Genomic DNA, 57,671 nt, shown 5'->3' with positions numbered 1-57,671 from the left:
AACACCCCTTCCCATTTATAGTTTAAAGCTATAGATTAATAATAATTATATATTAGATATTATAATTATGCGAATATATAATTTATTCATAACAATATTTTCACTACAATAATATTGGAAACGGAGTTGATACTGATATGTATACAGTGACAGATCAAAAACAATGGAAAGGTCGTATAGATTCAACTACTAATACGAGTAGTTTTCGTTTACATCAAAAAGTAAAAAGAATTCCTATTAATGATGTCAGTGCCTCAGATAATCACCATGCCGGGATTGTTGGCTTTATTTGTGATGAAGGTGTACGTCGTAATCAAGGACGTATAGGCGCAGCAAGTGCACCTAATGCTCTGCGAGAGGCATTATCTAGCCTACCTTGGACATTTGATGATGAACAGCAAATTATTGATGTTGGTAACGTTATTTGTCTAAATCATGCATTAGAAGATGCACAGCGTGAGCTCGGTGAAATTGTCAAAACATTGCTAAATAAAAAATTACAATGTGTCGTGCTTGGCGGAGGACACGAAACACTATACGGACATTACTTAGGCGTTCGCTCAGCGTTACCTAAAGATGCAGAAATTGGGATCGTCAATATCGACGCTCATTTCGATTTACGACCATATGATGAACAACCATCGTCTGGCACTATGTTCCGTCAGATTTTAGAGCAGGATCCACATGCCGATTACTTTGTTCTAGGCATACAACGTTACGGTAATACAAAAGAGCTATTTGATAAAGCAGATGAGTTGAATGTAAATTATGTGTTAGAAGATAACCTGACGTCAGAAAATATGGCGCAAATCTTACATGATCTTCAGCAATTTATGGATAATCATGATTATATCCTTTTAACGTTATGTATGGATGTGCTAAACGCTGCATTTGCACCAGGAGTCAGTGCTCCATCACCGTTTGGACTAGATCCAAAAACTGTTCGCACAATACTTCAAACAGTAACTTCGCATCCAAATACACATTCTTTTGATATTTGTGAGGTAAATCCTTCACTGGATGAGAACGGACACACAGTTAAATTAGGTGCTTATTTTGTTTATGAAGCACTAAATCACTTACTTAGGAGACATGGTTCATGATCGAATTTAATCAAATTACAACAGTATTTCTAGCGGTTGCCCTATTCGCATTGGGCAGCTGGCTTATTAATAAAATCGGTTTTTTAAAAAGGTTTTGTATACCAGCGCCTGTTGTTGGTGGCTTACTATTCGCCGCATTAGCAACAATTCTAAAGACAACAGACGTCATAGAAATTTCGCTTGATACGTCGTTACAAAGTTTATTTATGATTACTTTCTTCACAACAATTGGTTTAGGGGCTAGCTTTAAACTTGTGAAGCTTGGTGGAAAATTATTAGTTATTTATTGGTTAGCTTGTGGTTTCTTAGCTTTAATGCAAAATGTTATTGGTGTGTCACTTGCTTCACTAATGGGGATTCATCCATTAATCGGTATGATGGCTGGCGCTGTTTCTATGGAAGGCGGTCATGGTGCCGCTGCAGCATTCGGACAAACATTAGAAGAGTTAGGTATTTCTTCAGCCATGACAATCGGTGCGGCGGCAGCTACATGTGGTTTAGTTGCTGGTGGCTTAATCGGTGGTCCTATTGTAAAGTACTTAGTTGGTAAATACAATTTAACGCCAGATGAACAAGAAACTGAAGAAGTTGATTTTGAAAATAAAAATGAACAAATTACATCTGATTCATTCTTTACACAAGTATTATTCATCACGTTCTGTATGGCAATAGGTACATATGTTGGAACATTATTCTCAGAAGCTACTGGCTTCGTACTCCCTGGCTATGTTGGTGCAATGTTTGTAGCTGTCTTAGTGCGCAATATTATGGATAAAATTAACCCTGAAGCGATTAACATGAAAAGCATTTCTTTAATCGGCGATGTAACATTAGGGATCTTTCTTTCTATGGCCCTAATGAGTATTAAATTATGGGAAATTGCTGATTTAGCACTTCCATTATTCATTATTGTTTTCGCGCAAGTATTCTTCATTGTCGTATTTAGTATCTTTGTATTATTTAAGATTCTTGGTAAAAACTACGATGCTGCAGTTATGGTTGCAGGTTTCGCCGGACACGGCTTAGGGGCAACGCCAAATGCGATGGCTAATATGTCAGCAGTTGTCCAACGCTTCGGTCCATCGAAAAAAGCATTTCTTGTCGTACCAATTGTAGGAGCGTTTTTAATCGACGTATTCGGTATTCCAATTATTATTACGACTATTAATCTATTTAAATAATCAATAAGGCCGTGCAATTGTCATAGTTAGACAGTTACACGGCCTTATTTTATTGCCTATAGTTTATTGTAATATTTCACTAACAGTTACAAATTCATAGCCTTGCTTTTGCAAGTAAAGAATTACATTTTCCAAACCATTTGCTGTCGTTTGATGAATATCATGCATTAAAACAATGCTGCCATCTTTCACTGATGCTTTCACAGACGCTAATATTTTATCAGCATTGCGATGCTTCCAATCTAATGTATCGATTGACCATAGAATAGAAGGCATTGTAATGACAGAACGAACTTTATCATTCACTGCACCATATGGTGGACGGAAAACCGTTGGATATTGACCGATGGATGCATAAATAGCATTGCTAGTTCGATCAACCTCTTGTTTAACATTTGCTGGCGATAAGCCTGTTAACTTTGGATGGTTCCATGTATGATTACCTATTTCATGACCTGCCTCATAAACTTTCTTTACGATTGCTGAGTTTTTAGAGACGTTTGGCCCAACCATAAAAAATGTTGCTTTTGCATTATATTTATTTAAAGTCGCTAAAATTTGTGGGGTAACTTTTGCATCTGGCCCATCATCAAATGTTAAAGCCACACGTTTCTTTTCCCCTTTCGCTACTGGTACACCTTTGTTATATATTTTATTACCAGGTATTTGGATATTTGCCAGCTCTGAAGCTTTCACATAGCCCTTTTGTTCACCTGCTTCTACATAAGCCCAGCCAACTAGCGTTGTGTACTGTTGAACGACTGTTTTATTAGCAATCGTACCAAGAATCTCGCCATTTGGGCTAGCAGTTAAACGAAGCACAGCGCCATTAGCAGCATTTACTCGTTTTGTTGTCGCAACAGGTTTCTTTAAAGAGTTTGTTGCAACATAGCCTGTTTGATGACCATATTGAACAAATGACCAACCTCCAGGTGCTGATCCATATACAAAGATAATACTGTTTTCATTTAGCAGTCCCGTTTTTTGTGCATTGGGACTAGGATATGTAAATAAAGATGTTCCGCCTTTTTGCGTCACTAAATAAATTTCAGGTGTAGTGCTTACTAATGCTGCCGTTTCAACATATCCCTCTAGCTGTTGCACTTTAATTTGAGTCCATTTCTTACTTACAGGTGTAGCTGTTACATAACTACCTTTCGTTATTTGACCAATTTCGGTACTTTCTAAGGAAGGTTCTTCATAAATTGCTGTGTCTTTAGCTACTGATTGAATAACAGATGTACCCCCAGCATTTGCAGCTTCATTATCTACAAACACAATACTAATTAAAAATGTCAAAATAATTGCAAAGGGTAAAAGTTTTTTCATTGTTCTACACCGCCCTTTTCATCACAGATGTCTTTTCTCATGTGCTTTTTCTATTAAAGTATAGAATTCGACTCTAATTATAGATTAATAGATTGTACCAGGAAATAGTAGGAATTAACTAGTTATTGTGAATAAAAATGGAACACAGTATAACGTAGGATTGATTTCCGTTTCGGGCTGGGCGCTTTCCTAGAGTTGCCCAACCTCCACTCCAATCAAGTAATAAAATACGGCATATTGTTGAATTGTTTGCTTATTTTTTTCTAAAAAACTTTCAATGATCACATAACACCTCCCCTCTTAAATCAAAAACTGATCGATTATCCCTAGCTATCCCATATATTTCGAAAAAAGGCTCCCAAGACGCCTTTTTTCAAGTGTTTATGTGTGCTCCCTATTAAGAAGACGGTTGAAACGATTAAAAAGTTGTTATTTCTTCATATTTTTCCCTACAGCGAATCGTACGCTGTCAGAGCATCTTCAATATGGAATGGTGGTGTCCAGGCCTGCCCATCCGCATTCGTCGTCACGAATATATATCGTTTATCATCTTTTTCGATTATTGACGCTAAGCAAAGACCCGCTTCAGGTGTATAGCCCGTTTTCCCTCCCAATATTGCACCTTCTCCGCCTGGTATTTTGGTCAAAAGTGAGCTTGTTATCGTTAATGCATTAGGCACATGAGTACTATAGCTTTTTGAAGTCAAAATTTGATAAAAGATAGGATTTTCGATAGCATAACGAAACAGCTTGCTAATATCTCGTACACTGGAGACATGAGCAGGATCATGTAATCCGCTGGTATTCACAAAATGAGTATCATTCAACCCTAATTCATGTGCTTTATTATTCATTAATGTCACAAATGATTCTTCACTTCCTGCAATCGCATCCGCAAGTGTTCCTGTAGCATCTGCCCCAGAAGCAAGCAATGTACCATATAATAAATCCTCTATCGTCACAAAATCTCCTGCCTTAAAGCCAGCCATGGAAGCATTTTGAGCAGTAAATTTAGAAATCGTTTGTGGTTCAACGATTGTTTGCTTCTGCAGATCAGTAGTCATTTCAATGGCAACAATCGCTGTCATAATTTTCGTTAATGATGCAGGATAAATAATGGCATCTGCATTTTTTTCGAACAATATATCTCCTTTTGCATTCAGCAACAACGCATTTTTACTATGCAACGAAGGTAGCTCTATTTCGGTTTGTTCCGTTGAGTTATTTGTAAAATAAAAAAAGAATACAACCGCACATGTAAAACAAAATACGACAAATTTCTTCATAAAAAAACGCCCCCCACTCATTATAATAGGAGGCATTTATGAATATTCCTGTAGGAAATTTATGAAGAAATTTTTAAGATTTTTTAATTAATTTCGCCTTGGTGTAATTGCGTCAGGAGACTTTATCTTCATTCTTCTCCACCTTCAAAGGTAGGAGTCTTCTGTACCTGTCGCTACACTTTCGAGAAAAAACATTATAAATGAAGATAAACATCATCAAAATCTGAACATATTCTAGTGATCGTATTATCCGTTAATTTAAAAAATACATCTTGAGACACTTCTAGCTTCAGTGCGTCTTCCTTTTTTAAATCTGCATAAATTCCTCGTAAAATACGACCTGTTAGACCATGGGAAATAGCAATCACATTTGGTACATGTTGAATGTCTATTAACCAAGTACTTAGTCTGCTCACTACCGAGTCATAAGCTTCTCCATTAGGCGCATTAAAATACCAGTTATACACATCTGTATTTTGAAAAAGGTTTGGCCAAGAACTTTCAATTTCTTTCGTTGTTAACCCAGCCCATTGTCCCACAGCAACCTCTGTTAATCGTTCATCTTTTTCAACTTTTTTCACATCATATCCTATTGTTTCACAAATGATTTCAGTACTTTGCATCGCTCTTCCTAATGGACTCGACACAATTTTCCATTCATCAGGATTTCCAATTAAACTTTTCAGCATTTGTGCGTTCTGTTGTACTTGTTGTACACCCATTTCTGTTAATGAAGTATCGAGCTCTCCTTGGTATCGTCCTTGTGTATTAAATTCCGTTTCCCCATGACGGAGTAAGTAAATCGTTTGATTCATTATTGTTTCCCCCTATAAATTCTCCCGATCTGTCTCTTATTTTAAAATACTAATAAGATATAGACAATTCCAAAGAACAAACATAATGGACTGTAGATCCAAGTATCGTATTTAGCAAACTGTGAATGTTTTATTTTTTTGAAAAATCCAACGTAATTAAAATCACCAATCGCCCGAATAGTAAAAACGATAGCACAGATAATACTTCCGATTTTTGAAAGGTTATTTGCTTTGAAGCCCAGTAAATAATCACCTTGCACAACGATAATGATACTAGCAAATAGAATAAGAATGGCTACGAATAATGTGCCCCATTTTCTCGGCGTAAATGCAGGTTTATACTCTCCCTTTCTCACTGGGATTACAGCAGCAGAACCCCATCGCCCTCCAAAAGCCCAATACACATGCAACAAACTGATAAACCACAGAAACCCCACAGCTATTAACGGTAAAATTGATTGCATATAGTTGCCTCCAATGTCGTTACCCCATAACATACGTCACCGTATGTTATACGGTTAAATTTGTCCCTTCAAGTTCTATAACTATATTAGGGACATTTAAAATCGTGTATTCAATTATTCCCGGCATAATTGCGGCCGGATTCGGTCATGAAATTTTGTGCAAAAGCGTAGTGCTAACGTAGCGACAGCAAAAACAGATATTTTGTCAATCGCTGAAAGAAGTTAAAAGTTCAACCATTTTATCAATATCAAAATTAGGATTTTCTTCAAACCTTGTCATCCATCCTACATACGTTAAATAGGCAAGTCTGGCTCTATCAATCGATTCAGCATTGTCTACACCCTTTTTTTGATACAATTTCGCAACGCACGAAATTCTTTGTTCTTCAATATTCACTAAGCGTTCTGCAACAACAGCATCATATTTTGCCCAAGTATAAATGCCAATCTCCATCTTTTTATCTCGATTAAAACTAATTTGTAATAGCTGCTCTAATGAGGCATCCGGTTGCTCCATACTTTGAACAATGAGCTTTGTTGCATGTACTTCCCAATAGTCAAACATAGAATCTAACAGCTCTTGATGGTCACGAAAATAGTGATAAAAGCTCCCTTTACTTATTTTTAACAATCGAGCAAGTGCTTCGACGCGAACTTTATGTATTCCTTCATCAGCTAATTGTTGTAACCCTGCTTTTATCCAATCTTCCCTCGTTAATTGCATGTTATCTCTCCAATAAGATACGGTTGCGTATGTTTTTAGCTAGATTACTACTACTTTCATTTTTTGTCAATTATCATTCTGTTTATGTACTTTAATGTTATTGTTGATCGTAATATTTATGTTCATTACCCTTGGTAAAATACAAGCGCATATTAATATAAAAGCTAAAAGTTTTTTCATCTTTCTCTCCTTTTTTCATTTTATTGATCATATTTTTTTGTAAATAGCTGAGGCTAAATTTTAATTTATTCCTGGCCTCAACGATAACTTATGAATCATGCCTCGGCAAATTGCGTCCGGAATCGGCTTTATGCTTGCAAAGAACTCTTTCCGATTCTCCGTGACATTCGCCGGAGACTTGGGCCAACAGATGTTTTTTGTGCGAAAGCGAAGCGGCAGCAACAACAGGTTTTGTCTGTGCGAAAGCGTAGTGCTAACGAAGCGGCAGCAACAACAGGTTTTGTCTGTGCGAAAGCGTAGTGCTAACGAAGCGTCAGCAACAACACGACGTTGGTCACTCAGTAGATGCCACTTAGCCTGAGTTCCTTTATTTCAGCGAGTGTTTGGACACCCGCTGAAATAAGTTAAAATGTATTAGCAAATAGATTTTCTGCTTTACCTAGTAAAATATCTTGCTCTGTAAATTCCATTAATTCTTCTCTTGTAACGTCTTTCTGTTGAATTAAGCGGTTTGACTGAATAGTCACGAGCTTTTCAAATAAGTTTCGTATGTAACGACCGTTCGAAAAGTTAGGAATGGATTCGACGGGAATTTGATGTAATTGCTCCTTCATATGGTGTGCAAATACGTCCCGATACTGGTAATCATTATTTTTACATAGCATGGCAAAAATATCATAAAGCTCATTTGTGCTAAAGTTATCAAACTGTACAAAGTGATTAAAGCGCGACTTAAATCCTGGATTAGCGAGCAAAAATCCCTCCATGAGCTCTGTATAACCAGCAACGATCACAACTAAATCATCACGTAAATCCTCCATTGCCTTTAATAGGCTATCAATTGCTTCTTTACCAAATGCGTCCTGTTTATCATGAATTAGTGAATAAGCTTCATCTATAAAGAGCACGCCGCCCTTAGCTTTATTCACAACTTCCTGGACCTTCAAAGCTGTCTGACCAACATACCCTGCTACTAAGCCGGCACGATCCGTTTCCACAAAATGACCGCTAGAGAGTACACCAAGATGCTTATATATTTGGCCTATAATGCGCGCCACTGTTGTTTTTCCTGTACCAGGATTTCCGGAGAACACAAGATGATAGGTGATTGGAAAGCTTGTTAAACCATGGTCGACACGCAAGCTTTGAATTTTTATGAAATTGATTAAATTATGTAACTCCTTCTTAGCATTAGGAAGTCCTACTAGCCCATCAAGCTGCTTCTGTAATTTTTCAATCTCTCGTTCTATTTCTGGCGTTATTCGTAAACGTTCATCGTTAATGAATTCACCACTATAAATAATTTTCCCTTCGTTATTAAAATAATCTCCTCGGCCGTGCTTTGCTCCATTTACAAGTTCCCCAATATAAGAAGCCTGTCCATTAGCATAATAAAGAGTACCCTGTCCTGTCATAGCATCCTCTTTAAATTGTCCCTCCGATTCAAGTACACCTTGTCTGGAATAGTTCTTACCTTTCCCATGCTTCATATCCTCAAAGAAATAGCCATCGTACAGAAGGGATGTTACACCCTTTGCAAGCTCCTCAGCACTTGGCGATTCTGGTGCATAATACAGCTTTCCTGCCCCTTGCATATGATTCCATATGAAATCACCTTCATATTGTAAAAAACCACTTGGATAGTATTGCTTTCCCTTGCCTTTCTTCATGCCATGAACAAAATCACCCTCATATTGTGGTTGATTTAAATGCGGGTACAGTTCACGAAGCTCTTTAAATGGGGCAATACCATCTTCCTCATAATATAAAACCCCATAACCTTCCATCAAATCATTACGAAATTGCCCCTCGTAATATATGTGACCGCTCTTATATAAAATACCATTACCTTGTTTTTTATTTTGAATAAATTCGCCCTGGTATATTATTTGGCCTTTTAAATACATGATGCCGTTACCTTGCTTCATATGGTTGATAAATTCTCCCTCGAATAAAAGCTCACCTTCTTGGTCAAATAGCGTACCCTTTCCATCATAAATGTCATGACCAAAGTCATTTTTCTTCACACCGCCACGATACATTAATGTACCATCTGGATACAATATCTCTTTTTCTTCATGATTATGCGTCATTTGGTTGCCATCCTTTATCCATTCAGTATATGCTCAATTATAGCGTGGGAAAGAATACATATATACAAATTTTCAGAATTTAAGGAGTTTAACATGAAAAAACGATACAAAATATTAATCGGCATCCTATTACCTCTTCTCATCTTATATGCTTCAACCATATTTTTAACGCGCGATTCAACATTTGATAAGGAAGTAATTGAACGATTTGATATTGAACAAATTAATGAAATTGAATTGATCCGTTCCTCTGATAACAAAACAATCACTATTACAGATGTAGCTACAATCAATCAAATAATGCAGCAATTTGAAGATCAGTCACTTCGAAAAGTCTATTTTTCCAATTCAGATTATGACGAGGCTTATTGGCTAACATTACGTAATAGTGATAACCTAGAAATAGGCATACGATTAGATAACTCAAAGCATTTATTCGTTTATTTGTATGAGGAAAACTATATGAAAGATTACAAGCTTTTAGATCAATTTAATATGACCCTTTTTGAGGATCTTTTTTAGATATTTTCATTCTTAAACGGTAAAAATCCGCTTCGATTAGATTCTACGCGGATTTTTATCGTTTATTTGTGGATTGCTTTTGTTTATTATATATAGCGGTAGTTTTCCTGCATCGATTGAATCGTTTCAATGATCTCTTCTCTAAGCTCAATTGGCTCTAGCACTTCAATGTTTGCCCCTTGGCTCAGCAGCCACATTTTAATACCATGTCCAAAAACTTCTGCTTCAAATAAATAATGCTCATCTTTTTTAGATACTATGTTTGCTGTTGGTAAGCGATCTAAAACCGCTTGCGGGGATGTTCCTTTAAAGATAAATTTCATACGTAACAGCTCGCCAGCATGCATAAACTGAATACGCTTACGGAACTCTCCTTCTTGAAAACGTTCGGTATAGGGTATTTGAAATTTTTGTTCGAGTTCTTGTAAATGTTGTATACGGTCGACTCTATAGACAATGGGCAAATCCTTTTCGACCTTATTATCGTAAGCAATTAAATAAAAGTAGTATTCTGAGAAAATAACGGCGAGTGGTTTTAAAATCTTTTCTGTCGGAATTGCTTCACCTTCACGTAAATAATCAATTTTAATGATTTTCTTTTTTTGAATTGCCTCTGACAGAGCCCAAATTAAACACAATAGAGACTTTTTATGATGTAAATCTACATACAAATGCTTTTCATTTAAAATAATATTGCGAATAAACTCCTGCTTATCGGCTGCAACAATCGAAATAAGCTTATCTATAATATCGCTCATTTCTGATTTTAGCAGCGCTCTTGATTCGATCAGAATTTTTACAATCGCTAAAACTTGCTCCTTCGATAAATTACTTTCCCCTGTATTTGTCAGCCTGTACACATTTTCGGTCCGAACATATTCTAAATGACTATCCAATTTAGCTTTTTCCAAATACGCTCGAATTTCATTCAAATCCCGTTGTATTGTTTTTTCTCCAACATTATGTGTAAATGCTTCTTGTTTTTTGTTAATTCCTTGACCATCTATTAGTCTGTCAAACATCGAAATGACACGATAGCCTTTGTTTTGTTGTGAATCCACCGTATATCCCACTCTTTCTTCATAGTTACAACTCTATTATACAAAATTAGTTGGACACTATTAGTCCTTTTAACTATAATTTTTCTATAACTTTGGTATAATTGGTGTATTCTAATTAGAAACAATAACCATTATACAGACTAAACATACTATACTTTTGTTATAATTAACTTTATTTTTACCAACTAATTCCGTAGTGGCAAATAAAAAAGAGCTTCAACCTTGTTGATTGAAGCCCTTCACGATTATGTCTATGAAATTAATGTATAGAGCGAGGTGTTGATTTCCGTTCCGACTGGGCGCTTTGTTGCTGTCGCTTCGCTTTCGCACAGTTAAAACATTTGTTGTTGCTGTCGCTTCGCTTTCGCACAATTAAAACATTTGTTGTTGCTGTCGCTTCGCTTTCGCACAGTTAAAACATTTGTTGTTGCTGTCACTTCGCTTTCGCACAGAGCAAAGCTTCCTGGGGGCGTCCGATGAGCCGCTTCACTCGCTAAGCTCGCTCCAGGGTCTCATCTGTGACGCTATCCCCAAGGAGTCGCCCAGCCTCCACTCCAATCAACCATTTCTTTTATCATATATCTTCTGGCATGTTATTCATTCTAATTAATAATATTAAAACGAAACTAAATTTCAACAATGTTTTTCATGCGCGAAAGCGCAGTGCGACTTAGTGGCATCAACAACATATCTTTGCAAAAAGTGAATACATTAGTTAGGTCTCCAACCTCGTTGATTGAAGCCCTTACCCGTTATTCTTTTACTCTTACTGCTGTTCCGTATGCTAATACCTCTGATGTGCCATCCATCACAGATGATGTGGAAAATCTTACGCCAACAATGGCATTTGCCCCTAACCGTCTTGCCTCTTCCTCCATAGCTTGCGTAGCAACTTCTCGGGAGCGAACGAGCATTTCTGCATACTCCTTCATCTCTCCTCCAACAATATTACGAAGTCCCGCCATCATATCGCGTCCAATATTTCTTGATTGTACAGAGTTACCTTTTACTAAGCCAAGTGTTTCTACAATTTCTTTTCCAACCACAATATCTGTTGTTGATAATAACATACAAAAACTCCTCCTATTTTTTATATTTTTGAACGGCTTGAACAGCTTCAGCGATGGAAGTCGTAATTACTCCCGTACGCTTAATTAAACCAATAACAAATAAATTACGATAAACAAACTGATTTTCAATTCCATCGCGTACAAGTGCCTCTATTTTCATCATATTGTCCCGACCTTGTTGACGAACATCTGTAAAGACACCTACGATTGGTCGATCGAGCATCGCAAATGCACCTATTTCTGCTGCTACACCTGAATCAATCTCAACACCATCTAAAACAGCTACTAATACATCGCTATTTTGCAGCATTTCTAAATCTGCTTGTGCAATCGCCAAACTATCCGCATAGGCCGTTTTATCGTTTATCGCATCATTCTCCTGTGGTACATATAATTCGATACCGGGTACTGCCTCTCTAATTGCCGCAGCGAGCTGTTCGTTGACTAAACGATCTCCTAAAGAAAATAATCCATTTGCTAAGTATGCTTTCATGTTAAAACTCCTATTCCAATATTTTTTCAAACACTATTTTATGTTGATCTTTTTTATCCACAAAAGTTGAGACAATATCAAATCCGTGTTTAATATTTGTGATGAGCATTGCTTTTCGCTCATTTCTACCATATGTACGAATTTTTTTAAAGCCAAGTGAATGTAGATGTTCGTGCTGAAGCTTCATTAATTGACTGGCAATTCCTTGACCACGTTTCTTCTCATGCACACCACCTAACCAGCTATAAAAAACACCATCTGGATGTGTGTAGCCTATTTTAAAGCCTATGATTTCCTCATCTTCTATAGCTAATAAACAAATGAGGCATTCTTTATTTTCAAGTTTTTCTAGTGGTAAATTTGCTCCATCAAATACATGTGCATGAATCTTCTGTAATCGCTTCAGCCAATCATATGGAACACCTTCAATTGTAACGATATACACCTTTATCACCCCTATCTCAACTGTCATTAATTATAGCAGAAAAAGGTTTAACTTTAAGGTTGAACAATGCAGTACGGTTTAACCGGAGTTAAAGAAAATTCATAGCAATCTTCATAAAGTGCTATGTTTTATCCTTAGTTCCAGTCGTCGAACACGTTAACTGACTTGCTTTGGGTATTTGGTTTACTTACCAAAAACATATGCCCCGTTCCCGTAAATCAAGGATAATAATCATACATATTTGGTATAGTTTGAGATAATAAGACAGTTATCTCAAACTATGTACCTTTTGATTTGCTGTTTAAATACCTTTTTATAATAAATTTTACGAGGATAACGTTCTTCTTTCAGTACCTCATAAAGAACACATTGACCTTCCTTGTAGAATACGGTAGCATCTTCGCATTCATCATAAAGGTGCCTTGATAATTGTTTTACTGATTCAATAGCTTCTTTTCCACTGATTCTCCATCCGAATCTAATCATATCGCTCTGGTCCATTGCGTCTCGATAAGTGTCAAAAACAATACATGTACCTGGCTCATGTTTATTGGAAAACACTAGTACATGACCAGTATGTACAGGCTGGTTAAAATAACGTTCGTAAATATCCTCGATTGGTGCACGAATACCAATCGCATCCATAATCGTTTTAAAATTCGGGTGAGGTATGTATTCATCTTTCCATTCGTCGGGATAATGAACTAGTTCTGAAATCGATGTCATAATCCAAAATTCATAATGCAAATTCAATCTCTCCTTTTACAATTAATAAAACAAAATGAAACGGTGATTTATTATGAATGATAACGGTATAGCTTTTCCATGTTCTACATGTAATAAAATACCTGATAAACTAGAATTAATCAAAAATAATTTCGAAGTCGTAGGATTTGAGGTGGGCATTGAGTGGTCCGATTTTCAAGCCAGTAATTTACCTTCTCTTGATGAAAAAATATGGGCACGATCAAGTAATCCTCCTCTTAATGGAAGTAGAAGAATCGTAATGGTCTGTTTTCCCTTTCAGATGACAGTAGGTGAAAGCTTTTGGATGTTATTTATGCCTGCCCTCTCATACTTTAACGGATGGGAAGAGCATCCTAGTGAAATCAATTCCTCGGCATTTGTTCATTGCATCTTTGAGCAGATTTTGTCTAGAAATGAAGAATGTGCGTGGATTGAAATCAGAATTCTGAATGTTGTTCTCTTAAAAGAAGCTTGCGATATTTGGTCTGATTCAAACGGTTCAGGTCATTTGGATTCTTTTCAGATGTTTAGGGATATATATGTGTTACATTACAACGAATGGATATTGATAAGTGCAAGTACGGAAAGCGATTTAGGAACATGGGCTCTCATCAAAAAGAAAAATGAACGCCACCATCTTATTGCGTTGGGAGAATGGGGATTTCATTATGACATCATATACGGGGGAAATAAAATCATTTCTGAAGACGAGTTAAATAAGCTATTGAGTAGCTCTGTTCCCTTGTAGTAAAAATAAAGAGCTTGTTCTCTCCTGATAACTACCAGATTTCAAAAGAGAAATAAGCTCTTTACAAAAAGATGAAATGTCCATTCCAATATCACTTTTAAGAATGGACAATTTCTTTTTCAACTCTACTGAATAAAAACTCTAAATTAGATTTCCATTCAATCCAGCATTCTGATTCACGCCATAACTCAACAATTTCCCTAATACCATCAGCATCTGGAACTTCAGCTCTAATATCATTTAAATATCTTAATATAAACTTCAATGATTCCTCATCCACATTTATTGAGTGAATTTTTTCAAATTCGTCTTCTGCATCATATAATTTCCCTGTATCAAGATACATTACATAAAGCTCTGCAAGCGCCATCGCACTTATATCGAAAAGGAAATCAATTTCATCGAAACTTTTCCCCAAAAAACCCTCTCGTTTCATCGCATTGATAACCTCTGATAGCTCTATATGATTTGATTCTGCATTATTTTGGATATAGTTCTCTAAAAAATCAACTACATCCAAGCCTTCATCGCTTTCTAATGGCTTATATCCCCTTGCTCCCATATTAAAACTCCTTCATATTTAAAATATAACAATTCTTCCAAATGTCCTACCCTTTGCTTTCCTATTAACTATGAGAGAATCTAGAATCATAGACATTATGGAGTTGTCTATCCCATTAAGTAATTCATTTCTAATTTAGTGTCGCAGCAGTAAAAACAAAAGCACGTCCATCCGCATTTAAAATCTGTAACCCATCATTCGTTTCAACTAGTGGTGTATCCCAATGAACATGGCCACAGCAAACCAATAGCTCAGCAGCATTCTGTAGTTCATTCCAAATATGTGGATTACCAGGTAGACCTTGTGCGCTAATCTTGGGACTTTCATGCAGTAGCAGGATGTCGGGAACATGCCTTAAAATGTCTCTGAGTTTTGCCAAATAATCAGCTTCTCCCATACGATTCGGTTTATCTCCCCTACCGATGATTCCTCCAAGCCCTGCAACTGCAAGATTTGCATAGATGACCGTACCCTCATCCGAGAAGAAATGTATTCCTGAGGTAGAATCCAATTCAACTTGTTCCTTATTCGTCAATAGGTCGTGATTTCCTGCGATGCCTGTGACAAATCCAAATTGACTCTGAAAAGCTCTCCATACAGGCAGAGGATTACCGCTAGCACCTCTTTTGGTTAGATCAGTGTATAAATCTCCACATAAGCAAACCATCACTTTGGCTGGGTCCAAATTTGGTAAATGGATTTGAAACAAAAGGGAGAGCACTTCCACAAGTTCCTCACCCAGTAGCTTTGGAACTTCTTCTATCGTTTCTTGATGATGACCTGCGATTCCTTGTAAATCAGAAGCAATAATTATCGCATCCAGCTCTTCTGGCAGTTCAAACATCTCTCCCCAATAAACAGGAAGCCATTCATAAGAAATACCCGCTCCCTTTGATGCAGTAGTAATGTATGGTAATTTCTCTAAAGGCTCTTTGGCAATATCAACGATTTTCAATGCTCTTTTTGTCTGTTTCTTCATTTAAGACATTCCCCTTACAGATAGGAATCAAAGTAGTACTTCATCTTTTCATTCGAATAATAAATTCTCTTTTTCTAGTTCATTCAAACTTATCTTTTGGAGCATTAGATTCGATTCTTCCACGTTAAAAATCTCCCACTACGAACCCAAAGCACATCATTTGGATTTCAGTTCGTTTTAGTGGGAGACTATTTTTTATCATCCGATTGTTTCCACAACGTTTCCTTGCTGATCTTTAATAGTTGTTTTTGCAATTTGGATGGAAATCCCCGGTATAGAGGATATTTCAAACTCTTGTTCTTGCGGCATCAAGCTTTGATGGAGTTCCATAACTGCCTTGTCATTTAAAGTAATGGTAACATCCGTTTCCTCCACGTTATACCCACATTTTTCACCCGGCTCAAATACAACACGGAATTCTTGACTAACTAAGGTTAGGCTTTTCTCTTTTAAAATCCGTCCGCGTAATAGCTTGCCGATTATTCCCGCTTGCTTTGCTCCTAGCGTTAACTTATTAGCTTGTTTGCTGAACAATCCCTTTTTGCCCTGTTCCCAAGCTAGTTGGTCTACGAATAAAAAGCCGGTACTAGAGCCATCTTCCTCCATTCCTTTTTCTACAGCTCCTGCAATGGATGGAATCTGTAAAAGAGATGCACGAGATAAATCAGTAACATAGCTCGGGATATATTCAAGACCTGCATTTAGCACACCCATTGTATTCCATGTTTGCATCGCCTCAAGCTCATCACCTGTAATACCGACCATTTGAATAAACTCTACTTGTCCATTCGGTGTATCAATAGCAGGCAACTCGGGATCTATCGTAAAGGCAAGTGCCGTTAAAAGCGTGTCTGCCCCTTGGCAGATTGGACCATTAGCATCCAAGTAATCACCTGATCTGAAAACATTGCCACTGTTAAACACATATCTTCCCATGTTTTGTAGCAAATTCAACGCCCATGCTGGTGGCTCCACCTCATCTTCTTTTCGGTCAAGACGAAATGTTAACTCAAACCCATATCCGCTGTATTCAGCATTTTCTGATTCTTTCTCATATAACTCAGAAAATCCATAAGTGACAAAATGCCAGTGTGGAACTGGTGTCTCACTCTTATAGGCACTGATTCCTTCAAGCGGATCTTCGCCCCCTAATAAATAGGGAATAACGGTTCCATAATGTTTCGGCTCTTGCTCCCCATAAATTATTAATAATACCTCATCAATTGCATCCCAGCCAGATGTATTTAATTCTTCACTCATCCATAACGCCCCTTTATGTATTTTTCAACTTCCTTTTAGTGGATGTTTGGACACCCGCTGAAAAGTAACTTAAACTCTATATCTCCCAACTATTGAGATGGAAGACTTCTAAAACTGACGTTTCACTTTCGTTACTAATATAATCACTTCAGATTCTACTTTAAAGTATATAATATACTCCAAAGAGAATAATACCCAACTTGATTACCTTTAATTTTATAACAGAATAGTTTAATGTTCATTAATCGATGAAGGATGTCGAGTTAATTATCGGGACTTAAGAATTATATCCAATGACAATCTGTATCGACTTCGGCCTAGAGTGACCATCAAGTGAAGCCTCGACGATATCTAAATATGCCGAGGCGTTATCAATAGCGAAGGTAAAAATAATTAAAATGATTCGAGGTTTGTCCTTAACCGTATAACATTGCTGGTGAACGCACACTTTGTAAATAGTCTGCAAGCTTCCCTGCGTATACTTTTTCTAAATAAGGTAATTGTGAAATGCAATGGGGGGTCATTAATGCTGGGTTTTGATAAACATTCAGCCCTCCAACCTTTAAAAGCATCGCCACAAATTGCGAACAAAAATAGGCGCGCTCTCTTCGAACCTCCCTTTGCATCATAACGCCAAAGAGCCCAATAAAATTATATTTATAACGATCGCGGTTCCAATACATATAATGTACGATCTTCATCATCTCTAAGTATTGATAATGGGATATTTTACAACGATAAATGACACAATCAGCTGTTTCAAATAGCCCTCTGACTGCATCTTCTCGTAAAAACCCCCCACTTAAAGGATTGTTTAATTGTCGACGTCCAAAGCTATACATTTCAAAGAGCTCCTCATCAAAAGCAATCGATGCATGATTCATCTCTTTTCCAGTATACATACCTATAGCTTTTGATAATAATGTACCTGTTTTTGTTAATACTATGTAAATGGTGTGTGCCATTTTCTCACCTACTTCAATATTGTTTCCTACTACCAATACGTTTTAAATATTCAATCGGTTTCATTAATTTCCTGTTTTTATAAGTATATATTATGATACTATATTTTTTCTTAGTAAAAACTGAATATTTTCTTAATTTTTCGTAAATGCTTTTAGAGTTTTTTAAACCACCTTTATTTATATGTTTTGAATCGTATTCTTATGTGTGACACTGAGTACTTAGGTATATGTATGTACGAGAGGAAATGTGATTGTAGAAGGGTGTGATGAAAGTTTGAGAGCTAATTGTTTATTAGATAACTAAAGAAAGAGTGAAGCAGATAACTAATAATGGTCTGTACCCCAATTGTTAGTCACAAGTGGGGCACAATTTCCATGCTATCCATTTTTTCAATCTGCGTTTTCATGCTTGATTATACTTTAATTCTTCACCGTTTCCTGACAATTATTTTGATATATACTTATTGCTTCTTTTAAAAATAGTTGCTCCTGTTCTGTAAAAGGATTTGGAAATTTGAATGTTTCTGTAAATGGTAGCTTTTTTTCAACTAAATCTAAATTCCCTTTCAAGGTTTCATTCATAAGCTGTAGAAGTGTTCTAACCGTTTCTTGAGCTTCTTTTGAAGAAGGTATAGCGTCTGTAAACGTTAAATGTTTAATTTCTGATAAAACTTTAGTCCATTTTCTATCTAAATCGAGTTCCTCAGATTTATTTATACTAAATAATTCATCAGTTATATCTTTTGAAAAGTGTTCTTTAAACCATGTTTCGGTGTTTTCAGCAAACATTAATTTTTGTAGCATAGCACAAAATATCTCGATATTGATAACTTCTTCATCTTTCACTGTTTCAATAAGATGGTTTAAATCGGCTAATATATTTATGATTTCAAGTTGTTTAGCTTCAAACAACTGTTTTTGATTGTTTAAAGATTTTAAGATAATTTCACCTTTAATCTTGTTTTTTTGCAGCATATCTTTAATTTCCTTTAGCGACAAGCCTAGAAACTGTAATGACTTAATGTTTTGTAAAGTAGATAGGTCCTCTGTAGAATATAGTCTATGTCCACCCTCTGTGTAATCACTTGGTTTCAGTAAGTCTATACTGTCATAATAGCGTAGGGTTCTAATACTAACACCAGACTTTTGTACAAGCTCACCTATCGTAAATATACCTTTCCCCACAAATTATTCTCTCCTTAATGATTGACTTTAAAGTATCGTATAACGGGATAAGAAAACTTTTTTCCCTTTAAAGTATAAATTGCAGCAACTACTATTAGTATTGTTTCAAGAATAATAAGTGCAAAAGAAATCATTGAAACCGCGCTCCATTTTTTAGAAATAAAAGTTAATAACAAAAAAATCGGGAAGAAAGTAAAGTGAAGGTTCATCCCTTCTTTTGCATGGTCAGCAAAATATTTATTCTTATCCCTCGATACTAAGTATACCAAAATTGGTAAAATAAAGGTTAATAATAGTGAGAACAGATGCATTAAACTTGCCAATCCTCTATTTAATAAACTCTCTTTTTTCATTGTGCCGTTCCTCCAATAGCTTTTTTGATTGTTACCTTTTGATGAGTAACTAAATTCATCATAAAAGGTGACGCTACTAGAGATTCAAGGACAAATTCAATTAAATAATTTATATGTAATAAATAGCTGTTGTTATTTTTAGTTTTCCGTATTGTATGATATAATTCATTTACTGACTAACCTAAGCAAGACAATATTAAGCTGTAGCGATGCCGTACGCTACAGCTTTTTTTGTACTGAATTAAGACTCACTAAAATCATTCTCCTCCTCAAGGATTATTTCTTTCTAAATACTCCTCGGCTAGTTGAGGATTTTTGTATATCGCCATACCAGTTTTCAACTTTTTAAAGCCAACCTTTTCATAAAAAGATTCATTTCCAGTTGTTGCAATTAACTGAATACAAGAAACATCCCCTAATTGCTGAATGATGTCATCTAAAAGAGTTCTGGCAATTCCTCTTCCTTGATAATCTCTATGTACGACAACATCATAAATTACGGCATTGAAAACACCGTCTGAAAGAGCTCTCGCAAATCCGATAATTTGATGATCTTTTACTGCGAAAACTTTGTGTGTACTTGCATTGAAAACTTTTCTTATTATGCTTTCGTCATGTTTCATCCACCCTACCGATTGATAAACTTCTTTTAACATTGTTAGCTCGTTTTCCTCTACGTTATATGTAAGTAATAACATTTTTCATTCCCCCATTTTGTTTGTCATTTCCTTAAATATATATGTGTATTGCTTACTATATTTCACCATCAAATTAAAGCATTTATAAACCAAGTCTCTTGACGAACACTTGTTCTGGTATTAGAATAATAAAAAAAGGAGGCAATTTTATGCAAAAAACGAACACCATTGAATTAGTACATTTCTCTGAAGAGTTTGTGGATAGTTTGAATGACTTTGACCTTCCAGCAGAACAAAGTCAATTTACTACCCTTCCAAAAGAGATTTCTATAGAAATGGTTGGACAATATCCGATTGTTATTTTGAGTGACCATGTTCCTGTAGGATTTTTTGTCCTGCATGCAACTGATAGAGTAAAAGAGTACTCTACTAATCCAAAAGCTATGCTGCTTACTGCATTATCTATTGACCATAAACAACAAGGAAATGGGTATGCCAAAAAAGGGATGCTTGCACTGCCTGAATTTATTAAAAGAAAATTTAAAGATTGTAATGAAGTCGTTTTAGTCGTTAATCATAAAAATATTCCGGCTCAAAACTTGTATTTAAAAGCTGGCTTTGTCGATAACGGGGAAAGAAGAATGGGACGTATTGGCGAGCAAATTGTTATGAACCTATACCTTAAATAGATATTCAAAAATCACTCTTCATGACATGGGTGATTTTTTTGTTCTCTCCTTACAGCATACTGATATACAGTACTGGCTATATTATTCTGAATATTTATAAGGAATTCCTCAAGGCCAGTTTTAATTTTATTACTTTTATGCATAACACACCTACATTTATATGTTAAAGTTTTAAATTGCCATGTATTGAGCTACCTCGGTACTATTTAGCTACATATGGAAACAACAAGCTAAAAATTCAAGTTATACACCTATACCAGTAAGTGAAGATATTTCTATGCTGCGAGTATTTTACTTTCGTATAAGATATTCCTGTATAAAAATAAATCAGCTACCTAATATCGATAAACATTACCAATACTAGATAACTGACTTATCGTAGAAATTCACCCTAAGCTCTTTCGGTATTTTATAAATCCGTAAATGTTGGTGGTTTCTTTTTGAAGCCTTTCGTCGTAATAAAAGCATAGATAAAACCGATTGCAAGCCAGATAAAGCCTACCTTCAATGTCATCGGTGATAAATTAATAAATAAGTAGAGACAAATACCAAATCCTAGCCCTGGAATTAATAAGTATCGAATTATTTTCATTTCTTTTTTACGGAAGACGTAATACACGATCACTGACAAATTGACAAACATAAATCCTGTCAGGCCTCCAAAGTTCATTAATTCTGCTATAAAATTTGCCGATAAAAACAGCGCTCCTATAACACTAATCACACACATCAATAAAATATTGTATACCGGTGTTTGATATTTTGGATGTAAATGTGTGAAAAACTTTTTCGAAAGTACCTCATCACGCCCCATACTAAACATTAAACGAGATGCACTTGCTTGTCCTGTTAAACCAGCTGTCACTGTTGATACAATAATCGCAACCGTATAAAGAGTTGCAAGAACTGCACCTCCTGCTTTTTCCGCTACATCAAATAAAGCCGTATCAGCTGAACTAAAGTTTGTAACATCAGGCCATACGAGCTGAGCTACATATGCTTGCACAATAAAAATAAGTCCTCCGATTAAACAAGCTAAAATAGCTGCCTTCCAAATATCCTCTTTTGGATTGACTGCCTCTTCAGAAAGTGTTGTAATCGAATCGAACCCTAAAAATGAGAAGCAGGCCATTGCTGCACCAGAAATAATTGCAGACATAACGAATTTTTCATCGTTGAAAAACGGGACAACAGTAAAGAGCGACGTATCACCTTCCACACCGACAATTGTCTTTACACAAAAAATCACAAAAATAACAACTACAATTCCCATAAATATAACGAGGATTTGATTTGTTTTTGCTGCGATGCCAATACCTAGAATATTGACTGTAGTTATAATACCTGCAATTAATAACACCCATACCCAATACGGAACAGATGGTATTAATGCATTCGCATATGAAGCACCTACCATGAATACAATGAGTGGCACTAAGACATAATCCATAAACATTGCCCAACCCGCAAAAAAACCTAAATGCGGATTGATTGCACGCTGGGTATATGTGTAAGTTGACCCTCCATTCGGAAAAACAGCAGCCATGCGACCGTAACTATATGCAGAAAACATCATTGCAACCATCGCAATCAAGTAGGCTAATGGCAACATCCCACCTGTAGACTCTGCTGCAAAGCCATAAATATAAGCTGGCGCAATCGGTGTCATAAAAGCAATACCATAAATGACTAAATCTTTTAATGTTAAAACACGCTTTAACTGTGGTGTATGAACATTTGGTGTTTGACTCATAGTCCATTTCCTCTCACAGGTTCATTGGTTCGTGTTTTGATAGTTCTTCCGTTACTAAATCAATTACTTCATCTGTACTCATCACTTGGCAATAAATTTGATTCATAATCATAATTTCTGCATCATGAAGCTGTTGCGTTGCAGCTGCACATGCATCTTCAACTAAAATAACTTCAAATCCTGCGTCAGCTAAACTTCGAACTGTTGAAGCAACACATTGATCTGTTACAACACCTGTACAAACTACTGTTTCAATGCCCATATTACGCAGTAAAAATTCATAATTCGTACCACTTAATACGCTATCTGTCGTTTTATTTACAACAATTTCGTCATCAAGAGGCTTTAATTCATCCACCATCTCCGCTCCTGGGTCACCGATTGGCAATAAAATATTGTTCCATCCTGTCCGGCGTTGTACAGGAGAACGATCTCGTCCATCTTTATGATGGCAAGCAATGCGACCAAATGTTACTTCTAATTTATTAGTACGGAAAAAATCTAAAAGCTTTTTATTGTTCGGGATCGTTAAATTGTCGATACGATCAAAAAAGTATTCCCACTGATCAAACATGCCCTTTTCTCTTGCAACCTGCGCGTCTAATCCGTCTCGGCTAATAAACTGATTTTGCATGTCTACTATTAGTAATGCTGTTTTATCAGGGTTCACGTTTATTTTTTGACCGTCAGTCGGTAAAAATTCATAGTATAATGTTGATGTATTATCCATAAAATCCCCCCAAAATACCTCTAATTCTAAAATGTATTGACAAATAAAATATAGACTCTCTGAGCAAAAGAATCTGTCTAACACAAAAAAGACCTACCCATTTCTAGAAACTTAAAATGAATCGACCATTTAAAATTCCCACTGTTTGTCTAAACAGAGATAGCACAACTTCCTAAACATTTATGTTTAGGAAGACAGTCCTGTAACTATTCGCTACAGCCCCAGTAAATAATGGCGAGAACTCATCACATACTTCGGCGACACTTCCTTGTATCTAATATCTTCATCTTCTCGGACTCCATTAGGAATTATTAACTGCCGCGCCTCTACCTATCTATCAGAAAATTAAGAATTATTTAATTATTTGAAACAATTATATTATTGCGTTTTTTATATGTCAACTTTAAAATTTACTATATTTTATAAGATTTATCGCGCATAACCACAAAAAAAGACAATCAAAACACTTAAAACAATAACTATTTACAATAAATACAAACAATACATCAACAATTGTATAAGTATTTAGTTATTCACCTTTTGATTTTTCATTACCTAAAAACGATTCACAATATAATTCCAACACCAATCAAGCAACAGCCTCGCAATGTACGGAGTGTATGAACAACATAACCCGAAAATGTTACTTTATTCATATCTTTTGTTTCATCACATATATTTCAAATGAATTTTAAGTTATGCGAATAAAAAATCATCTTTCTCTCACACTAATAGTGGAGGTGAGATGATCATGGGTAGTAATAAACATAAAAATAATAAAACACAAGACAACAAAAAACAGCAGAATCAAAATCAAAATGCTAACAGAGAACGTAAAAATGAAAACAGAGAAGAGTTCGCTGAGGAAGTAGATTTCAGTAGTATTCAAAATGAAAATAAACGTTAGTAGTGATATCAAAATTAATTTTGATCTCCCAATATTCACCTATAAAAAGTTGAGTATTGGGGTTTTTCTTAGTCTGTAAACATCACCTTGCTCCATCTCTTTCAAATTCTAAAAATACAAATAACCCGGAAATAATTCCAGGCGGATTACCACTTGCTTTTTTCATTCATGACACACTGTCTCGCTTTCGCATGCGATCTTAAGAATAACCTAAGATAACCGTTCTTTAGCTTTCAGTTGATGGTTATTCAGAGTAAACGATCTATTGTATTCATCGGGTTACCCCTCTTTTCTGCTTGATTAGTAAAAAAACGTCTTCACTTATAATAAGAATTTATCTATTACCAAAGCCGTAGCACAATAAATATCTACTGGTATCCATAATAGCCATCCTATCAACCAGTTTAAATTTATATATACATTAGGTGATATTATTTTCAATGCTACATTTGTATTTTCTACGAGTTCAATATTTTTCCGTACCCCTTCAGAAATATTCTCAACCTTCAGTTCTGCTTGAGTTAAATTAGGATTATGAAAATCAACTTCTAAAAATGTGTATTGCGGATTTGAAATCGACAATTTTACACTCCTTCGTTTCACCCTAATTCCTTAATAAAGCTTAAATTTCAAGTGGCGTTTGGTCTATTATATTCACAACATAATAACAACATGCACTATTAATTTACAAAGTTTTGCAATGAGTACATCAACATGTCGATTATTGAAGTTATTTTCTAAAGAGGGTTTTTGGTTTTAATTATTCTTCCAACTAGTTTACATAATATAATTATTCAATCAATCCCCTATTTAGCAAGCTCTCTCTTGCTCCCGCTCCGTAAACCGATCGGTAACATGATGTTCCCCCACAGTAATTAAAGTATCTGACCTGTAATTTATAGTAATTACTTTCTTCCTCTACGCTCTTTAGATAAGTTGCTTTTCAACAGATTCTTCACACCTCTAGCTCCAGAACTTGGCGATGGTAGACAATTGAACGCTTCAATGGATTCACCTTCTTTAAACTTTACTTTTTCCCTTCGCTCGACTTGTGTTTTATTTTGAACGCCAAATCGTTTGGCTATGGAAACATAGCTTTCGTTACCAGCTAAATATGCCTGAACTTCTAATTTAAACTCATTTGTATTCGAATTATTTTTTCTAGGCAAAGAAAAATCCCCTTTAAGTAGAATGTTAAAGGGGATCATATTATCATTGGGGATAGCCAATTTTTTAATTAGAGAATTCACTTTGGATAATTAATTTGTTTTTACGTTTTTCATCTGAAAGGTCTTGGTTAATAATATAGAGATCATTTTCCGCAGAAAACCTATAAATATCGGGAGTTTCCAACTCTCCATTTTTAACCAGTAAATTATTCTTTACCTTAAATTTCATAAAATATTTATCATCATAAGAAAAAAACACTTGGTTATTAAAATCTGTGTAAATAGAATTTACAATTAATACATCCGAAACAACTTCTTGCGTTTGTTTATTCGAAACATTATAAAAAAGAAGCTTTCGTTCATCAACTATAGGTTCACTAGGGTCATTAAAGGTTAGATAAATAAATTGTTGCCCATTTAGCAAACTTGCCCAACCAATAAATTGATAGTCCGTTTTTATTTCTTCGATTTCTTTACTTTTCAAATCATATAAATATAAATAACCTACATTATTTTTTTATCAGTTAATAATATTTTTCCATCCTTTGCAGATAAAAACATATTCATAAATGTATAATTATTTAAATCAAATATACTGTCAGTTTCATTTGTTTTAAGATTTTTCAACATAACTTTCGGCTTTCCCGTCCTTAAATCTATTGATATCCAAGTAGCATAGTCTTCAACAAGTACAGGAAAATCATTATCGATATTTGGATTATTTTCTTCTGTTAATGGTTGTATTTCATTCGTCTTTAAATTCATCAAATACGAATTTTTCTGTCCACCACCTTCATCAGCATCAACCCACACTAACCAATTATCATTCATTTCTAGACCTTGGACAGACGGAAATTCAAATTTGCTATTAAATATAGTTTTGTATTGCTGAGTCTTTCGATTATATTGAATGATCTTATTATCTAGACCAGACGGACTCTTATAATCCACACTCATGAAAATTGAGCTAGCGTTCCCCTTAAAAGAAGTTATCCTAGAAAAAGGAACATCTACTGTTTTATTAAAATCTTCATCTACTATTTGATAATATTCAAGAGTCTCATCTTCAGCATTATTATTGTTTTGAACCACTTTTAAAATAACTAGTAGAGCAACAACTAAGCTGGCAATTAACCCGAATGCTACTAATGTATTTTTTTTCAAAATAATCTCTCCAAATAACCTAGTTATTTAATTTTGTTTATTTTACCAAATCATTGCAGGGTTAGTACCATCAGCTTTATATACTGCTTTTGCAATACCTTTACCCTCTCTAGTAGTATCTGTTGCAATTCCGATAGTTGTCCAATATGTTCCAGTGCCTGTGTATTTTGTATGATGATTTGGATCTACAATCCTTAGAGTCTTATTCGATTCTTTGTACCCACTTATCGTTACATAGTGACGAAAATTTGTACCTTTATATTGTTCAATCCATTCTGTTTCTGTTAATAAGATTGGTGCTGTTTTTTCATTCTTTAAGCTATCAATAATACGTGAAATAAACGTTTTTTGGGGATCATTACTGTCAATAATACTACCTACTATATAAGGGGTTGAACTAAAGCCATATACATTTTTATATTTATTTAAACCGTTACTTAGATCTGTAGATTTTGTTGGTCCTTTTTCTGGTAGAACTCCAATAGTGACACCAAAGTGCTCTTGAGTTGGCAAAGCTTCTTTACTTTTACTTTTTGCTTTGTGGAAACTTAAAGCTTGTCTTCCTGACGCTGGACCGCAAAAATTTTTATACGCTTGCTTATTGTAGGTAACTGGTATTGTATAATAGGCGGAAGCACGTGCTAAACCTTGTTCTTGTTCTCGTTTTTCTCTTTCGGCAATTTCTAAATCCCTTTGTCTCGCCAATTCATCATAATATTCTTTGTTTTCTATATAATCTATATCTACATTCGAAGCACCACTACCATTTTCTTCTTCTGAAGCTGCCTTAGAATTTTCAGGTAATGCACCAAGACTCATTGTAAGTAAAATTAAAGCGCTTATAGCATATCTTCTATTCATTATTTATCCTCCATCCTTTATTTTATTGTGTCTTTGATTTTAAAAGCTAAGCATTACAATAAGAATCGTTTTCTTCGATTTTGTTCTTTTTGTTTAAATAGGTAAATTGTTTTATTTCGCAATACATAACATGTTGATATAGAATGAACTATACTTCCTGTAGCCCCCTAAAAATTCATATCTAATGGTAATAAACTATAAATAATAATATAGTCACAATATTCCGTTAATTATCTTCACCTCTCTCCTTAATTGTCGTCTAGTTAATACCTTCTCACTGATAGTATAATCGTCGGGCATTCTTTTCCTATTTTTTCAAATAAGTTTTACGCTAGGAGGATCGGCTCCTCCTAAATCTTTGACTTGTAATGGATTAACAAACTTAGCCTCTTTTGCAACCACCTTTAGTTTTTCAACTAACGGCGATCTATTACCAAAAATAATTAATATTCACATACAGTAAACTCCTATATTAGACGATATTACCGCGCGATTTTTGTATAAACAAGGCGATTTTCGTCACTTCAAGTAAAACATTACGAATATTTTGATTTTTATAACTTATAAAGAAATATATTAACATAAAGAAAAAGTGTACTCATAATATAGTTCAAATGAGTATTACCTAGTTTAATAGTCAAAAGGTGTAATACTGCATACTCATCAAAAAATGCAAGTAGTTGTTTATGAAAGAAAGTCACCGTAATTTTAAACAATCGACCGGCTTTGGAAGAGTTGGATACATAAAAGAGGATGAACATAAGTATTTTTAACAAGCAAAAATTATAAATACCCACAAAAAAAGCGCTAGAAATCAACGTCTAAAATGATTTCTAGTGCTTTTTAAAGTTCTGACCTATTTTGTTCCAGCCTCTTGGTGAGTAAATTCCGATAACAAAATGTTAGCATCTATTCACACATTCCCCCTGTGGGAAGTTGATGTGGCAACACATGGATGCTGGTAGGGTTTTATTATAAAATCGGCTATCTGGTTTCTTAACACCTGCTTGACTCCTTCTTCATCAACCAAAGCCAATCCATACATATAGGGGCGACGACCTACTAGTACTGCCTTTGCCCCTAAGGTAATTGGCGTTTAATCCCGGTTGCTACGTCTTTAATGCGAGAATTATGCCCGCAGAGGCTCAATATAAAGCCTACCAAAGTACATGCTGCTACGTTTATCTTGTCCAAGAAAAAGGCAATTTTTCAGTTGCGAAGTGCCTCATATTTCGAGTTTGAAATACACTGTTCCTCAATCATAAGATAGAGCCACTACCCTCTACCACTCTTGCCTTTTAATTTCATTGTATAAACTTTAAAATAAAACCGGTGGATGAATTGGAACAGATATAATCATTACTGCAGCACTCAGTATTAAGATTGATAATCCAACATTTTTCTTCATATTCACACTCTCCTTTAGATTTCAATAAATTGCATAGCTTTCTCAAACTTCTTTTCTTGTCGATAATACTCTCTCAATAAATTAGAAAATTGTTGGTGCATTTCTTTTAATTCTTCATTATCTGCTGTAAATGGAATTAACCTCCCTTCTAAAAAATCCATTGCTTTCTCTTTTTCTTCTCCTAGCAAATATAAATAGAAAGTAGCAAATAAATTAAAACTTAATTTTTTCTTATTTTTTGCTTCTTCCTTTAGAAAAGTAAAGGTTTTTATACTTTTCTCCGTTTGTTCTAAGCGAAATTGTGTAACACCTAAATTATATAAGCAAAGCAGATAATGATCACAGTTCTTTGACATTAAAGAAGCGCTTTTTTCAAAGTATATTAATGCATTTTCATATTCGCCTCTCATTTGGTACAAATCCCCCAAATTGTGATATATAGCAGGTAATAGCTGCTGTTGCTGTAATAGCTCCACATTTCTCACTAAATGTTCATAGATTTCGATTGCTTCGTGAAACACTTTTCCTCGAGAGTAATTGAGTGCCAGAGACATTAAAGTATAAACAATTCTTTTAAAATTAAATTGGTCCTTATAGAATTGAAGAGCTTTTTTCCCATAAATAATTGCTTGGCTTGGTTCTTCTAACCGCCCTTTTATTAAAGCGAAATGGTAGTAAAACTCTCCTTCTAGTGACCCTAGTTCTGGATGTATTTGAAGTATTTGAGTTAGTTCTTTAGCTGCTTCCTCATATTTACCTTTTGTTATTAAAACTAATGCACAATAATATGAATGTAAATACCTTTCATGTTGGGAAAAATTTTGTCGGTGGGCATTTAGCCATCTTAATTGATTGTCTGCTAATTTATGCTCTTTAACAAACACATAATAACGTAACTTATAAAGTTCATATAAATAAATAGATTCTGTAAAACCTATTATTTCTTCATATTCTTTTAATCTGCTCATCGTCTCTTCTACTTTCTCATTCTCTAGGTAATTTATATGTTTTTGTAAATCATTTAATAGACAAATAATATTTTGTTCGTTATTCTCTACATCGTGAATACTAATATTTAATCGTTCTAGCAGTAATCGTATTGTCTCGCTATTTGCTTCTTTATTATTATTCTCAATTTTACTTAAATGAGGAATCGAGCAAATCCCCATCGCCACCGAGTTCTGTGTCATTCCTAGCTTTGTACGATAGTACTTAATTAATGAACCTATTTTCATTTTCATAACCTCCCTATCGAATGACTATATTTTACATTTATTATAATCAAAATTTTCCCAATAATCAAAAAGCCTAAATTATGGTAGATTTAAATTGTAGTACTATAACTTAATTTGAAAAGGGGTTGGGATGAATGAAAAAAATGAAAAGTACGTTGCTAAGTCTTTTGATTGCAGGATCAGTAATAAATCCGGTGTACGCAACAGCAATGAATAGCGAAGATAGCTCAGGAAACGACGGTGGTCAGGAGACATTCCGTGTTTATGTTGAGGCAAACAAAAAATCAGAAAAATCAACATTAAAAACTCAATATTCTGCTCGTTGGGAATTAACAGAGAACGGATTTTCAACTGATATGAATGAAAAACAATTCGAAGCATTACAGAAGAATAAAAATTTCACAGTTACAAAAGTTCCTATCGTTACATTAGATACGATAGGTTTGGAAGACGATAGTATGGTAGAAAATGAAACCTTGGATTCGGTAACTTCTTTAAGAGCTTCTCAACAAATACCTTGGGGAATTAAAGCAATATATAACAATGATACTTTAACATCTACAACTGGAGGAAGTGGCATTAATATTGCCGTACTCGATACGGGTGTAAATACTTCTCATCCTGACCTTGTCAATAACGTAGAGCAATGTAAAGACTTTACAGGTGCGACAACACCCATTAACAACAGCTGTACAGACAAAAACGGACATGGTACACATGTTGCTGGTACGGCCTTAGCTGATGGTGGAAGCGATCAAGCAGGCATTTACGGTGTCGCTCCAGATGCTGATCTTTGGGCTTACAAAGTGTTATCAGATAGCGGCTCTGGATACTCAGATGATATTGCTGCTGCTATTCGACATGCAGCAGATCAAGCATCAGCTACTGGTACCAAAACAATTATTAGTATGTCTCTAGGTTCTTCAGCGAATAATAGCCTCATTTCAAGTGCTGTCAATTACGCATACAGTAAAGGAGTTCTAGTAGTAGCTGCAGCTGGTAATTCAGGCTATGCGCAAGGAACAATTGGTTATCCGGGGGCATTACCAAATGCAATCGCCGTTGCAGCTTTAGAAAATGTACAACAAAATGGGACTTATCGTGTAGCTGACTACTCTTCACGTGGTTATACATCTACAACTGGAGATTATGTAATCCAGGAAGGTGATATTGAAATCTCAGCTCCTGGCTCATCAGTTTATTCTTCATGGTATAATGGCGGTTATAATACAATTAGCGGCACATCAATGGCTACTCCTCATGTCTCTGGTTTAGCAGCAAAAATTTGGGCTGAAAATCCGTCATTGTCTAACACGCAACTACGTTCTAACTTACAAGCAAGAGCAAAATCAGTAGATATTAAAGGTGGTTATGGAGCTGCTATAGGTGATGACTACGCTTCAGGGTTTGGATTTGCTCGCGTTCAATAATTGTCAAAAGGTGAAGCATACTAACATTAGTAATACAAACCATAGCTTTGGTTTGTATTACTATTTTTTTGGTTCTAAACGTATTCAAACATATTTCTACAAGTAGGGGTGAACAGGTTGACCAGAAAACATTTTATCAATACCATTTGCAGTATCGTTCCCTTCAAATTCATCTTGTGCGATAAAGAGGATAAATCCAGTTACAACTTTACATAGTCCAATAATAACCTTCTTCATAAAAATCACCTCCAACCTTTCCATTACAGACTCCTTGTAATAAATTATTTTTTTAACAATTCACCATTCACTTGAAAACTACCTTCTTTAACTAATCTCCCTCTATAAACATTGATGTATCAACGGTTTCCACCACTTCGTGATGAAGAAAAAATATTTTTTTAATTGATTTATAAACATTATTTTTAATTTAATTTATAGTTATAATTTACAATTTGAGTGTACGCTTCGCTAAAACTAATGGGAATCATTAGCCTTTTTATCCACTATGTGATGCACAATGGATCTCTGCGATACTTATGACGACGTACCCTCCCATGTCTCTTAGCGTCATTTGCGCTTACAATTCCTTCATTCGGTCTATTCATAAAGTAGAGGCCTGAGAGACTCACCTCTCACACCACCGTACGTACGGTTCCGTATACGGCGGTTCGAAAGTTTTATGGTTTTAAAATGATTTGGGAGAGACTTTTTAAATTTTGTTTCTCCCAGTATTTATTATTTAGGGCTCTATTTATGATTGGATTATTGGATGAACGCCAATATCCCTTTCGGGTATTTGCTTTCTGTAAGCGTCGTTCGGGCAGATACCAAGTTTCTTAAGGTTGCAATACTTGGTTGTGGTTTTCTTCCACTCTTTCCATCGACACGCTCTCAATCTTCGGCGTTTATGGGCATCCATCTTTTTAGCGTATTCTCCAATGTCCCCGATTTTAAAGTAATTAACCCATCCCTGAATCAGGTAGTTGTGGTATTTAATTCTTTCATCCATTCGAAGATGGCTCCGGCAACTTACCGAAGCCATCTCATTGCGGCTTAACTTACAACTACATCCCTTCTTATTAAACTGTCTACAAAATTGGGTTCAGTTCATTTTCAAACATGAGCTTTTTTATTTTGCTTCCCTTAATCAATCACATTTTCCTGGAACGAAGCTTGTGTAAAATGAACCTGCCTATATGTAAAATGTATGTAAAATGATTTCAACTCTTATCGTTTCCTATCATAACCCCCAAAAATGTAAAAAGCTCATAAACCCTGTTATATCAAGGTTTATGAGCTTTCTTAACTTTTTAATCGTAACGTAAATATACGTAATGATACCGGTGATTGGGATCGAACCGACACTTCAAAGGAACACGATTTTGAGTTATAGTAGATTCTATTAGTTCCATTTCTATTAAATCTGTCAATATTTAGTCCTCATTTTTGGTCTTAAAAAATTGTAGAAAAATATCGCAAAAAAATAATACGATTCTCCAATAAACGCCAAATTCAAAGAGATCCTCTTGACGTATAACGACCGTTAATACAATACCTAAACTCCCGCTTTTCCGATAATAGCCTTTATCCGTGCTTGTTCTTCATTCTTATCCATGTATTCAAAAAATCCAAGACGATTTCCCCAAGGGTCAGTAAATGTTCCCCATTTAGCTGAAACTTCTGGTCTTGAGTAAATTTCAAAATTATCAATGTTAAGTTCTTTTATAAGCCTTTCTCTTTCAGCTTCGATATTTGTAACACCTAAACGTAAAGGACCATTTCCTTCAGTAAGATTCCCTTCTGCTACTTGTAACCAACAGCCAGGTATAAGTTCCCACTCTACAAAACCATCATGTGGTATGAAATCCGGTCTCTTATTTAACAGTATTTCATACCACTTACGCCCTTCTTCGATATTAGATACTCGTACTTGAGTAGTCGTTTCAAAAATCATTTTAAACCCTCCAGATTATAATATGTATATTCTTTTCAATACATTTCATTAAAAACCCTTTAATCAAATCAATTAGACCTCGGCATAATTGCGTACGGAGGCTTTTATGATGTTGATTTTGAAGAGATAAAGAGGAACTGATTTGTATCAAATATGGCAAGAAGATCAGAAGAATATGTCACAGTTAGTTTAGTAGGAGATAATCTTTTTAAAGGGATTGGCTTGCAATAAATAACAAAAAGAGAAATTGCGCTGTGCAATTTCTCTTTTTGCTTGAACTTAAATTAATTATAACTCATCCTCGGTCACTTCAAATTATTTTTATTACCGTTTCCGTTTCCGTTTCCGTTTCCATTTCCATTTCCATTGCCGTTTCCGTTGCCATTTCCATTTCCATTTCCATTTCCATTTCCATTTCCATTGCCGTTTCCGTTTCCGTTTCCGTTTCCGTTTCCGTTTCCGTTGCCATTTCCATTTCCATTTCCATTTCCGTTTCCGTTTCCGTTTCCGTTGCCATTACCGTTGTCATTCCCTGGCTTTACAACCAACACATCAAACGTTAGTGTGTTCTCACCATACGTTACCGTAATCGTTGTATTACCTTGACCTTTTCCTTTTACAGCCCCATCTTTTACAGTAGCTATTTTATCATCCGCTACTTCGTAGGTTGCAAGATTTGTAACATCTTTTTCTGTTGTTTTACCATCAAAAGTAGTTACTTCAGTAATCTTAACTGGAACTTCTTTACCTATTCTAGTTTCAACCTGAGCTTGATCAATTTCTAATGTTACTATAGGTGTTTCTATAACAGGTGCTTTAACTGTAACATTTAAAGTAACTTCATTATCACCGTATGAAATAGTAATTGTAGTCGTGCCCTCACCTACTGCAGTTACTAATCCATTTACTATTGTTGCAACATTTTCATCTGCAACAACATAAGTAGCTTTTGAAGTTACGTCTTCCTCTGTTGCGTCACCTTCTGCAGGCGTTGACGTTTCTGTTACCGTAAGTTGTGCAGTTTCTCCAGCTGTTAGATCTAGCTTAGTTGGATTTACAGAAAGTGTTACTACTGGTTCTACTACTTCTTTTTCATATATCTTCGCTTCACCAACATTCCCGGCAGCGTCTTTAATTATTACTGATACAGCACTAGTTTCTGCTGTTACTGGGAATGTGAAGCTACCGTCTTGATTTAATTCAAAAGCAACTGGAGCTTGTACTTCACCATTTACCGTCGAAACATAGGAAGCTTTTAATTTATCATTTAAATTGTAATCTAAACCGTATAAATATAACTCTTCATTGTAGTCGATATACTTATCTGCTACTTGTCCTGTAGCGACACCTTTAGCTACTGAACCAGTAATTTCTGGTTTAGTCGTTTTCACGATAATTGGTCCAACATAATCGGAAACTGCTCCTGATGCTGCAAGACCGGTGAAGTCAATTGTATACAGACCATCTGGAATCTTTGTGGCAGGTGCTGTCCCCCATGGTTTGTATTGCCCACCAATATTCAGCGTATAAGAGCCTTTTCCTAGCGCAGTACCTGCATGTAGATAACCAATGTAGCCGTCTCCGTATTCTCCACCTTCAGGATTCATAATATCCCAAAGCTCGATATAGTTAGTTGTTACATCTCCAGTTAATGTGAATGAAAGTACAGCTGAGTCTTTCACTCCATCTCCGTTAAAGGATAGGTCTGTTTCTGTAATCTTAAAATCTTTAATTGCAGTTGCTTCCGCACCGCCAAGGTCAGCTGCGAATGGCAATGAAATTTCTGTATCTCCACCGCTGATGTAAATATACCCTAGTATTTCAGAGCCGTTTGGCGCCGTAGCTTGTGAAGCAGTTAATGTAATATTTAAAACTTGCTCACCATCTAGATTAAATGTCGGCTGATCTACTGTAACAGTTGCATCACCAAATGTTTTTGTTACATCAATTGATACGTTATAATTGCCGCCGTTCCCTTTAATATCTTTTACTAAAACTTGTTTCGTTACAGAAATATCTCGGTCTTTAAGTGATTGTGGACCGAAAGTAACTGTACCTTTCAAGTTTTCTGTAACTACACCAGTTCCATCTAAAATTGCGCTATCAAGTGCATAGGCAAGAATTTCCGGATGAGCTGCTGCATAAGGATCTACACGCCCTGCACCTTGTGAAAACACATCGTATTTTGTTTTATCTATAACCTTCGCTGTATTAGAAAGCGCCACTTTTACATCGAACGCGTTCCAATCCGGATTTGCTTGTTTAACTAATGCAGCAATACCTGCAATATGCGGTGTTGCCATAGAAGTCCCTGTTTTACGACCATATGCTTCCCCATAATCTGCATTAGGGAAATCTTTTTTATACATTGGAATCGTTGACATAATGTTTGTTCCAGGTGCACTTACATCTGGTTTAATGTCAAAGTTTGGTGTAGATGGTCCACGTGAACTTGAATCGTTTACATCATCCCCCAGTGTCTTTGTGGAAGCGAATTTACTAAAGCTTACTTTTCCGGCTCCGCCTGCTAATGCAGCGCGAATTGCAGCGCCATCCGTTTGAGACATATCAAATGTTGGCAGGAACTCAAATGAATCACCCAGGAATGTACCTGAAATGTTCGGTGCATTCGTTCCACCAGCAAAGTTATGAATAATTGTTGCCACTGCTCCTTTTGCCTTTGCATTCGCAATTTTATCAACGAATGCGATACTGCCACGAGAAATCAATGCCACTTTACCTTTTACATCAATTCCTTCAAAGTCTTTTACTTCCCCGTTTCCAGGAACTGCAACTAGGTCAAATTCTCCTTGAAGCTGTGTTGCTAAATCTTTCCCAAAAGTCGTTCCCATTAATGGAAGCTGTTTTGTTAAGTTGTAGTTGCCAACTTTAACATTCACTTCCCCGTTATACATTGTTTCAGGATTTGTTGTGTTACCAACAGCAATTCCTAAACGAGCAGTTGCAGGCGTGCCCATTGTTCCGCGATTTGGACCTTCATTTCCTGTTGCAACTACTCCGATTGTTCCAGCCATCATTGCATTATTAATAGCAAATGAACCAGCATCCGTTTCAGAGTTAGCTCCTCCGCCAAGTGAAAGGTTGATAACGTCCATTTTTTCTTTTACAGCAGTTTCAATTGCTTTAACAATACCGGATGTAGCTCCACTTCCGTATGCCCCAAGAACTCGGTAAGCATAAAGGTCTACTTTTGGAGCAATTCCTTTAATACCGAATTTGTTAGCTCCGATTGCTGCAATTGTTCCAGCAACATGTGTACCGTGAGAAGTATAGAACGCGCTTCCCTTTTCATTAAATTCAGGTGTCCCGGCTGGACGCTCCGAAGGCGATGTTTCCGATGCATCGTCATCTGCCCTAGGCTTCGTGTATGTTGCTGAATTCGGAATGAAGTTTTTTCCACCTTTATAAACTCCAGCAAACTCAGGGTGATCTACATCAATACCAGTATCTAATACTGCTACTTTTATCCCTTGTCCTTCAAGTCCTTCCTTCCAAAGCTGTTCGATGCCAAGGAAAGAATTACTTGTATTCATTTGAGCTTCTAATTGATCTTCCTTAATAAGTTCCGATGATTTCGTATTATCTTCTGATGCGGAAACAATTGCATCAGGTTCAATTAATGTAATTCCTTCTACTGTAAGCAGTTTCGGGAGATCATTTGCTTTCACAGTTGCCGCAAAACCGTTTAAAACAGTATCAAATGCATATCCTTGAGTCATCTGAACATTTTTAGCAGCTAACTCTTCTTTAACTTCTGCTTGTTGTTCTTTTACATTTGAACGAACTTCATTTGCTTGGGCTTTAGAGAATTCTTCACCTTTGACTTCGCTCATTCCTTGCTCTAGTGCCACAGGCTTTTCAGATAAATGAACGATGACTGCAACTTTTTGATTACCTGATACATTTTGTAAGCTTTCGTGAAGAGTTGGACCATCTTTAGACAAGCTTAGCTGTTCAGCAATAGCCGCCTTTTGTTGAATTATACTTTCACTTTGACCATCCTGCTTGAATGGCTTCGATTCTTCAGCACTAGCACTCGACAATGGAACCAATAGATAAAGCACCATAACGAAAGCTAGAATACTACTTAAGAACTTCGTAAACTTAAACTTTTTCAAATCTCATTTCCCCTTCCACCTATAATTGTCACACTTTTCAGTTTAGTGTGATATTTCCAATTTATCACAAATAAACTAATATGAATATCGGAATATTTAAACATTTTAAAATATTGATAATTTGTATCAATTTATCAAATATAGATTAAATCTATATTCCTAGTAATTTTATAAAAAAAGTAGAACTTTTAAATGAGAAATGACCTACAGTAATTCAGTAATTTTTTCATTATCCTATCAAGGCAGCAGTTGTAGATATAGTCGGTGGTGTAGTTTCTTATAGAAAATTAGGAGAGCAGTAAGAGGTAGTGATTGGAGGGGAATCAGAATATGCAGCTCTTTTTTTCTTATGTATAATAGACGGTTACTGGGAGCTTCCGTTGAATGTAATGACAATACTGTTGTTTAATTTTGAAGCTAAAAAACGCATAACACCGTCCACATTTGCGGACGGTGTAAAATAAAGTCGTTTAATTTTGGGTACAATTTCCGAATAAGAACTCGTAGATGTGACAATAAGGTCGTATAAACCAACAAATGCGCCCTTTATTGAATAATAATTTTCTTCAAATATTTCAGTGAAGGCTTTTTTTGAACTACCCCCACTTATCGACCTTCCGGTCTAGATTGAAGTGCGAGATTCTTGGGAACAGAGCATACTTGTTGGTGTATTTCTTTACCAACAGCGGTTTCTCTTATTTACCAAGCTATCTCCGTAGATTCCTACGGTTCTATGATTATTCAAACCGAGGCTAATGTTCGTAAGTCTTCAGCTAGAATATTTTTACTAGCATTTATATCTCTATCGTGGTTTGCATGACAAATAAGACAAGTCCAGTCTCTTATTTTAAGAGATTTCTTGCCATCATGATGTCCACAATCAGAACATATTTGGCTAGATGGAAACCATCTGCTTACTTTGACGATTGTTTTGCCATACCAAGTCGCTTTGTATTCTAATTTAGATACAAAAGCAGACCAAGATACATCAGAGATTGATTTAGCTAATTTATGATTACGCAACATGCCTTTTGCGTTCAAGTCTTCGATACAGATGATATCGTGGTTTTTGATGATCTCTGTACTCAACTTGTTTAAGTAGTCATCCCGTTGATTGATGACTCTTTCATGTAATCTAGCAACTTTACGCTTTTGCTTCTGATAGTTTTTCGCATCAAGAAGATCGATTCCTTTATTTTTAGCGATTAATGCACGTCTTGATAATTTGCGTTGCTCACGTTTTAAATTCTTCTCCATTTTGGAAGTGAACTTATGATTGTCAATCTTGTGACCATCAGAAAGGATAGCAAAGTCAGTAATTCCTAGGTCGATACCGATAGCAGAATCAGCTTTTTCAAGTGGTTGTATGTCAACTTCTGTAAGAATGGACACGAAGTATTTTCCGCTTGAATTTCGTCTAACAGTAACATTCATAATACGTCCATGTACCTCACGACTTTTGGCAAACTTAACAAAACCGAGCTTTGGTAGCTTGATCTTATTATCTACAATAGCAATATTGCCGTTTGTATGCTTAGTCGTATAAGATTGAACGTTGTTTTTCTTAGATTTAAAACGTGGTTTGTCATTCTGCTTTTTGAAAAAGCGATTATATGCATCTGCGAGGTTTTTAATTGCTGATTGAATAGCAATGCTGTCAACTTCTTTCAACCATTCTAGCTCCATTTTGAGCTGCGGTAGTCGAGCAGAACAAGAATTGTAAGTCAGACCTTTACCAGTTTCTTTGTATACGTCATTCCACATACCTAAGAAGTGATTAAAAACAAAACGAGAACAACCGATTGTTTTCGCAATCAGTATTTCCTGCTCTTTATTTGGGTAGATTCTGAACTTATAAGCTTTTTTGACTAACAATGCTTTCACCTCACTTCATTCCTTGGTTTTCGATGTATTTTCTAACCACATGAATGGGAGAACCACCAGTAGTTAACAAAAAAACTTCTTGACCAGAACATTTCTTTCCAAAGTTTTTTACGAACTAATGGGAAGTCACGTTTTATCAGTCGGGAACTAGCACTCTTATACGCATTGATGAACTTAGATAATTCTGTATTAGGTTGTGCTTTAAACAAAATGTGAACATGGTCTTTGGGTATAATCACGCCTTCCTCTGATATGCCTGATTATACAATAAGGCATGATGTGTATAAATACTTTTGGCTAACGCCAATCATAATTCATCTCCCACCTATCACTGGGTTACGCCCTGCACGTGATTGAGGAAGGAGTCTTCTTGTGGAAAACCGATAAAACGCCATTTACTTATTTGTTTCCGAGTTGTTCCGCCAAACCGATTAGAAGTCCTTCGATTCCACGAATGTAGCAGAGCCGATACGAGTCCTCGTACTGAACCACTTCGCCAACGAGCTGAGCACCATACTTTGTGAGTCTGGATACCATTTCGTCAATGTCTTCAACGGCGAACATGACACGTAAATAGCCGAGGGCGTTTACAGGCGCAGTCCGGTGATCTGATATAGTAGGTGGGCTGAGAAATTGCGAAAGTTCAAGTCGACTGTGGCCATCCGGAGTAACCATCATAGCAATCTCTACACACTGAGAACCCAATCCAGTTACGCGACCAGCCCATTCCCCTTCGACAGTGGCTCGCCCTTCAAGGTTCAAGCCAATCTCCTCGAAAAAAGCGATTGCATTATCAAGAGATTCTACAACGATGCCGACATTGTCCATTCTTAGTAATTTGTTTTCTGCCATAGTCTTATCTCCTTATGTGTAAAAATTTATTATCTGATTTTCTATTAAAAAGTTACAAATTCCTTCCAAACAAAAAACACCTTGTCACAGTATATTTGATCAATCTTTTTTCGAAATGGAGTGTTTTTGCGTTTGCTGATAAATAAAGGTTGAAAGAAAAAGTCTTTATTCTAAAGCTACATGTATATGATTAGCTAACAACTTTTCCACCTGGGATTTAAGAGCTTGATTCGCATAACGAAGTACTACATCATTACCTGCAGTGGCAATTTGCACGTCACTAAAGTATTCATCTACTGGCTGCCAACCTACTACTCGTATACGTTGCTGTGCAAGTTCTCGTTTTAGGCTAAAATATTCTTGTCTTAGATCCTTTAGCAATGAATCCATCATTGGAAGAAATACCGTTTTCATTTTAAACTGCTCTAATTTACAATAGTCAACCTGCAATGATTTAACAGCTAGCTCTAACAAAAGATACTTATGAAGTAACTGTCTTTCGTCGGCTTTAATCATAATAATCAGCATCCAGTTGGGCTGATTGAATACTTTGGATTGGAATACTTTTCGTTTTAAGTAGTGTTTCAAGTATGAGTTCATTAGTATTCATCGATTTAATTATTCCCGTCCATTTTGTGATTTTGTAGTCCTTCCACACTTCTAATTTTATGTCCAATTGCTGATTAAAAGCTTGATCAATTGTTTTCTGTAGCTCTTCCAGCTCCCATTCAGTCAATTCTCTTGGCTGTTCTGTGCACTCTTGTTTGTACTCTCTAAGAAGCTCCAAATGCTCCGGCAACATCATCGATGCCCATTTAATATTACCTCTGTCTTGTATCATTAATAAATCACTCCTATGCCAAATGACCACCAACTAGGCGATCTCGATTAATAGCTGTACCAGCTTTTGTGAAAGAAACTGCTCTTAATATGGATGTTGCTCCAAACCGATTGCGTATGGCATCCATAGTAGGTCCTATAATTTGACGCTGTGGTTTGCGTTCGTCAAATAAATCTAATTGGATACTATGCTCTCTTTCGAGGTTCGTTATTCGGACAGATAATTGACGAGCTGGCTCCCCTGCAAAGTATTCATCCAGTAATTCAAGACAAGTTTTATACATCACAAGAGTTTCACTTGTTGGCACTGCAATTGTTTTAGACCGATGGAATCCTTTGGTCATGGCGTTTCGACTATAAGAAAGACCAATACTAATTGTACGACCCACATAACCTGCATCCCGCGTTCGCTTCATTACGTCCTCACACATTTCAAGGAGCACTACAGAGATTTCTTTTCGTGTATGGTAATCCCTCATCAGCATTTGTCCCTTCCCAAAACTTAAAGCTCCGTTTGTTATTAACGGCTCCCCTAATTTGGATAAATCTATTCCCCATGCATGGTAATAGAGTTGATTGCCCATTACACCAAATCGCTTTTCTAATTCTTTTAGATCTGTATTAGCCAAACCACCAACTGTTTGTATTCCCATAGCATTTAGATTTACTTCCATTCGTTTTCCTATGCCCCACATTTCCGATAGAGGTCGTACAGGCCATAATTTCTTTGGAATATCCTCATAAGTCCATCTAGCAAAGCCTGTTTTCTTTGCTTCAAGATCTAAAGCTAATTTAGCTATTAACATATTTGGTCCCATACCTACTGCACTAGGTATATTAAATTGGTCAAGAATAGCCTTTTGTATTTCCTTAGCCGTTTCTTCTGGTGAACCCCAAAGCTTTTCAGTGCCGGTTAAATCAACAAAACTTTCGTCTACACTATACACATGTATAGCATCAACCGGGACGTAATTAGAGATTAGCTTTGTAATCGTCATCGACATTTGAATAAAGAAACTCATTTTAGGCTCAAACAATCTAATGTCAGGATGTTTAGGTATTTCATAACGACGACTACCAGTTTTGATACTAAATTTTTCTTTCATTAAGGGGGATGCAGCAAGCACTACGCTACCTGGTTGGTCAAAATTTGCTACTACTGCAACTGGAGTTTTTAAAATATCTAGCCCATGTAACATCGCTACGATACTGGCGTAAAAGCATTTCATATCGATACACATAATAGGTCTATTGGGCATACTCTCATAATTCATACAACTTCACGTCCCCTACTAACAAAAGGAATAACGGCTAGAACGTTACTAATCAAAAAAGTACGTTTTGCATGTCTTGTAAAACAAAATGCTTGAAATGAATCACCAACAATTTTAATGACTTTTACATGCCTTTTTGTTATGGAACCATCTTTTGCTACATACATCATGTTCATTAATTGTTTGCGCTGCATAGCTTTAATCAGTTGTTCTCTCAACGTAGTTTCCTCCCATTACCTCTCGCAATTTTTTAATTGGCTAATCACTATATCTTGACTTTCAATTTCTACCGATATGCCTACTAGTAAAGGATTAACTTCCATAAATTGAATCGCACCTGGACTTCCAAACCTTTTATATCCAATTTGAACCAAAATATCTCCTATACAGTTATTTATTATTGGCACAATGATTTTCCCCTTTACTTATCATACGTAAGAACACTTGTTTGTATACATATTAGAACAAACGTTTGCTTTTTGGCAAGATTAAATTTTTGGAAATAAAATAAAAGTAGGTACTAAAAGCATTGAATCTACCGCTGTCAAGTAAACAAATGCGTTATCCTTTTATGAATTGTTGTATCACCAATCGAATATGTGCAACTTTTCAAAATAGAAAAAAATACTGTTTAAAGGCTACGAAAAATAATTTACGAAGAAAAAATAGATAAGTATATAGTAGTATTTAAGAAAAGCAAATATGGGAAATTATTTTTAAATAATTCTATGTTTAAAGACAAACCTATTTATTTTAATTTATCTCATAGTAATGGCCTACTCGCCTGTGTGATAGGTTTAGATGAGGTAGGAGTTGATGTTGAACGTATTTGTCCTGTGGATTTCAATATTATGAAGCACATTTTTAGAATAGAAGAAATGATTATGTATTAGAGGTAAAAACTTTGTTTGAAAAGGAATCAAGATTTTATATATATGGACAAGAAAAGAGGCCTTTTTAAAAGCAATAGGAATGGGATTTTATAAAGACCCTCTGAGTTTCCAAGTCCCTATTAAGGAAGACAAAACTAACAATGAGTACAACTATTACACTTTTAACCTTTATTCAGAGTACAAAAAAGGAAAAGGACAAGGTGTTTCTCCCTAGTCGTTGGTCAGGGGCTACACGTGATTGGAGTCTGGTAGAAGAAGTTTGGCTTAATCCGGAAAAACCGACGTTTATTCAAGCTAAGCAAAAAGTTCAAAAATAGCTATCCACCGACACCGTGAACTACTAAAAGAATTCACGAACAACGGCACACGGTTTATTCGAAACTATTTTGAAGAGAAACAAAAGATAACCCCCGTAATTATTGTAGGTTTGCATACGTTTGCTTCAAAGATAATTTTAACCCTCAACGTTCCTTTGACGCCAGGTAGAACGGAGATCCATCTGAATCCTCGCAAATCAAATTTTCTGTGAAAAGTGTGAAGTAAAAATGTCCCCTGAGGGCTATTGTTTGCCTGTTACCACATTTGAAGTGGAGACGGACAAGTGCTTTCCCCTCATTTTTTTAATTAAGAATAGTATACTTTTTCTACTTTATATAATGTATGCTCGATAGTCGAGCAGAGAACGGCATCCACTTTGTAAAATTTAACTCGAAAGTATAAACTTTTCAAAAAGTTCTTTATATTATTTTTTTGCTTAAAGGCAGGGAGAAATTCTGAATTTTTCTCCACATCACCAAAACTTTGAATCCATTGCTCTACATAAGTCTGACTAAGTATTTTTCTATTTAAAACACTAATTATGGATTTTACCATTCTCTCATCTTCCCCATCGGAGTAAATTCGATCTGTTATGGTCATCTTTTCGTAAACCAAATCGAGGATAGTTAAGAGGTCATTTTTATCCAGTTCGGAACATTGAGCCAAATCTTCTAAAGCATCTGCTGCATGGGCTATAGCATGAGCCCAGCCTTTTTCTTCGTCATACCCACGGTAATCTCGCTCTTCTTGTACATTGTAAAATACTTTCTCTTTTATCTGATGAATTTGCTCTCTTGAGAGAAATGGTGATTCTCTATGCCTCATGAAGAGGAGCGGTATGACTAACATGGAGAAAGATCGAGTGAAGACAGAGTCTGTATTTGTTTCACCAAGCTTAAAAAGCAAATGGTTTTTATCCAAAACAATCGGTAGAAGTTGTTCTAGTTCGTTTGCTGTTAGAGAATTATCAGGAATCCAATGCGATAAGGTTGTATAGATTAGCTCATCACGTAGTTGGGCATCCAAAGAACCGATGTTATTTATCATTTCTAGTATCAACTGGAATGTATCGGGGGGTGCTTGGTACCCATTTTCTTTTATTAATATCAACTTTTCTTTTAAATTCATTTTACACGCTCCTACTAGAAATTTTCTGAACTAACTTTTTCAAGGGTTTCTCTGATACGGCTTCTTCCGTACCCTTCTTCCCTTACTATAAGAGACACTCCGCAATAGCAGAAAGGAATAAATTATTTTCAAGCGGTTTATTTCCTGATAAAATCCATAAAATTCCGCCTCCTTCGATTGTATTTTATACGAAAACTTGCTATCTAAAAAACTTCCCCACCCGATTTTAGGATAAAGAACCCATATAATAATTTTCAGTTTTTTCATTGTAAGTTAATGGTTAGTTAGTTATCATTTGTATATTAAATTAAATTAATCCAAAGAACAATAACTAATGGAATTTAAATTTTGGCGTGTATTGATATTGATGCCGAAGAAGTTTTAACATTAAATACTAATGCTGATATTTTTCAGTATGATGGAATTATCTACAAAACGGCTACCTTCAGACGCGAAATCCCATTTTATTCACTGCACAAATCTTTCATATGTATAGGGAATATAGATAGGCTGAGAGAAAAAAGAAATAGTCAATCTTCCTGTTTGCCAAGGTTATTGTCCTATCCTAGCACCCTCTTTAAATATCTGAATTTTCAAAACACCAATCAATTGATTTAAAGTATAATTTAGGCGTAGGAGAAATATAAAGAAAGTCTGAAAAGTAGATGCTATTCCATTCCCTTCACAGACTTTCTATTATCAATTGTAAAAATTCAATTTTTCATTGCCTGAAACAGTTTTTGCGCATAGCTATCCGTGAATGTAAAGCCATCTTTCCCTTTACAACACTCATCAACAATCTCGCCAGATTTCATCACATAAATGCGTTGACATAAATATGAAACAGCCTTTAAATCATGTGAGATAAATAAAATAGCCATGCTGTGCTCTTTATTCAATGAAATTAATAAATCAATAATCTCACGTTGAATCAAACGGTCTAAGCTTGAAACGATTTCATCACATATTAACAATTTGGGCTGAATTAGAATGGCTCTTAATAAATTTACCCTTTGCCTTTCACCACCACTTAGCTCATGTGGAAAGGAATTTAATATATTCGTTGATAGCTTGACCTTTTCGAGCATTGTTTGCCAATAACAATCTGACTTTTGTTGCTGTAATGGCTCCGTTAAAATTTCTCTGACCGTCCAAACTGGATTGAAAGCGGCAGTCGCGTTTTGAAAGATGATTTGGCAGTTTTCATATAAAGATAGACGATTTTTCTTTGTAATATAGGTTTCATTAAAGCGAATTTGGGCTTGCTCTGCCTGCTCTAGCTGCATGATGATTTTAGCCAACGTACTTTTTCCACTGCCACTTTCACCAACAAGCCCAACGATTTCTCCATGTCCAACGTTTATATTTATATGATGTAGTACTTGCTGCCCTGTGTAGCTTTTATTAATATTTTCAACGTGAAGCAACAAAACCACTCCTTCTAAAAATGATTCGCGACAAGTCGCTTTGTATACGAATGTTTTGGCGCCTCAAAAATTTCCGACGCTTGTCCAGTTTCAACAACCTCGCCGCTTTTCATTACCACAATGGAATGGGCAGTCGAAACGGCCATTGCTAAATCGTGCGTAACCAATAATATCGTCGTTCCAAGTCGGTTATTGAGGTTTTTCAATAGTTTAATAAACTCTTGTTGATGAAGCATATCTAGCGCCGATGTTGGTTCATCAGCTATTAGTAATGCAGGCTCATTGTAAAACGCACAAGCTAGCATACACCTTTGAAGCATGCCTCCTGAAAGCTCAAAGGGATAGCGTTGTAAAATATCTTCGCTTAAATCTAGGTCCTTAAAGATCAAGGACATTTTTGAGAGAAACAGCTCTTCCTTATGACCTAAGCGTTGTCCGCTAAACATATATAATTGCTTCCTCATTTTTGTCGTTGGTGAAAAGCTGTTTGCTGCGTCCTGAAAAATTGTGAAGAAATTCGTTTTTCCTACCGTCGACCTTTCCTTTGACGACATTGCTAGGACATTGCTGTCATGCCAGAATATCTCTCCTTGAATGTCCGCCTGAGCAGGTAATATACCTAGAATTGCGGAAATTGTAGTACTTTTACCGCTACCACTTTCACCAATAACAGCTGTAATTTTATGTTCTGGGACAGTGAAGGAAATATGTTGGATTAAATTCTTATTATTAATGCTAACAGAAACGTTTTTTAGTTTAAGCATGTGAACGCTCTCCTCCTTGCTTGAAAGCCCCACCAATCATTTGTACGCATAAAATCGTCACAAATATTAAAATGCCTGGGAAAAGCCCTATCCACCATGCACCAATCAGTAAATCATTTTGAGCAGAATTCAACATGGTTCCCCAGGAAGGTGTTGTGGGTGGTACGCCAATTCCTAAAAAGCTCAATGAAACTTCTGTAAAAATAGCCCCAGCAAAATTAAACAATGTCACGATAAAAATTGCTGGGTAGATATTACGCAATAAATGCCCAACAAAAATCTTCCATATAGGTGTGCGGAACATGATTGCCATCTGTACAAACTCTGCTTCCTTCAGACGAATAAATTCAGAGCGCACAATACGTGCCGTAACAAACCACCCTGTTGCCCCCATTATGAACGCCATACTCCAGACATTGCCTTGCAATATCGCTTGGAAGGCAAGAACGATAACTAACGAAGGAATCGTTAACAAGGCTTCAAGAATTCGCATCATGACTGCATCTACAGCGCCGCCAAAATAACCGCTTATACCACCATATAGTATGCCAATTAAGCTGGAAATCACTACTGAAACAACCGCAATTAAAAGTGTTACCTGTCCACCAACAAGTAAACGTGAAAGTACATCTCTGCCTAGCTGATCTGTTCCAAGTATATGTGTCGGAGTAGGAGCTTCATAAGTATGGTTCATATCCATTGCATTTGGCTCATAGGGCGCAAGGAAGGAAGAAAAAATAGTGACAGTGAAAATAATGCACAGTATCACAAGCCAAAAGATTGATAGTTTCCGTTGTTTTCTCATTGCCAAGCACCTCTTTTCAGCTTAGGATTTAAAACAATCATGATGATATCGATTACAAATAGGCACAAAATAACGACCACCCCAATAATAAGGATGCCTCCCATTAAAAGTGGAAAGTCTTTAACCATTACCGATTTCACTAGAAGCTGCCCTAAGCCTGACCAACCAAATAATGATTCTACAACAACGGAGCCACCAAAGAATGATGGAATCGTAACCCCTACGTAATTGAGATATGGGATAATGGAATTCCGTAAAATAGCACTACGTATTTCTCGATGTGCCACACCATTTGCACGAGCAACCTGTACATAGTAACTTGAGTTTTCAACCTTCACACAATCCTGTAAAAAGCGTGCGAATATCCCTACATGTGAAACAACAAGTACAATCACAGGCAGGACGAGATGGCGCATTCTATCTATTAATCCTCCATCACCACGTATATCGTTCATTCCTGATGACGGGAGCCAGCCAAGCTGTACGGAGAATACAATGATTAATACAATACCTATCCAAAATGGTGGCACAGCTGAGCTAGCCACGCTAAAAACGGATAATCCACGATCTAGTAGCGTACCCTCATTTAAGCCTGCATGAAGTCCTAACCAAATAGAGGTAAGCGCTACAATAAACAAGGTGATACCCACTAGCTGTAAGGTGTTAGGTAATCGCTCTAGTAAAATCGTTAAAACCGGTCTTCCTTCTTTTGCGGAATATCCTAAATTGCCTTGAGCAGCTTCATGAAGCCATGTTCCGTATTGATAGAAGATGGGTTTATCTAAGCCAAAAGCTTTTTCAATGCGCTCTTGCTCGGCTGCAGTTAATGTTTGTGCATTGCCTCCATAATAAGCCGCTGCTGGATTGCCAGGAGCGGCTTGTAATATAAAAAAAGAGAGGAAGCTCACGATAATGAGGACAAGTGTCCCCATTATCAATCGCTTCCCAAGCCACTTAGCGATCATTCCATTTCCACTCCTCAACATTCCATAAGAAGCCCGCTCCGTGGTGACCCAAAATACGTTCTTTTACACCACTAATATTTTTATTAATGCCATAAACCGCATCTACATAGGCAAAATAAGCAAACGGTGGATCCTCTGCTAGCACTTTTTGTAATGCCATATAAACTTCCTTACGTTTGTTAGGATTAACCGTTGAACGCCCTTCCCCTAACAACTCATCGACATTTGCGTTAGCATAGCTTCCGTAATTATAGCCAGCACTCGTTAAGCTAGACTCACCTGAATGGAATAGGCTATAGGTATGGTGGTCTGCATCATAAGGACTTCCCCAGCCAACCATAAACGCTTCTGTATCTTCAATGACAATATTACTCCAATCTAAGGCGGCCACTTCCACATCTGCGCCAATCACTTTATAACCCTCGGCTACATAGTTTGCCATATTTACACGTACTGTATCTGTAGCAGGGGCAGTAATGGTAAAACTAAGTTTTTTGCCATCTTTATAGCGGAAGCCGTCATCCTTTAGCTTCCAGCCGGATTGCTCAAGTAACTGCTTGGCTTTATCTAAATCGTATTCATAGTGCTCAATGCTGTCGTTGACATAAGCGTGTTTCTGTAGTGGCGAATATGCTTCTGTACCAAAGCCATGTAAGATGCCTTTTACAATTCCTTCACGATCTACCGCAAAGCTCATTGCTTTACGTACATTCAAATCCTGCCAAAGATTAAATTTCATATTAAATAAAATGCCACGGTAATCCGCTGATTCAACCTCGTACATTTTTAAATGCTCTACTTTAGAAAGTTCATCCACTTGATTAGGGTCAAGTAACGCAATATCAACCTCCCCAGACTTTAACTGTAATGCACGAACATTGCTGTCTGGAATAAACTTAAAGATGACCTTTTCAATAGAAGCTTTTGTACCAAAAAATGTTGGGAATGCTTTCAGTGTTAAACTCGTGCCACGATCCCATTTAGCAAACATATATGGACCAGCACCAATAGGCTCTTGGTTAAACGTAATTGTTCGCATGTCCTGCCCCTCAAACGCATGCTTCGGCAAAATCGGGACTGTCAGCTTATCGAGCATTGGCGTAAAAGGTTCATCTAAAATGAGTTTCATAGTCGAGTTATTCACTTTTTCCATTGCTTTTACATGAATAAAATCAGACTTTAAAAACGAGGCATTTTGATCGTCTAAAATACTATCGATTGTAAAAATGACATCATCAACTGTTAAAACCTGCCCATCGTGGAATTTGACATCATTTTTTATAGTAATCGTATATGTCAACAGGTCATCCGATATTTGAACATTTTCTGCAATGTCATTCACCGGATTATTGTGCTCATCAAAACGCATTAATCCACGAAATAATAAAGCATCTAAATTTGTTTCCTCTAAAATAGGGTTTAAGTTTGTAAATTCAGATTCTGAAGCATATATAAGTTCATTTGCATGTGATGTCGCTTCAGCAGATTGTTGCTGTTTTGCACCTTCACTAGACAATTTGCTACAACCCATAAGACCTAGTAACAGTGCTGTTCCTAGCAAACTTACTAAAAACTTTTTCAATTCAATTCACTTTCTCCTTTAAACAAACAAGCGCTTTAAATTAGCGAGGCAACATGTATAAACATTCGATTGATTTCTTTATGTAGAATGCGTTGCTCTTTAGAAAGCCATCTACAATGAATCGCATGATCCGTAAGCCGCGTTACGCTTGCTTCTAGTGAGCTCTCCTGTAGTATCATATCCTGTAAGTCTCTTATGTTAAGGTTTTTAACCTGTGGTGAAACAATCCATAATGATCCGATGTATAGCGCTTTTTCAAGCAAGCCCATGGATGATAAATCCATTTCTTGTGGCTTGAATAGTAATGTATCAAATGCTATTAATGCATCCTCCACATATAGCTGATAGATTGAGCGAAATGCCTGATAATCAAAGATTTCTCCGCGCATTTCCCTTCCTGGTGCAATGATTTCTCCCCAAATTAGTGTCGCGCTTTCCTTCATGCGAATCGTTGTATCCACCTGAAATTTCGCCCTCTCAAATGGAATGGTTACCTCGGGCATCCATTCTAAGCGAGCCTGCTCCTCCAATTCAACCGAAATTGACTGTGTGCATCGTTCGCCTGTATGAGACGGATATATCTTTAATGCTGATTGTTGCTTCAAGCGCACTTGACTATTAGCAGCAAGTTTAACGTTGATTTCATTTCGGTCACCTGCCACCATACCACCTGAGGATTCCATAATAAAAACAGTAGCTGTTGGATTATTTCCTTCATATAATTCTCGACTTGCCTTCAATGGGGGCTGCTGGTACACATGAACAAGTCTTGTGTATCCTCTTCTAAGCTCAAATGCCATCTCTAGCTTGCCAAAGTGATTTACTTTTCCCTGACTAGACATTGCCGTCAACTGCTTCTGCCCCTTCTAGTAACATATGATGCTGAATCCATGCGACAACCTGATCCACATTCGTTTGAGAGCGAACATCAGCAAAAATATATGGACGCCCACCTCTCATTTTTTTCACATCTTGATCCATCAGCTCTAAATCAACATCAACATGTGGAGCAAGCGATGTTTTATTTATTAACAACAAATCTGAACGTGTTAAAGCTGGGCCACCTTTTCGTGGAATATCCTGGCCTTCTGCTACGTCAATAACATAAATATAGCCATGAACAAGCTCAGGACTAAATGTAGCCGATAAGTTATCTCCACCACTTTCAATGAAAATAATATCTAAATCGGGAAAGCGTCTATTCAAGTCATCAATGGCCGCAAAGTTCATCGACGCATCTTCACGAATAGCTGTATGTGGGCATCCACCCGTTTCTACACCAACGATACGCTCCTCATTTAAAACACCATTCGTAATCAGGTATTGGGCATCTTCTCGTGTATAAATATCATTAGTAATAACCGCCACATTGTATTGCTCATGCATAGCGCGTGTTAATTGGTCTACCAGCGATGTTTTTCCTGAACCAACTGGCCCACCGACTCCAATTTTTATTGGTTTCATTAATCTTCACTCTCTTTCTACGAAATAAATAATCTTGAAAATAAAAATTCATGCTTCATGGATGCAAGCTCAATCCCTAATGCGTTATTGGCCAAATCATCAATGGTTAAATCTATCACCTTTTTGGCTGCTTGCTCTACATAAGCAAGTAGTTCGTGTAATGCTTGTACCCCTGTATTTTGTCCAAATGGAACAGATCGTACCGCATTTTGCACTAAGCCACTTATGGATGCATACATAAAAGTCATGATAGCATGATAGACATTGATACCAAATTCTTCACAATAAACACCATAAAGAACTGCATAATGTCCCTTCACTTCTTCACGCTCTATTTTTTCCTTCCATTGCTCTATAAAAGGTTTCTCTACAAGAGGTGCTACTGTTCGAACAAATTGCTTTCCGACATTGACACTAGCATCTCTCGATTCCTTCGCAAGTTTCATAGCCCCGCAAAGCTCATCAAGCTTCTTTAAACGAGCTTCGTCTTTGCTTACCGCTGCATGAAACGACTCCTTAATGATAATGGCATCACCATATACTAAGTTTTGCATTAAGTACGCTTTGCAAAACTGAATTAACTGTTCCTTTGTGCGAATTAAATCTCTTTGAATATAGGTTTCCATTCCGTATGAATGCGTATAGGACCCTATCGGAAATGCGGAATCATGAATTTGTAATAAATGCAATATGGATAAATCAGTGAGAGTGTCCACGGTATTTGAACGGTTGTTTAAAACGTCGCTCTGTCGTTTCATAGTTTACTCCTATTTCATCTAATAATGGATTGATCGTATGATCTGCACGTACGATGATTTCATTATTTTCAATCAAGCAAGGTGTATGACGATTCCCTAATTCAAATGCAGATTTCCCCATTTCAACCATATCTTTCGGCGTAATAACAATCACAGGCTCTAATTTTGTGCGAATAGCGATACGACGGTTGTCATCTTCAAATAATAAATCTCCATATAGTAAAGGTTCTTCTCCATCAATACGTAAAGCAATGTCAGTTCCCTTATCCGTTTCTGTGCGAAGAATACGTTTGCTTAACTCTTCCCATTCAAGCTCAATCCATTCCGTGGATTTGTGAGTAAATTCTTCCTCGTTGGCAATATTACCGATAATTTTTTCTATTAACATAGTATAGGCACCTCATATTTTAATGGATTTAAATGGCTGCTCCTCTGTAAATCTCATATAGAAACTTCATTTTTCTTGCAATTCAATCTTTTCATTACAATTAGAATAAGAAATACCGTTGGGACATTGGTAGTACATCTACTGGCTCACAAGTTGCTAGCTCACCATCAATTTTCACTTCGTACGTTTCTGGATTAACATCAATTTTTGGGGTAGCGTTGTTAAGCTTCATATCAGCTTTACCAATATTCCGACAATTTTTCACCGTACCAATCATTCGATTTAACCCTAATACTTCTGGTAATCCTTCTTCCACAGCAATCTTTGGTAAAAACGTCATTCCGCAATTTTGTGGCCCTTGTCCATAGTAGCCAAACATACGTCGCCCTTGCATAGGCTGTGGAGTAGGGATCGATGCATTGGGATCACCTGTAATACCATAAACGGCAATACCTGCTTTAATGACCAACTCTGCCTTTACGCCAAAGAAGGCTGGTTCCCAGAGGACAATATCTGCTAACTTTCCTTCTTCCAGTGATCCTACCTCATGACTAATTCCATGAGCGATCGCTGGATTAATATTAAGCTTCGCCATATAGCGCTTCACGCGATAATTATCATGATCCTTACCTTCATCCTGTGGCAGGGAACCACGTTGTTTTTTCATTTTGTCTGCCGTTTGGAACGTTCTTATTGTCACTTCACCGACACGCCCCATTGCTTGGGAATCGGATGACATAATACTTAAAATCCCTAAATCCTGCATAATATCCTCTGCAGCAATTGTTTCTGGACGGATACGTGAATCAGCAAATGCCACATCCTCTGGGACATCATGTTTAAGATGATGACACACCATTAGCATATCTAAATGCTCATCAATCGTATTGGTTGTAAATGGTTTCGTGGGATTCGTAGATGCTGGTAAAATATTAGGTAATGACGCCATGACTAATTGGTCAGGAGCATGTCCTCCACCCGCACCTTCCGTATGGAAAATATGAATAACACGTCCATCAATAGCATTGATCGTATCTTCCACAAAACCAGCCTCATTCAATGTATCAGAGTGAAGTGCCACTTGAATATCATACTCGTCTGCAACGGATAAGCTTTGATTTAGCGCTGTAGGGGTTGCGCCCCAGTCCTCATGGATTTTCATGCCGATTGCACCAGCTCGAACCTGCTCAATAATCGGTTCTGGATCAGATGCACTACCCTTTCCTAGTAATCCAACATTGATTGGGAATCCTTCAACTGCTTGAAGCATTCTATGTAAATGCCATTCACCGGGAGTTAAACTTGTCGCTTTTGAGCCAGCAGCTGGACCTGTACCACCCCCGATAAAGGTAGTCGTACCTGCTAGTAATGCTGTTTCTACCTGATCTGGGCTGATAAAGTGAATATGTGTGTCGATCGCCCCAGCCGTTGCAATTAAACCTTCCCCAGCATATACCTCTGTTCCAACACCGATGATCATATCCTGACCGACACCGTCCATACTGTTCGGATTTCCGGCTTTTCCAATACCAATAATTCGGCCATCTTTAATACCAATATCAGCCTTTACAATACCTGTATAATCAATAATGACTACATTGGTAATAACCGTGTCGAGAACACCCTCATTTCGTGTATTCTTACCATTTTGCCCCATAGAGACACGTAGCGATTTTCCGCCACCAAATACACCCTCATCCCCATAGCTTGTATAATCCTTCTCTATTTCAACCCATAGATCGGTATCCGCTAATCGAACTTTATCTCCAACTGTCGGTCCAAACATTTTTGCATACGCATCATGTGTCACCCTCATTTTTCCTCAGCTCCTTTAAAACCACCTTCAATTGCCTTGTCTAAAATTTCGTCCTTATGATGTGTAGAGCCTTCTGTTAGTTTGTCCAAACCAAACACATAACTTTTACCACCAAACTCGACAAGCTCTACTTCTTTCTCTTCACCTGGTTCAAAGCGAACTGCTGTACCTGAAGGAATATTTAGATGCATCCCGATTGCCTCTTGCCGATTAAACTCTAAAAATCTATTCACTTCAATAAAATGAAAATGCGAACCAACTTGTATCGGACGATCACCAGTATTAGCAACGACTATCGTCTTAGTAGCTCGTCCTACATTCATTTCGATTTCGCCTTTAGCTGGGCGAATTTCTCCAGGAATCATAGACAAATCCTCCTTTATTGAATTGGGCGGTGTACAGTTACAAGCTTCGTTCCATCTGGGAATGTACATTCAACTTGTACATCTGAAATCATGTCACCGACGCCCTCCATAACATCATCTACTTTGAGCACTTGCTTCGCTTCACTCATTAATTGTGCAACTGTTTTTCCATCTCTGGCACCTTCCATAATAAAACTACTAATGAGTGCTACAGCTTCTGGATAATTCAGCTTTAGTCCACGAGCTTTTCTTTTTTGCGCAAGTTCTCCTGCCACATGAAGGAATAATTTTTCTTGTTCAACAGATGATAGCTTCATTCCAATCTCTCCTTTCCCTACATTCGAAATTACCTTTAAAAACTTAACTATTTTAGAAAGAAATGGGTTACGAAAGTTAAATGAGATCATTGAGGTAACAGCTAATCTATTATAAGAAAATAGTTTTAAAAAAACAAATATTTTCATTTATCTGTCACTTACTAATTTAGCGAACAAGAGACAAAGAATGAGTTAATTCGCAATAAAACACTATCACCACCTATAGTTGCCCTAAAAAAATCATTATTGTAATTGTTTAATAAAGTACTAATTGTCTACTTAAAGGGGATAATACTAGTTTGATCAAAACCAAATAGAAATTAAATCTTCTACTATGGGACTTTTAGGTAATCCCTCCTGTGGGTTACGTATATGTCTGACAGATACTCGGAGTACCAAACGGCAAAAAGAGAAATAGCAAAAATAAATATAAGAAATTTTTTTATAGAAAACACCTCATATTTAGTATTCTCTATAACGTATTGCTTAACAATATTCCTGATTTTTATTTTTGTTTTACTCAAATGTTTTGTATTATAGATAGAGGAGTATTTTTATAATAAGTTTTTGCACCTTGTTTTTAAATACAGATAGTAAGCTTAACAATAAAAAATAAGTTAGAAGTGATATTTATGACAAAAAACAAGATTAAAGAAGTTGCTTATAAACAATTGGCTGAAAAAGGCTACGATCAGGCAACTCTTTCTAGTATTGCTAAAGAGGTTGGCATTAAAACACCATCGATATATGCCTTTTTTAAAAACAAAGAGGACCTGTTTATGGCTGTATATAAAGATCTGCTCGAAGAGTATTACCTTCACATAAAACAATCAATTGCCAATTTAAAAAATGGATCGGCTAAAGAAAAGCTCTACCAAATAGTGAAAGAACTTTGTAATTACTATTTAAGTCAACCTGAAAAAACAGCAGCATATACAAAATTAGCTTTTTACCTTCCTCCAACTTTAAATGATAAAGTGAAAAACATTTTTAATGAGATGGAAGAAATGCTTTTTGAGGTGCTTGAAACAATCTTTTCTGAAGGAATAGAGCAAGGCATAATAAAGGATCAACCGGTTGATGACTTAATAGCCTCGTTTAATTGTTTGATGGATGGACTCTTTTTGGAATTACTTTTTTATACGGAAGAAAAATTTAGAAGGCGCGCCGAGCAAGTTTGGAACATTTATTGGAATGGGATTTACAAAGAACATTGAAAAATGTTCTTCTAATCCCACCCTCCAAAAGATAATCGATAGCAAAATTACATAATGGTAGAATTTTTACTCAAACTTTGAAATAGATTTTTCAAGGCTATCTTGATTGTAGCTTTCTTGCACCATCGTACGCTACAACACTTTCTGTTACCTTTGCAACCTTATTTGTTGTTTCCATTACACCTGTTGTAATCTCCTCTGAAAATGCGGATATTTCTTCTTAGGTCACAGAAACTTGTTTGGTATGAGATACTACACCTTAAATGGATTGGAGAATACGATTTCCCAGCTTCTTCAACAGATGAAGTTAGTTTCTGCATAAGGTTATCGGTTTACTTTAAAATTCACTTCCGGGTATTTGGTCTTCAGCCTTTTAAGGGTTGAACCGTCGTCCTTCTGTTTTAGATACTGGTCAAAAAATGCCAGGCTGAATTCGTTGATAATGCGATGAACTTCCTTTGGATTTTCACCTGGGCTCCGCAACAGAGGGGAGAACAAATGAAAATCAGTGAAGCTTGTATGATCCGTATTGGAAATGACCATTGACATACCGCCGCCAGCTAACCCACGTTCACTGCGAACCTTGTCTTTATAGGCATCTTCATCAGAATCTTCATTTATGTCTGCACTCATGAGCAGAAATGGTTTTCCAATCCCACTTTCAGGTAATGCTTCCCCATACAATGTACCATCCATATCAATAGCTGCTTTGACACGAGAGTCTTCTGCAAGTATTTGTGCTGCGGTAGCCCCGCCGTAAGAGTGCCCAAACATTCCAATACGCGAGGTATCAAGCTTTCCTGTAAAGAAGCCAGTCTCATCGTTTTGATTAAGCTTCTCTAACTGGTCAAGTACAAAAGTGACATCTTCTTTCCATAATTTGATGTGGCGATCACGTTCGTCAAAATCAGTTAAATTGTCGGACTGTACGTAAGCAGTTCGACCATCTGGGAAGACGGTAGCTGCAGCATC

At 36.4% G+C, this 57,671-nt stretch carries 61 protein-coding genes, 1 pseudogene and 1 riboswitch (1 of these 63 only partly in view); of the genes and pseudogenes, 9 read left to right on the top strand and 53 right to left on the bottom strand.

Annotated features, from left to right (window positions below):
• Nucleotides 1-137: 137 nt before the first annotated feature.
• Nucleotides 138-1,103 carry a formimidoylglutamase gene (hutG, locus tag ACVYAD_RS14510; protein WP_476426930.1) on the top strand — a complete coding sequence of 322 codons (966 nt, stop codon included), beginning with the start codon at nucleotides 138-140 and terminating at the stop codon, nucleotides 1,101-1,103.
• On the top strand, nucleotides 1,100-2,284 hold the full coding sequence (gene gltS / locus ACVYAD_RS14505) for a sodium/glutamate symporter (RefSeq protein ID WP_476426929.1): 1,185 nt from the start codon (nucleotides 1,100-1,102) through the stop codon (nucleotides 2,282-2,284). Before hutG ends, gltS begins: the two co-directional genes overlap by 4 nt.
• A gap of 63 nt (nucleotides 2,285-2,347) precedes the next feature.
• Here the strand turns inward: gltS and ACVYAD_RS14500 are convergent, their stop codons facing one another.
• The 6 genes from ACVYAD_RS14500 to ACVYAD_RS14475 form a co-directional block, all read right to left on the bottom strand.
• Nucleotides 2,348-3,613: a polysaccharide deacetylase family protein gene (locus ACVYAD_RS14500; protein ID WP_476426928.1), complete on the bottom strand. Its 1,266-nt coding sequence runs from the start codon at nucleotides 3,611-3,613 to the stop codon at nucleotides 2,348-2,350.
• A gap of 449 nt (nucleotides 3,614-4,062) precedes the next feature.
• Nucleotides 4,063-4,899: a D-alanyl-D-alanine carboxypeptidase family protein gene (locus tag ACVYAD_RS14495; protein ID WP_476426927.1), complete on the bottom strand. Its 837-nt coding sequence runs from the start codon at nucleotides 4,897-4,899 to the stop codon at nucleotides 4,063-4,065.
• 194 nt (nucleotides 4,900-5,093) lie between these two features.
• Complete coding sequence (locus ACVYAD_RS14490; RefSeq protein WP_476426926.1) at nucleotides 5,094-5,714, bottom strand: histidine phosphatase family protein; 621 nt, start codon at nucleotides 5,712-5,714, stop codon at nucleotides 5,094-5,096.
• 41 nt (nucleotides 5,715-5,755) lie between these two features.
• Nucleotides 5,756-6,178, bottom strand: a complete 423-nt coding sequence (locus tag ACVYAD_RS14485; RefSeq protein WP_349658186.1) for a DUF3995 domain-containing protein — start codon at nucleotides 6,176-6,178, stop codon at nucleotides 5,756-5,758.
• 205 nt (nucleotides 6,179-6,383) lie between these two features.
• The gene (locus ACVYAD_RS14480) at nucleotides 6,384-6,902 is read right to left on the bottom strand and encodes a TetR/AcrR family transcriptional regulator (protein ID WP_476426925.1); all 519 of its coding nucleotides are present in this window, start codon (nucleotides 6,900-6,902) and stop codon (nucleotides 6,384-6,386) included.
• Nucleotides 6,903-7,486: 584 nt separating this feature from the next.
• Nucleotides 7,487-9,175 carry an AAA family ATPase gene (locus ACVYAD_RS14475; RefSeq protein ID WP_476426924.1) on the bottom strand — a complete coding sequence of 563 codons (1,689 nt, stop codon included), beginning with the start codon at nucleotides 9,173-9,175 and terminating at the stop codon, nucleotides 7,487-7,489.
• Between the two features lie 93 nt (nucleotides 9,176-9,268).
• On the opposite strand from ACVYAD_RS14475, the gene ACVYAD_RS14470 reads away from it, so the two are divergent.
• Nucleotides 9,269-9,697: a hypothetical protein gene (locus ACVYAD_RS14470; protein WP_476426923.1), complete on the top strand. Its 429-nt coding sequence runs from the start codon at nucleotides 9,269-9,271 to the stop codon at nucleotides 9,695-9,697.
• 86 nt (nucleotides 9,698-9,783) lie between these two features.
• Here the strand turns inward: ACVYAD_RS14470 and ACVYAD_RS14465 are convergent, their stop codons facing one another.
• From ACVYAD_RS14465 to ACVYAD_RS14445, 5 genes are all read right to left on the bottom strand, one after another.
• Complete coding sequence (locus ACVYAD_RS14465; protein WP_386828228.1) at nucleotides 9,784-10,758, bottom strand: helix-turn-helix transcriptional regulator; 975 nt, start codon at nucleotides 10,756-10,758, stop codon at nucleotides 9,784-9,786.
• Between the two features lie 752 nt (nucleotides 10,759-11,510).
• Complete coding sequence (locus tag ACVYAD_RS14460; protein WP_349658191.1) at nucleotides 11,511-11,828, bottom strand: YbjQ family protein; 318 nt, start codon at nucleotides 11,826-11,828, stop codon at nucleotides 11,511-11,513.
• A 13-nt stretch (nucleotides 11,829-11,841) separates the two neighbouring features.
• Entirely contained in the window at nucleotides 11,842-12,321 is a 480-nt protein-coding gene (locus tag ACVYAD_RS14455) for a nucleoside 2-deoxyribosyltransferase (RefSeq protein ID WP_323645644.1), read from the bottom strand.
• 10 nt (nucleotides 12,322-12,331) lie between these two features.
• Nucleotides 12,332-12,766 carry a GNAT family N-acetyltransferase gene (locus ACVYAD_RS14450; RefSeq protein WP_476426922.1) on the bottom strand — a complete coding sequence of 145 codons (435 nt, stop codon included), beginning with the start codon at nucleotides 12,764-12,766 and terminating at the stop codon, nucleotides 12,332-12,334.
• 273 nt (nucleotides 12,767-13,039) lie between these two features.
• Nucleotides 13,040-13,513: a hypothetical protein gene (locus ACVYAD_RS14445; protein WP_476426921.1), complete on the bottom strand. Its 474-nt coding sequence runs from the start codon at nucleotides 13,511-13,513 to the stop codon at nucleotides 13,040-13,042.
• A 52-nt stretch (nucleotides 13,514-13,565) separates the two neighbouring features.
• Between ACVYAD_RS14445 and ACVYAD_RS14440 the strand changes: the two genes are divergently transcribed.
• Nucleotides 13,566-14,261 (top strand): hypothetical protein, encoded by a 696-nt coding sequence (locus ACVYAD_RS14440; protein WP_476426920.1) that lies wholly within the window; start codon nucleotides 13,566-13,568, stop codon nucleotides 14,259-14,261.
• Between the two features lie 97 nt (nucleotides 14,262-14,358).
• Here the strand turns inward: ACVYAD_RS14440 and ACVYAD_RS14435 are convergent, their stop codons facing one another.
• From ACVYAD_RS14435 to ACVYAD_RS14405, 7 genes are all read right to left on the bottom strand, one after another.
• The gene (locus ACVYAD_RS14435) at nucleotides 14,359-14,823 is read right to left on the bottom strand and encodes a DUF4259 domain-containing protein (protein ID WP_476426919.1); all 465 of its coding nucleotides are present in this window, start codon (nucleotides 14,821-14,823) and stop codon (nucleotides 14,359-14,361) included.
• Nucleotides 14,824-14,953: 130 nt separating this feature from the next.
• Complete coding sequence (locus ACVYAD_RS14430) at nucleotides 14,954-15,802, bottom strand: metallophosphoesterase family protein (protein ID WP_476426918.1); 849 nt, start codon at nucleotides 15,800-15,802, stop codon at nucleotides 14,954-14,956.
• A 198-nt stretch (nucleotides 15,803-16,000) separates the two neighbouring features.
• Nucleotides 16,001-17,062: a suppressor of fused domain protein gene (locus tag ACVYAD_RS14425; RefSeq protein ID WP_476426917.1), complete on the bottom strand. Its 1,062-nt coding sequence runs from the start codon at nucleotides 17,060-17,062 to the stop codon at nucleotides 16,001-16,003.
• 416 nt (nucleotides 17,063-17,478) lie between these two features.
• Complete coding sequence (locus ACVYAD_RS14420; protein WP_476426916.1) at nucleotides 17,479-18,027, bottom strand: hypothetical protein; 549 nt, start codon at nucleotides 18,025-18,027, stop codon at nucleotides 17,479-17,481.
• A 420-nt stretch (nucleotides 18,028-18,447) separates the two neighbouring features.
• A complete protein-coding gene (locus tag ACVYAD_RS14415) occupies nucleotides 18,448-19,212 on the bottom strand; it encodes a MerR family transcriptional regulator (RefSeq protein WP_349658199.1) in 765 nt (254 codons plus the stop codon).
• 14 nt (nucleotides 19,213-19,226) lie between these two features.
• Nucleotides 19,227-19,565 carry a magnetosome magnetite crystal formation protein family gene (locus ACVYAD_RS14410; RefSeq protein ID WP_476426915.1) on the bottom strand — a complete coding sequence of 113 codons (339 nt, stop codon included), beginning with the start codon at nucleotides 19,563-19,565 and terminating at the stop codon, nucleotides 19,227-19,229.
• A gap of 269 nt (nucleotides 19,566-19,834) precedes the next feature.
• Entirely contained in the window at nucleotides 19,835-20,263 is a 429-nt protein-coding gene (locus tag ACVYAD_RS14405; protein ID WP_349658201.1) for a GNAT family N-acetyltransferase, read from the bottom strand.
• A 149-nt stretch (nucleotides 20,264-20,412) separates the two neighbouring features.
• Between ACVYAD_RS14405 and ACVYAD_RS14400 the strand changes: the two genes are divergently transcribed.
• Nucleotides 20,413-20,892: a GNAT family N-acetyltransferase gene (locus ACVYAD_RS14400; protein WP_476426914.1), complete on the top strand. Its 480-nt coding sequence runs from the start codon at nucleotides 20,413-20,415 to the stop codon at nucleotides 20,890-20,892.
• A 409-nt stretch (nucleotides 20,893-21,301) separates the two neighbouring features.
• Here ACVYAD_RS14400 and ACVYAD_RS14395 read toward each other — a convergent pair whose 3' ends face one another.
• On the bottom strand, nucleotides 21,302-22,645 hold the full coding sequence (locus ACVYAD_RS14395) for an APC family permease (protein WP_476426913.1): 1,344 nt from the start codon (nucleotides 22,643-22,645) through the stop codon (nucleotides 21,302-21,304).
• A 13-nt stretch (nucleotides 22,646-22,658) separates the two neighbouring features.
• Nucleotides 22,659-23,375 (bottom strand): cysteine hydrolase family protein, encoded by a 717-nt coding sequence (locus ACVYAD_RS14390; protein ID WP_476426912.1) that lies wholly within the window; start codon nucleotides 23,373-23,375, stop codon nucleotides 22,659-22,661.
• 152 nt (nucleotides 23,376-23,527) lie between these two features.
• Nucleotides 23,528-23,712: riboswitch (Lysine riboswitch) on the bottom strand.
• 414 nt (nucleotides 23,713-24,126) lie between these two features.
• Between ACVYAD_RS14390 and ACVYAD_RS14385 the strand changes: the two genes are divergently transcribed.
• Complete coding sequence (locus ACVYAD_RS14385) at nucleotides 24,127-24,282, top strand: hypothetical protein (protein WP_476426911.1); 156 nt, start codon at nucleotides 24,127-24,129, stop codon at nucleotides 24,280-24,282.
• A 321-nt stretch (nucleotides 24,283-24,603) separates the two neighbouring features.
• Here the strand turns inward: ACVYAD_RS14385 and ACVYAD_RS14380 are convergent, their stop codons facing one another.
• The 7 genes from ACVYAD_RS14380 to ACVYAD_RS14350 form a co-directional block, all read right to left on the bottom strand.
• Nucleotides 24,604-24,864, bottom strand: a complete 261-nt coding sequence (locus tag ACVYAD_RS14380; protein WP_476426910.1) for a hypothetical protein — start codon at nucleotides 24,862-24,864, stop codon at nucleotides 24,604-24,606.
• A gap of 323 nt (nucleotides 24,865-25,187) precedes the next feature.
• Nucleotides 25,188-25,451 carry a hypothetical protein gene (locus ACVYAD_RS14375; protein ID WP_476426909.1) on the bottom strand — a complete coding sequence of 88 codons (264 nt, stop codon included), beginning with the start codon at nucleotides 25,449-25,451 and terminating at the stop codon, nucleotides 25,188-25,190.
• A gap of 64 nt (nucleotides 25,452-25,515) precedes the next feature.
• Entirely contained in the window at nucleotides 25,516-25,935 is a 420-nt protein-coding gene (locus tag ACVYAD_RS14370; protein WP_476426908.1) for a hypothetical protein, read from the bottom strand.
• Nucleotides 25,936-25,955: 20 nt separating this feature from the next.
• Nucleotides 25,956-26,615, bottom strand: a complete 660-nt coding sequence (locus ACVYAD_RS14365) for a hypothetical protein (protein WP_476426907.1) — start codon at nucleotides 26,613-26,615, stop codon at nucleotides 25,956-25,958.
• A 42-nt stretch (nucleotides 26,616-26,657) separates the two neighbouring features.
• Entirely contained in the window at nucleotides 26,658-27,476 is an 819-nt protein-coding gene (locus ACVYAD_RS14360; RefSeq protein ID WP_476426906.1) for a C39 family peptidase, read from the bottom strand.
• A gap of 913 nt (nucleotides 27,477-28,389) precedes the next feature.
• Nucleotides 28,390-28,566 carry an alpha-hydroxy-acid oxidizing protein gene (locus ACVYAD_RS14355; RefSeq protein WP_476426986.1) on the bottom strand — a complete coding sequence of 59 codons (177 nt, stop codon included), beginning with the start codon at nucleotides 28,564-28,566 and terminating at the stop codon, nucleotides 28,390-28,392.
• A gap of 332 nt (nucleotides 28,567-28,898) precedes the next feature.
• The gene (locus ACVYAD_RS14350; protein ID WP_476426905.1) at nucleotides 28,899-30,119 is read right to left on the bottom strand and encodes a helix-turn-helix domain-containing protein; all 1,221 of its coding nucleotides are present in this window, start codon (nucleotides 30,117-30,119) and stop codon (nucleotides 28,899-28,901) included.
• Nucleotides 30,120-30,253: 134 nt separating this feature from the next.
• Between ACVYAD_RS14350 and ACVYAD_RS14345 the strand changes: the two genes are divergently transcribed.
• The gene (locus ACVYAD_RS14345; protein ID WP_476426904.1) at nucleotides 30,254-31,549 is read left to right on the top strand and encodes a S8 family peptidase; all 1,296 of its coding nucleotides are present in this window, start codon (nucleotides 30,254-30,256) and stop codon (nucleotides 31,547-31,549) included.
• 96 nt (nucleotides 31,550-31,645) lie between these two features.
• Here ACVYAD_RS14345 and ACVYAD_RS14340 read toward each other — a convergent pair whose 3' ends face one another.
• The 12 genes and pseudogenes from ACVYAD_RS14340 to ACVYAD_RS14285 form a co-directional block, all read right to left on the bottom strand.
• Nucleotides 31,646-31,786, bottom strand: coding sequence for a hypothetical protein (locus ACVYAD_RS14340; protein WP_476426903.1), 141 nt, complete (start codon nucleotides 31,784-31,786; stop codon nucleotides 31,646-31,648).
• Nucleotides 31,787-32,300: 514 nt separating this feature from the next.
• Nucleotides 32,301-32,558 (bottom strand): group II intron maturase-specific domain-containing protein, encoded by a 258-nt coding sequence (locus ACVYAD_RS14335; protein ID WP_476426902.1) that lies wholly within the window; start codon nucleotides 32,556-32,558, stop codon nucleotides 32,301-32,303.
• Between the two features lie 546 nt (nucleotides 32,559-33,104).
• Nucleotides 33,105-33,503, bottom strand: a complete 399-nt coding sequence (locus ACVYAD_RS14330) for a VOC family protein (protein ID WP_476426901.1) — start codon at nucleotides 33,501-33,503, stop codon at nucleotides 33,105-33,107.
• Nucleotides 33,504-33,808: 305 nt separating this feature from the next.
• A complete protein-coding gene (locus tag ACVYAD_RS14325; RefSeq protein ID WP_476426900.1) occupies nucleotides 33,809-37,642 on the bottom strand; it encodes a S8 family serine peptidase in 3,834 nt (1,277 codons plus the stop codon).
• A gap of 741 nt (nucleotides 37,643-38,383) precedes the next feature.
• Nucleotides 38,384-39,517 (bottom strand): IS200/IS605 family element RNA-guided endonuclease TnpB, encoded by a 1,134-nt coding sequence (gene tnpB, locus ACVYAD_RS14320; RefSeq protein ID WP_476426985.1) that lies wholly within the window; start codon nucleotides 39,515-39,517, stop codon nucleotides 38,384-38,386.
• Between the two features lie 10 nt (nucleotides 39,518-39,527).
• Nucleotides 39,528-39,750, bottom strand: a pseudogene (tnpA, locus tag ACVYAD_RS14315) (IS200/IS605 family transposase); the annotation flags it as partial.
• A gap of 175 nt (nucleotides 39,751-39,925) precedes the next feature.
• Entirely contained in the window at nucleotides 39,926-40,378 is a 453-nt protein-coding gene (locus ACVYAD_RS14310; protein WP_349658224.1) for a VOC family protein, read from the bottom strand.
• Between the two features lie 165 nt (nucleotides 40,379-40,543).
• Nucleotides 40,544-40,894, bottom strand: coding sequence for a YhjD family protein (locus ACVYAD_RS14305; protein WP_476426899.1), 351 nt, complete (start codon nucleotides 40,892-40,894; stop codon nucleotides 40,544-40,546).
• Complete coding sequence (locus tag ACVYAD_RS14300) at nucleotides 40,887-41,219, bottom strand: YolD-like family protein (RefSeq protein ID WP_476426898.1); 333 nt, start codon at nucleotides 41,217-41,219, stop codon at nucleotides 40,887-40,889. Before ACVYAD_RS14300 ends, ACVYAD_RS14305 begins: the two co-directional genes overlap by 8 nt.
• A gap of 13 nt (nucleotides 41,220-41,232) precedes the next feature.
• On the bottom strand, nucleotides 41,233-42,492 hold the full coding sequence (locus ACVYAD_RS14295; protein WP_476426897.1) for a Y-family DNA polymerase: 1,260 nt from the start codon (nucleotides 42,490-42,492) through the stop codon (nucleotides 41,233-41,235).
• Nucleotides 42,489-42,710 (bottom strand): transcriptional regulator, encoded by a 222-nt coding sequence (locus ACVYAD_RS14290; RefSeq protein WP_476426896.1) that lies wholly within the window; start codon nucleotides 42,708-42,710, stop codon nucleotides 42,489-42,491. The genes ACVYAD_RS14295 and ACVYAD_RS14290 overlap by 4 nt, the downstream gene beginning before the upstream one ends.
• Nucleotides 42,711-42,725: 15 nt before the next feature.
• Nucleotides 42,726-42,899: a hypothetical protein gene (locus tag ACVYAD_RS14285; RefSeq protein WP_476426895.1), complete on the bottom strand. Its 174-nt coding sequence runs from the start codon at nucleotides 42,897-42,899 to the stop codon at nucleotides 42,726-42,728.
• A gap of 626 nt (nucleotides 42,900-43,525) precedes the next feature.
• On the opposite strand from ACVYAD_RS14285, the gene ACVYAD_RS14280 reads away from it, so the two are divergent.
• Entirely contained in the window at nucleotides 43,526-43,702 is a 177-nt protein-coding gene (locus ACVYAD_RS14280) for a hypothetical protein (protein WP_476426991.1), read from the top strand.
• A 307-nt stretch (nucleotides 43,703-44,009) separates the two neighbouring features.
• On the opposite strand, the gene ACVYAD_RS14275 is transcribed toward ACVYAD_RS14280, so the two are convergent.
• From ACVYAD_RS14275 to ureA, 13 genes are all read right to left on the bottom strand, one after another.
• Nucleotides 44,010-44,831, bottom strand: coding sequence for a DUF2785 domain-containing protein (locus ACVYAD_RS14275; RefSeq protein ID WP_349658231.1), 822 nt, complete (start codon nucleotides 44,829-44,831; stop codon nucleotides 44,010-44,012).
• Nucleotides 44,832-45,544: 713 nt separating this feature from the next.
• Nucleotides 45,545-46,267 carry an ABC transporter ATP-binding protein gene (locus ACVYAD_RS14270; protein WP_476426894.1) on the bottom strand — a complete coding sequence of 241 codons (723 nt, stop codon included), beginning with the start codon at nucleotides 46,265-46,267 and terminating at the stop codon, nucleotides 45,545-45,547.
• A gap of 5 nt (nucleotides 46,268-46,272) precedes the next feature.
• Nucleotides 46,273-47,022, bottom strand: a complete 750-nt coding sequence (locus ACVYAD_RS14265; protein WP_476426893.1) for an ATP-binding cassette domain-containing protein — start codon at nucleotides 47,020-47,022, stop codon at nucleotides 46,273-46,275.
• Nucleotides 47,015-47,827, bottom strand: coding sequence for an ABC transporter permease (locus ACVYAD_RS14260; RefSeq protein WP_476426892.1), 813 nt, complete (start codon nucleotides 47,825-47,827; stop codon nucleotides 47,015-47,017). The genes ACVYAD_RS14265 and ACVYAD_RS14260 overlap by 8 nt, the downstream gene beginning before the upstream one ends.
• Entirely contained in the window at nucleotides 47,824-48,792 is a 969-nt protein-coding gene (locus ACVYAD_RS14255) for an ABC transporter permease (RefSeq protein WP_476426891.1), read from the bottom strand. Before ACVYAD_RS14255 ends, ACVYAD_RS14260 begins: the two co-directional genes overlap by 4 nt.
• Nucleotides 48,782-50,374: an ABC transporter substrate-binding protein gene (locus ACVYAD_RS14250; RefSeq protein ID WP_476426890.1), complete on the bottom strand. Its 1,593-nt coding sequence runs from the start codon at nucleotides 50,372-50,374 to the stop codon at nucleotides 48,782-48,784. The genes ACVYAD_RS14255 and ACVYAD_RS14250 overlap by 11 nt, the downstream gene beginning before the upstream one ends.
• Before the next feature lie 35 nt (nucleotides 50,375-50,409).
• A complete protein-coding gene (locus ACVYAD_RS14245; RefSeq protein WP_476426889.1) occupies nucleotides 50,410-51,216 on the bottom strand; it encodes an urease accessory protein UreD in 807 nt (268 codons plus the stop codon).
• Nucleotides 51,209-51,838 (bottom strand): urease accessory protein UreG, encoded by a 630-nt coding sequence (gene ureG / locus ACVYAD_RS14240; RefSeq protein ID WP_349658237.1) that lies wholly within the window; start codon nucleotides 51,836-51,838, stop codon nucleotides 51,209-51,211. Before ureG ends, ACVYAD_RS14245 begins: the two co-directional genes overlap by 8 nt.
• 17 nt (nucleotides 51,839-51,855) lie before the next feature.
• On the bottom strand, nucleotides 51,856-52,596 hold the full coding sequence (locus tag ACVYAD_RS14235; protein ID WP_476426888.1) for an urease accessory protein UreF: 741 nt from the start codon (nucleotides 52,594-52,596) through the stop codon (nucleotides 51,856-51,858).
• Entirely contained in the window at nucleotides 52,538-52,984 is a 447-nt protein-coding gene (locus tag ACVYAD_RS14230) for an urease accessory protein UreE (protein WP_476426887.1), read from the bottom strand. The genes ACVYAD_RS14235 and ACVYAD_RS14230 overlap by 59 nt, the downstream gene beginning before the upstream one ends.
• Nucleotides 52,985-53,084: 100 nt before the next feature.
• Nucleotides 53,085-54,800, bottom strand: coding sequence for an urease subunit alpha (ureC, locus tag ACVYAD_RS14225; protein ID WP_476426886.1), 1,716 nt, complete (start codon nucleotides 54,798-54,800; stop codon nucleotides 53,085-53,087).
• On the bottom strand, nucleotides 54,797-55,165 hold the full coding sequence (locus ACVYAD_RS14220; protein WP_349658241.1) for an urease subunit beta: 369 nt from the start codon (nucleotides 55,163-55,165) through the stop codon (nucleotides 54,797-54,799). Before ACVYAD_RS14220 ends, ureC begins: the two co-directional genes overlap by 4 nt.
• Before the next feature lie 14 nt (nucleotides 55,166-55,179).
• On the bottom strand, nucleotides 55,180-55,482 hold the full coding sequence (ureA, locus tag ACVYAD_RS14215) for an urease subunit gamma (RefSeq protein WP_349658242.1): 303 nt from the start codon (nucleotides 55,480-55,482) through the stop codon (nucleotides 55,180-55,182).
• 632 nt (nucleotides 55,483-56,114) lie between these two features.
• Between ureA and ACVYAD_RS14210 the strand changes: the two genes are divergently transcribed.
• Complete coding sequence (locus ACVYAD_RS14210; RefSeq protein ID WP_476426885.1) at nucleotides 56,115-56,699, top strand: TetR/AcrR family transcriptional regulator; 585 nt, start codon at nucleotides 56,115-56,117, stop codon at nucleotides 56,697-56,699.
• Between the two features lie 324 nt (nucleotides 56,700-57,023).
• On the opposite strand, the gene ACVYAD_RS14205 is transcribed toward ACVYAD_RS14210, so the two are convergent.
• A protein-coding gene (locus ACVYAD_RS14205) for an alpha/beta hydrolase family protein (protein ID WP_476426884.1) crosses the window boundary here: on the bottom strand, nucleotides 57,024-57,671 show its final stretch. It continues 735 nt past the right edge of the window; the window shows 648 of its 1,383 coding nt (coding positions 736-1,383); its start codon lies off the right edge, out of view — the gene reads right to left on this strand; its stop codon occupies nucleotides 57,024-57,026.

The organism is Lysinibacillus sp. G1-3 (assembly GCF_056322905.1).
The sequence above is the reverse complement of the archived record's forward strand: the minus strand, read 5'-3'. Positions and strand labels throughout refer to the sequence as shown.

Bases quoted from the DNA above. Each gene is read 5' to 3' on its own strand.
- hutG (WP_476426930.1), top strand. From the start codon at position 138: ATGTATACAGTGACAGATCAAAAACAATGGAAAGGTCGTATAGATTCA.
- gltS (WP_476426929.1), top strand. From the start codon at position 1,100: ATGATCGAATTTAATCAAATTACAACAGTATTTCTAGCGGTTGCCCTA.
- ACVYAD_RS14500 (WP_476426928.1), bottom strand. From the start codon at position 3,613: ATGAAAAAACTTTTACCCTTTGCAATTATTTTGACATTTTTAATTAGT.
- ACVYAD_RS14495 (WP_476426927.1), bottom strand. From the start codon at position 4,899: ATGAAGAAATTTGTCGTATTTTGTTTTACATGTGCGGTTGTATTCTTT.
- ACVYAD_RS14490 (WP_476426926.1), bottom strand. From the start codon at position 5,714: ATGAATCAAACGATTTACTTACTCCGTCATGGGGAAACGGAATTTAAT.
- ACVYAD_RS14485 (WP_349658186.1), bottom strand. From the start codon at position 6,178: ATGCAATCAATTTTACCGTTAATAGCTGTGGGGTTTCTGTGGTTTATC.
- ACVYAD_RS14480 (WP_476426925.1), bottom strand. From the start codon at position 6,902: ATGCAATTAACGAGGGAAGATTGGATAAAAGCAGGGTTACAACAATTA.
- ACVYAD_RS14475 (WP_476426924.1), bottom strand. From the start codon at position 9,175: ATGACGCATAATCATGAAGAAAAAGAGATATTGTATCCAGATGGTACA.
- ACVYAD_RS14470 (WP_476426923.1), top strand. From the start codon at position 9,269: ATGAAAAAACGATACAAAATATTAATCGGCATCCTATTACCTCTTCTC.
- ACVYAD_RS14460 (WP_349658191.1), bottom strand. From the start codon at position 11,828: ATGTTATTATCAACAACAGATATTGTGGTTGGAAAAGAAATTGTAGAA.
- ACVYAD_RS14455 (WP_323645644.1), bottom strand. From the start codon at position 12,321: ATGAAAGCATACTTAGCAAATGGATTATTTTCTTTAGGAGATCGTTTA.
- ACVYAD_RS14440 (WP_476426920.1), top strand. From the start codon at position 13,566: ATGAATGATAACGGTATAGCTTTTCCATGTTCTACATGTAATAAAATA.
- ACVYAD_RS14435 (WP_476426919.1), bottom strand. From the start codon at position 14,823: ATGGGAGCAAGGGGATATAAGCCATTAGAAAGCGATGAAGGCTTGGAT.
- ACVYAD_RS14430 (WP_476426918.1), bottom strand. From the start codon at position 15,802: ATGAAGAAACAGACAAAAAGAGCATTGAAAATCGTTGATATTGCCAAA.
- ACVYAD_RS14425 (WP_476426917.1), bottom strand. From the start codon at position 17,062: ATGAGTGAAGAATTAAATACATCTGGCTGGGATGCAATTGATGAGGTA.
- ACVYAD_RS14420 (WP_476426916.1), bottom strand. From the start codon at position 18,027: ATGGCACACACCATTTACATAGTATTAACAAAAACAGGTACATTATTA.
- ACVYAD_RS14410 (WP_476426915.1), bottom strand. From the start codon at position 19,565: ATGAAAAAAGAGAGTTTATTAAATAGAGGATTGGCAAGTTTAATGCAT.
- ACVYAD_RS14405 (WP_349658201.1), bottom strand. From the start codon at position 20,263: ATGTTATTACTTACATATAACGTAGAGGAAAACGAGCTAACAATGTTA.
- ACVYAD_RS14400 (WP_476426914.1), top strand. From the start codon at position 20,413: ATGCAAAAAACGAACACCATTGAATTAGTACATTTCTCTGAAGAGTTT.
- ACVYAD_RS14395 (WP_476426913.1), bottom strand. From the start codon at position 22,645: ATGAGTCAAACACCAAATGTTCATACACCACAGTTAAAGCGTGTTTTA.
- ACVYAD_RS14390 (WP_476426912.1), bottom strand. From the start codon at position 23,375: ATGGATAATACATCAACATTATACTATGAATTTTTACCGACTGACGGT.
- ACVYAD_RS14385 (WP_476426911.1), top strand. From the start codon at position 24,127: ATGGGTAGTAATAAACATAAAAATAATAAAACACAAGACAACAAAAAA.
- ACVYAD_RS14360 (WP_476426906.1), bottom strand. From the start codon at position 27,476: ATGAATAGAAGATATGCTATAAGCGCTTTAATTTTACTTACAATGAGT.
- ACVYAD_RS14350 (WP_476426905.1), bottom strand. From the start codon at position 30,119: ATGAAAATAGGTTCATTAATTAAGTACTATCGTACAAAGCTAGGAATG.
- ACVYAD_RS14345 (WP_476426904.1), top strand. From the start codon at position 30,254: ATGAAAAAAATGAAAAGTACGTTGCTAAGTCTTTTGATTGCAGGATCA.
- ACVYAD_RS14340 (WP_476426903.1), bottom strand. From the start codon at position 31,786: ATGAAGAAGGTTATTATTGGACTATGTAAAGTTGTAACTGGATTTATC.
- ACVYAD_RS14335 (WP_476426902.1), bottom strand. From the start codon at position 32,558: ATGGATGAAAGAATTAAATACCACAACTACCTGATTCAGGGATGGGTT.
- ACVYAD_RS14330 (WP_476426901.1), bottom strand. From the start codon at position 33,503: ATGATTTTTGAAACGACTACTCAAGTACGAGTATCTAATATCGAAGAA.
- ACVYAD_RS14310 (WP_349658224.1), bottom strand. From the start codon at position 40,378: ATGGCAGAAAACAAATTACTAAGAATGGACAATGTCGGCATCGTTGTA.
- ACVYAD_RS14305 (WP_476426899.1), bottom strand. From the start codon at position 40,894: ATGATTAAAGCCGACGAAAGACAGTTACTTCATAAGTATCTTTTGTTA.
- ACVYAD_RS14300 (WP_476426898.1), bottom strand. From the start codon at position 41,219: ATGATACAAGACAGAGGTAATATTAAATGGGCATCGATGATGTTGCCG.
- ACVYAD_RS14295 (WP_476426897.1), bottom strand. From the start codon at position 42,492: ATGAATTATGAGAGTATGCCCAATAGACCTATTATGTGTATCGATATG.
- ACVYAD_RS14280 (WP_476426991.1), top strand. From the start codon at position 43,526: ATGAGTACAACTATTACACTTTTAACCTTTATTCAGAGTACAAAAAAG.
- ACVYAD_RS14275 (WP_349658231.1), bottom strand. From the start codon at position 44,831: ATGAATTTAAAAGAAAAGTTGATATTAATAAAAGAAAATGGGTACCAA.
- ACVYAD_RS14265 (WP_476426893.1), bottom strand. From the start codon at position 47,022: ATGCTTAAACTAAAAAACGTTTCTGTTAGCATTAATAATAAGAATTTA.
- ACVYAD_RS14260 (WP_476426892.1), bottom strand. From the start codon at position 47,827: ATGAGAAAACAACGGAAACTATCAATCTTTTGGCTTGTGATACTGTGC.
- ACVYAD_RS14255 (WP_476426891.1), bottom strand. From the start codon at position 48,792: ATGATCGCTAAGTGGCTTGGGAAGCGATTGATAATGGGGACACTTGTC.
- ACVYAD_RS14245 (WP_476426889.1), bottom strand. From the start codon at position 51,216: ATGTCTAGTCAGGGAAAAGTAAATCACTTTGGCAAGCTAGAGATGGCA.
- ureG (WP_349658237.1), bottom strand. From the start codon at position 51,838: ATGAAACCAATAAAAATTGGAGTCGGTGGGCCAGTTGGTTCAGGAAAA.
- ACVYAD_RS14235 (WP_476426888.1), bottom strand. From the start codon at position 52,596: ATGAAACGACAGAGCGACGTTTTAAACAACCGTTCAAATACCGTGGAC.
- ACVYAD_RS14230 (WP_476426887.1), bottom strand. From the start codon at position 52,984: ATGTTAATAGAAAAAATTATCGGTAATATTGCCAACGAGGAAGAATTT.
- ureC (WP_476426886.1), bottom strand. From the start codon at position 54,800: ATGAGGGTGACACATGATGCGTATGCAAAAATGTTTGGACCGACAGTT.
- ACVYAD_RS14220 (WP_349658241.1), bottom strand. From the start codon at position 55,165: ATGATTCCTGGAGAAATTCGCCCAGCTAAAGGCGAAATCGAAATGAAT.
- ureA (WP_349658242.1), bottom strand. From the start codon at position 55,482: ATGAAGCTATCATCTGTTGAACAAGAAAAATTATTCCTTCATGTGGCA.
- ACVYAD_RS14210 (WP_476426885.1), top strand. From the start codon at position 56,115: ATGACAAAAAACAAGATTAAAGAAGTTGCTTATAAACAATTGGCTGAA.